Source organism: Thioalkalicoccus limnaeus (assembly GCF_041197575.1).
GTDB classification, from domain to species: Bacteria; Pseudomonadota; Gammaproteobacteria; order Chromatiales; family Chromatiaceae; genus Thioalkalicoccus; species Thioalkalicoccus limnaeus.
Map to the genome: position 1 here is coordinate 1 of NZ_JBDKXB010000001.1, position 57,457 is coordinate 57,457.

Below are 57,457 nucleotides of genomic sequence, written 5' to 3' on the forward strand. Positions count from 1 at the left end.
CCCGGCGCTGGCCGCGCAGCACCGGCTGGAAGGCTTCGACTGCGGCAAGCCGGCGCTGACCGACTGGCTCTTGCGCCACGCCCGCCAGGCCTCAATGCCGCCAGCATGAACAACCAGTCGTGCGAGCAAGCGTCGAAAATCCTTCGTACGATTCCCGAAGAGCGGAGACCCGCTTTCCGCCCGCTCGCGTGCCCAGATCGTGGCACAGTGCCTTCGAGGAGGGTGATGGGGGTGCGCAAGTTCTCTGGGGCCAGTTGCCCGTGGCGCTCGGTGATCCTCATCATAGTAGGTTCCCAGCAGGGCCGGCAACGCGGGCCTCACCCAGGCCGCGCAGGGGTGCGGCCAATGCCGTTTTGGGTATCAAGGTTCCCTTCATCGATCAGGCGCTGACCAAGTGACTCGATCGGTTCGAGGTAGGTGACGCGTGAATTCCACAAAGCTCTTGGGTATTGTTTCGATCTTGTTGGGGGTGGCTGCGATCCTTCTCCCCTACTTGTTCGGCACCGTCGCAGTGATGGCCCTCGGTGGCTTGATGCTGGCTGGTGGGGTCGTTGCTTTGCTCTTCGTGAGCGATATACGCAAGCAGGGGATCGCGGTCAGCGTGTTCGGCCCCTGGGCGCAGATCGTCGTCGGTGCGGTCGTCCTGCTTTGGCCGGAGCTCGCCCTTTGGCTGGTCGCCGTGCTCTTGGGTGGCGGTCTTATCCTGAGCGGTGTCACCGGATTGACGGCGCTGCGCGACGCGGACCTGATCAACCCGCCGCTGCTGCGCAAGCTCGGGCTTTGGGCGAGCATCGTGCTCGGCGCCCTCCTCATCATGACAGGGGCGTTCGGCTCCGCCGTTCTGCTGAGCCTGCTGCTCGGCATCGCCTTGATCAATGTGGGCTTTCACCAGTGGCGCGAGGCGGATTATGTCCTCTGACCGGCTTGGCGAGACGAAAAGGCATCCCTTGTCTGCAAGGTTTTATCCGCGGCAACGCGGCGTTTTCTGCTCCGCAACTGAAATTCCAGCGCGTACTATCATTGTTGTGAAGGGTGCGCCGAGTCGTTGTGGGACCGGCCGGGCGCAAGGCAACCATGTTGGCCAAGACAGGTGACGAAGATGAAGACCTGGGTCATCGTGGCGAGCGCTACACGCGCTCGCCTGTTCGAGACGAGCGGACCGCGGAAGCCACTGGAGGAGATACTTGATCTATCGAATCCGGAGGAGCGTCTGTTGACGCAGGAGATCGAGAGCGACAAGCCGGGGCGCGTGTTCGACAGGGTCGGTGGGCAACGTCATGCCACCCAAACCGCTGTTGACGCAAAGGAACAGGTCGCAGTGCGTTTCGCGAAGGCGGTCGTCGAACGGCTCGCCTCCGGACGCTACGAGAAGCGATTCGATGCGCTATACGTCGTCGCTCCGCCCCACTTTCTGGGATTGCTGCGCGATCAGATGAGCGTTCCCCTCTCGGAAACCGTGAAAGGCGAGGTCGTCAAGGACCTTACGCGGGAGGACGCAGCGGAAATCCAGTCACAGCTCGCTCGCCTTTAGCGGTTAGAACCTCGGTGTGCCGAATCCGTCCGTGTTGCGCCGCCCGCGGCGCAACCTCCGATACCCTGAGCCGCTGTCAGACCCTTGACGGCTGTCCCAACGATTAGCATCGCTGTGCGGTTCGTGGTGTTGCCGCTGCCTGTAGGCCGAGGCGATTCTGATGCCGGCCTCGTTTCAGGGCGCCGTGCACAGGATGACTAACCCATGCGCCTGATCGACATCATCGCGATCCTGCTGTCCCTCTCCGCGCTCTTCAGTTGGTTCAATCAGCGCCATCTTCGCCTTCCGACCACCATCGCACTGATGTTGATCTCGCTGCTGATGTCACTGGGTCTGCTGGCGCTGAAGCCCGTGGCGCCTGGTCTCGAGGATCAGATGCGGGAACTGTCGCTGAGCATCCATTTCGACGACGCCGTGTTGCACGGGATGCTTGGCCTGCTGCTGTTTGCAGGCGCCTTGCAAGTCAAGCTGGAAGATCTGGCCAAGCAGCGGTGGATCATCGGCATTTTGGCCAGCGCCAGCGTCATCGGCGCGACCATCCTGGTCGGGTTGGGATCTTGGGGGCTCTTTGCATTGATCGGGCTCGATGTCCCGCTCATCTATTGCCTGATCTTCGGTGCGCTGATCGCCCCGACCGATCCCATCGCTGTTCTGGGTATCCTGAAAGGCGCCGGAGCGCCCAAGTCGATCGAAACCAAGATCACCGGTGAATCCCTGTTCAACGACGGCATCGCCATCGTGTCCTTTCTGATTCTGTTGGGGATCGCCGCCAGCGGGCAGGCGATCGAGTTGCGAGAGGTGGTTGGACTCTTCGTCAAGGAGGTTCTGGGTGCCCTCGCCCTGGGTGCGCTGATCGGTTGGCTAGCCAACCAGTTGTTGCGCCGAGTCGAAGACTCCAAGGCCGTGGTGTTGATCACGCTGGCAGTTGCCGCCAGCGTATTTTCACTGGCGGACCGGCTGCACCTGTCAGCGCCTATCGCCGTCGTCGTCGCTGGCCTCCTGGTCGGCCACCACGCCCGGAGCCTGGCCATGTCCTCGCGCGGTCGCGATCAACTCAAGACCTTCTGGGAGTTGGTGGACGAAATCCTGAATGCCGTCCTCTTCGTGATGATCGGCCTGGAGGTTCTGATTCTCAACTTCACCGGTCAATACCTGGCGGCCGGACTCCTGGCCATCCCGCTGGTCCTGCTTGCGCGACTGATCAGCGTCGGTCTTCCGATCGGCATGATGCGCCGCTTCCGTCGCTTTTCACCGGGTGTAGTGACCCTCCTGACCTGGGGCGGTCTGCGTGGCGGGGTGTCCGTGGCCTTGGCCCTATCGCTGCCTGCCGGGGAGGTTCGTGACACCCTGGTGGCTGTGACCTACGTGGTCGTGGTGTTCTCGATTGTGGTTCAGGGTCTCACCCTGGGTCCTGTCGTGCAGGCGATCTCGAACCGCGCGAAGCCGGACTTGGCGGAGGCGGGATCTGACCCGTCCACCACGAAGGGATGGTCGGATGGATCAGGAGCAAGCCAGTGAGGGCCTCGCGTGGTCAATGGGCATCGCCAAAGTCGTGCGCCGAAGCGGCATCGGCCCGCCATAACTTGCCCTGGCTGATGGCCGGCAGTTGACTGCCAGAATCACCCTGCTGCACCTCTGCGTGTTCCTGCTCGATGCCCTCACACTCTGGGTGATGCTCGCGGCGATCGGCATTCAGAATTCTTTGCTAGCCGTGTTGCCCTGTTTCGTCGTCGCGTCGGTTTTGCGCCATTGCCATGGCTGTTCCTGTCGGTGACGGGACTGATCGTGGTGGGCTACATCCTGTCGGCCGAAGCCCTCAAGCGTTCGTTTTACCGCAGCCTGTCCTGGACATAGTCGGCAGAACCAGAATAGGGGATGCCCTCGTCGGGTGAGGTCAGGTGCTGAGCCGACCTCTCCACGCGACCGACGACCCCGCGTCTGGGTGGGTGCAGCGCCGGCGCACCTTGGTCTTCCAAGCGGTCCTTGATTCACGGGTCGTCCGCGCGGTCCTGATTGGTCTTGGCCTCCTGCCAGAGACGTTCCATCTCGGCGCGCTCGGTGCGATCGGGTCGACGGCCCTGCTGTCGCAGGCCGGCCTCGATATGGGCGAAGCGCTGCTCGAAGCGATGATTGGCCGCGCGTAGGGCCTGTTCGGCATCGACCCCCATGTGCCGGGCGAGGTTCACGCAGGCGAACAGGAGATCGCCGACTTCATGTGTTCGCTCGCTGGCGGGGACGGACTCCGCGAGGCTCGCGCGGTATTCGTCGAGTTCCTCGGTGACCTTGTCGAACACGCCGTCGATCTGGTCCCAGTCGAAGCCGACCCCGGACGCCCGTTTCTGCAATTTCTCGGCGCGGACCAAGGCCGGCAGTGCGCGGGCGATGCCGTCGAGCAGACCGGCCCCCGGGGCGGGTTTGTGTGCCCGTTCGGCGGCCTTGATCCGTTCCCAGTTGTCACGGATTTCGGCCTCGGTGGCCGGGCCGCTGTCGGTGAACACATGGGGATGACGCCGAATCATCTTGTCGCGGATCGTCACGACCACATCGTCGAAGTCGAATTGCCCACGCTCCTCGGCCAGGCGCGCATGAAAGACGACCTGGAAGAGCAGATCCCCGAGCTCCTCGCGCAACGCGTCCATGTCGTCGTGATCGATGGCCTCGGCCACCTCGTAGGCCTCTTCCAACGTGTAGCGCAGGATCGTTCGGAAGGTCTGCTCGAGGTCCCAGGGACAGCCGTTCTCGGGATCGCGCAGGCGCGCCATGATCGCTAACAGGTCCGCGAGCGTGCGATCGGCGCTCATTCGAGTATCAGTCCGATCACGAATGCGATGCCGGCGCCCAGAACCCAATAGAGGAGCCGCACGCCGCCGAGCGGCCCAAAGCGTGCCTGGCCAGGGTCTCTGAGAACCCGCTTGAGGTGCGCAAAGGCCAGCAGCCAGGGCAGCGCCCCGAATGTTGTGGGCAGGATCAGCCACAGAGGCACCGGCTCGTTGAAGAACAGGATCAGCGCCAGCACCGGCCAGAGCAGCAGATAGGCGGCCGTGATCTGGGCCGCGGACCCCTTGCCGCCCGTGTGCGCGGCGGCCAGCACGGCACTGGTGCCCCAGAGGGCCAACAGCAGGATCAGCACCAAGCGCATTCGTCGGTTCTCAGTGGTCGAGCGGCGCGATACACGCGCTCGATGCCCGCGGGGCATCGGGCGGTGAGGCGACGGCGGGGTCCTGCCCCGTCAAAGGAGCGGAGACCTGATTCCGGTGTTTGCAACATCGCGCCCATGGTAACCAAAGCCGCATGCGGCGACCAATGGATTCGGGTCACCCTACCTGGCCATAGGGTTACCCTTGGTGGGTCCCGAGGCCGACACGCCACCGCGACCCCGGCTCGCCGCTCGCCGAGGTCATCGCTTGTATCGAGGGTTGCAACAGTCATCGGAGACGGCTCGCTGCGACAGGCTGCAAGGACGTCCGTGTCAGCTCGACGGCGGGATCCCTCCCGCCGACGGTCGCCGCGGACCGCCTCCGATGGCTTTCGGGACGATTGATACCTGAGCCGCCGACCTCTGCCGCATTCAACCCCGGAACACTCACGATGAGTCGAGTCGAGCGGCTAGGCCAGCGCTGAACGATTCAGCGCTTCTCGTGCGGGGCGGAAGCCCGTGCCGACCGTTGGCCAGGACGGCCAATCGCTCGGCGTTTCGCTAGGGTAGGCCCTTCGGCGCCCGACGCCCGATCAAACCCTCGATCCGCAGACGGATATCACGCAGCGTCAAGCGCTTGATCGGCTGGCGGCTCGCGTGGCGCGCGGCGTCGACCGCGTCGAGCCGTTCTTTGACGATGACGGCCAGCCGTTCCGCGAGTTCCGGGCGGGCCTTCAACAGGGTTCGCATGCAGTCCAGATCGACGCGAATCAGCGTCACGTCGCTCTTGGCGCGGAATTCCAGGAACGAGGGGTCGGTCGTCAGCATCGAGGTGATGCCGAAATGATGGCCCGGCCCGAGGACTTCGGTCACGGTTCGCGAGTGGTCGGGCAGACGGATCGCGGCCTCGACCAAGCCGCCGACGACCACGTAGAAGGCGTCGCTCTGGGCGCCTTCGGCCAGGATCACATGGCTGGTATCGAAGTGCTGGTAGGCGCTGCGTTGCGCGATCTGGTCGAGCTCTTCGCCGGTCAGGAGGCCCGCGACATCGAGCTCCTTCAGGGCTAGACGGATCGATGGCGGTTCGGCGCGCACCAGGTCGGCGCGGCGCGTCCGCAGCTCGTGAACCTCCGGGGCGAGGCCGATGCCGGCCCGTTGCAGCGCCCAGTGGATCTCGCGAAAGAGCTCCTCACGGCCGCGAAACACCGCCGGGTAGTTCTTCAGGTGTACCCAGACCATGTAGCTGTAAGGCACCGAGCTTGCGTCGGCGAGGCGCACGACTGGCGGCGGCATCTTGAGCACGCTCTCGCAACGCATCGCGGCCTCGAGGATCAGCGACGTGGCGAAGCGCGGGTCGACCTCGGCCGGCACCTTGATGAAATACCAAGGCGCGAACAGGTGTTGATGGTCGTACAGGTTCTTGAAGGCTTGGCCGGCCATCTGCGCATTCGGCACGACATGGGTCGCGTTGTCCCAACCGCGCAGGCGCGTCGCGCGCCAGTTGATGTCGACCACCTGGCCGACGGTGCCGTCGCGGAGCTCGAGCCAGTCGCCGAGTTTGAACGGTCGCTCGATCCCGAGCGCGATGCCGGAGAACAGGTCGCCGAGCGTCCGTTGCAGGGCCAGGCCCAATACCGCGGCGGCCACCCCGGTCGAGACCCAGATGCCGGTGAACGAGTACCCCTGTTGCCACAGGAAGAGCCCGAGACCGAACAGCATCATCGCGACATAGATGAGGCCGACGACCAGTTTGGGCACGCGCTCCGACAGTTCGTCGTCGGCCTTGGCCAGCAGCAGGACCTCGATCAGGCGCGCGAGTAGCCAGGAGGCGATCAGGTAGGCGCTGATGAGCGCGATCGTTCGAATCTCGCCCGTGGGTTCGATCGACCTCAGTGTCGCGGCCGCGGCCTCGAGCGACACGCCGACCACGACCACGGACAATGGCAGCAGGATCAGATCGCCGACGGCGATGACGAACGGGAATCGCCGGGCAACCACGCGGCCCCGGCGCAGTCGGTCACCCAAGCGCCAGGCGGGAAACAGGACAGATCCGCCGAGCAGGATCGGCCAGTGCTCTCGTGCCAGGTTCTCGAGCAGGGTCATCACCACCGTCATTCCCCCGATCGTTGCTCGACCACACCGACAGCTCGTCGCGATCGAGGAGCGAAGCGCGATTCACGCCCCGCCGCGGTTCTTTCAGGCGAGACCCATCAGCGCGCGGAGCTCGTCGCTGGTCATCACGTGGCAGTAGATCATGTTGAGGATCGCGATCTCCGCGCGATGCAGTTCATCGGTTCCGGCGGCACAGCAGTCCTCGACCAGGATGACACGGAAACTCTCGTCGGCGAGGCTGCGCACGGTCGAGGACACGCACTGATCGGTGTAGATGCCGGCGACCACGACGTTGCGGATGCCCATATTCGCCAGCATCAGGCGCAGATTGGTACCGGTCAGCGCGCTGTCGGTCGTCTTGGTGACGACGATCTCGCCGGGGGCCGGCGCGAGCTCCGGGATGATCTGGGACGCGGGGGTGTCCAGGGGCATCAGCAGGTTGTTCCAACCCGGCATCTTCTGGCTCAATGAGCGATCGCGACCGTCGGCGAGCAGGCAGGCGATGCGGGCATGGATCACGTCGATGCCGGCGCTGCGGAAACTCTGCTGCAAGCCACGCAGGCGCGGGATCAGGGTGCCGCGCATGCGTTCGTGGAACGGCGCCCAGCGCGCGCGTTCGGCGGGGTCATCGTGCAGAACCAGGCCGTAGTTCTGCACATCGATGCACAGCAGCGCCGTCGCGGCAGGCTCCAAGACCGGATCCTCGGGGGCCGGGGCGCCCTGGTAGTAGAAGGAGCGGTGGGCGGTCTTCCAGGTCATCGAGAGGTTCTCCAGGCAACGTGGACCTGACCCTGACTTTGCCAGATTCCCGTCCCGCGGTCATCCCGACCGGCGCGCGATCAGCCGGCGCGCATCGCCCTTGTCGAGGCATGTCACCGCGCCGCACCGATCACGCGAGCCGACGCCACGGTCGATGCCAGCGTCCAGGTCATCGTCGAGAACCGGCTCACCGAGCAGGTCGCGTCCGTGACGCTGTCGCTGCCGCGCCTGCAGCGCCAGGGCCTTTCGCGGCACGAGGCCATCCGCCAGCTCCTCGCCGCTCGGTTTTCATGGTGCCTGGCGCCCATAAGCTCCGAGGCTTGGCGGGTCGGATGCAAACGGCGTAGCCCCAAAGGGGCTCAGTTACACAGCCCAGGGTCGGCCCGAGGAACGAGGGCCTACCCTGGGCGATCGAGCTCGGAGCCCAGCCGTCTCCGGTGCTGCTCAAACAGCCCCGAAGATCGCGGCGCGTTCCAGCACCCGCTCGGCCCAGTGCGAGTGGGTGCTGGGTTCGACCATCTGGCCGTGGGACTGGAAGACGGCCGGGGCGTCGGGGGCGAGGATGCCGTGGGCCAGATCCAGGTCCGCGGATGGCACGCGATATTCGTCCTCGATGGTCGGGACCTGGGTCGGATGGATCGCGGTCTTGGACCAGAGGCCGTGAAGCAGGTCGAGCCGGACCTCGGCGCGCAGGACCCGCGGGCTGTCGAGGTGCTCGAAGACCGGGGCCGCGAGCTCGAAGCCCGCCGGCCGGAAGGTGACGATCAGGTCGTGGACGATGGTCCGCAATGGTGTCTCGTAGAGGGTCACGCGCTTGGGCCGCTTGAGACCGAGCCGGTGCAGGATGTCGTTGCCGCCGATGCGCAGGCACAAAATCGGGTTCGCGAGACCTTGCAGCGGATCGATCAGGCGTTCGAGCCGGGTGCGCGAGAAGACGATCTCGGTCTCGAGGGTCGGCATCAGCCACAGGCCAGGACGCCCGGCTGCGGCCTCGGCATAGCGCGGCAGGCTCGCCTCGTCGACCTTCGGCAGCACCAGGCCATCGAGCCGTTCGATCCCAGCGAAGGTCATGATCCGGGCGAGGACCTCGGGGTTGCGCGGCCGGACGAAGCGCCGCACGGCGGCCGGTGCGAGCCGCGGCAGGACCCGGCGCAGGTTGTCGAGGGCCTGCGCCAGATCCCGTTCGTGCACCGCATCCTCGGTGCAGACGATGACCGAGCGCAGGCCTGGCAGGGCCTCGCGGTTCAGCACCGCGGCCAGATCGGCGCGGGTCGCCGGCAGGTAGAGGGTTGCCCCGAGCGCCAGGTAGCGCAGCGGCTCGGGCCCCCGCGCCTCACCGGGCGCGGCGCCCGGCAGGCTGTCCAACTCATTGAGCGATCCGTCCACGGCGAGAACCCCTAGTGTTCGATCCGAATGAAGGCGGCGGCGTTGAACGGGATCGCTGGATCGATCTCGACCGGGACTTGCTTGCGGCCCGCGAGCCAGCGTAGATGGGCGACGTCCGGGTGCTCCGGGTCGCGCAGGATCAGGCGCGCCGGCACGCGCCGCAGCAGGACCCGGGTCGCCTCGGCGACCCCTGGTTTGATGTAGTTCGGATCGGCGATGCGATAGCGCTGCCGCCAGTGGGCCAGGCACTCGGCGGTGCGTGCGGCGCGCGCGGCCCGCTGGCTCGGCGGTAGCGTGCCGGGAACCCCGTCGGGCAGTGCGCCCGTGATCTGGTCGAGGAACCAGCCGGTCAGGTCGTGCGGGCGCAGCTCGTCGTAGAGCACGCAGCCATGGAACTGATCGGGCGCGATCTCGGCGTTCAGGATGGTCCGCGACACGAGCCCGGAGACGGTCGCGTTCAGGATCCCCGATGGGATCGCGTAGTCGTCGTAGGTCGCGGTGACATCGGCGCAGCCGCCGATGTCGGCGATCACATGGAGGCGGTCGTCGAGCTGTTCGGGCTCGCGCCGGTTCCACGCGGCGAGTGCGGCCTTGAGTTCGCCGGTGATGACGCCCTTGGCCGTCCAGGCATCGACGAACACCAGGCCGGCCGGATCCCGTCCGGCCGTGCGCAGCAGGTAGCGCAAGGCATTGGTGTCGAGTCCGCGGTCACGGATGATCGAGATCGAGTAATGGCGGGCGGGCCGCCCAAGCCGGTGCGTCAGCGCGCGTTGGAGCAGCGCGCCGACCGGCGTGCCGGCGCGCGCGAGCGACACCAGCGTCAGCGGCGCGGCGCGGCTCGCGGCGATGTGCGCGGCCAGCGTCAGGATCTCGCCGGCCAGACGGTCGCGGTAGCGTTCGGTCAGGCGGCGAAAGAGTTCGAGGTATTCGGCGTCCGGGGCGGCCTCGCGGCTGATCATCTCGCTGTAGTGACGGCCCTCGCGCTGGATCGCGCGTTCCTTGTCGGCGACCGTGACGAAGCGCGGCGGCAGCGGCGTCAGCAGGAACTGGCAGTCCTCGGCCGCATAGGAGCCGGTGATCGGGTCTCGGCCGACGCGCGCGAGGTAGGTCGCGGTCATCGCCAAGTGTGCCGCTGGATCTGCGAGTCGCGCGGCACCAGCGCGAAATTGCACAGCCTGAGGAACGGCAGGTCGGTCAGGCTGTCGCCGAGGCCGATGAACAACGGTGGCACCGGGCTGATGCTTGTGATCGCGTCGATCAGATGGCGCACCGCAGCGGCCTTGTCGGCGTACGGCGGCAACAGCGCCAGATTGTGGTGATTGTGGTGCAGCCGGCCATCGGGCCAGTGCGGTGCCAGCCGTTCGGCGAGCGCCAGCAGGTCGGCCTCCGGCCCCTTCAGCGACAGGTACACCGGGAACCCGAGGTCCTCGATCACGCGCGCGCGCACCGCGACCCCCGCCTCGCGGATCGCGTCCTCGGCCACCGCGGCGACGGCCGAAAGACGCGGGCCCCAGACGGCCGCCTGCGCGTCGATCTGGGTTTCCCAGCTCGGCAACGGGCGCTCGTCGGGGCCGAGCACCAGTGCCCCGTGGCTGGTGATCCGATAACTGGCGAAGCGCGGCGACACGACGCGGCGCAACGCGGTCAGGTTGCGCCCGGTGACCGGGATCAGCGGGACGCCCTCGAGCAGCCCGAGCAGGGTCGCCTGGGCCGGCGTATGAAAGGACAGGGGTTGGCCGTCGCGATCGTGCGCCGCCAGGGTCAGCGGGCCGGTGGGGCATTTCTCGCGCGTCTGGAGCAGCGAGTCGTCGAGGTCGACGAACAGGTAGGCGTTCGGTGGCGGCATCGCGGGTGCTGGGTCAAGGGATGACGGGAAATCGCCGGGATGGTCGCCGGTGACGCTGGTCCGGCCATCGAGCCAAGTCACGGTTTCGGCTGGCAGCATGGTCTTGCCTGGTGTGGTCGATTAGCCTGGTTCGGCAAAGTCCGGCGGGATCCAGACCAGCGCGTCCAACTGGCGCGGCAATGGATGGGCGGCGGCCTGCGCTGCGGACTCGTAGGCGAGGATCGGCCGGCGTCCGTCGGACGGCGGGTTGTGCAGGTAATTCTGCACGCCCTCGCCGTGTTCGTCGAGAAAATGCAACGAGGCCGCGATCGCGCCGCCGGCCAGGATCGGCGAGCGTGTGGTCCCCTGGAAGAGTACGTCGAGACCGAGCCGGGCCAGTTCCTCGGCGAGCCGAAACGGCGGAAAGGCGAGCTCGCCGGTGCCGATGACGTTGACCGACCGTTGGCCGCGAGCGGTCAGTGCTTCGGCGAGGGTCGCCGCGGCGTCTGCCCACGAATGACGGCATCCCGCCATCGCCCAGCCACGCCGCCCCAGGTCGGCGCGCGCCGGCTGGGCCGGTGCCCGCCGAGCGTTCGTGCCCGGCGGGGGCGTCGGCACGAAACCGGGGCGCGGCCGGAAGTCGAAAGTTCCGTCGATCAGGCTCACGAAGCGAAGCGGCACCGGCAGGTCCGCAGCCAAGCGGGCGCGGGCGCCTGGATCGAGCCAATTGACCAGGCTCACGAAGCCGATCCCGGTCAGCTCTGGCAGGTGCGCCGCGAGCGCCGCGCCCAGGCGTGCGAGCGTGCGGCCGGTCGTGATCTCGTCATCGATCAGCACCAGCGTCCGTGTTGCCCGGTAGCGCGCCGCGAGGCCCGCGGCCGGGGCATAGAGGATGTGGTCCGGTGCATGGCTGTGCGCTTCGTCGAAGCGCAGCAGCACCGGCGCATCGAGCCAATGGCGCGTCGTGTGTTGAAACAACAGGTCGTCGCGCCCGCGCCGGGCCAGCGTATCGGCGATGCCGCCACCAAGGCCGGTCGCGGTCTCGGCCAGGCCGACCACGAGCAGTGGGCCATCGGCCTCGCCCAGCCCATCGGCCAGCCGTTCGTAGGTGTCGCGCATGACCGCCGGTGCGCAGGGGACATGCTTGCCCAGCACGCGCGAGACGAACAGGAATCCCCGTCGCGGGTTCTGGCGAGTGGCGAAGCCAAGCAGTTCGGACAAGGGCTGCGCTTCGCGGACCGTGCGCAGCTCGAGCTGCCCACAGGCGAGGTCGATCCGATAGTGGGCCACGCGCGAGGCTAACGCCGAATCCGGCAAAGGCACCGCGGCGCCGGCGACCAACGGCGGAAGGCGCGAGTTTCACATTGGAAGGCGGGCATGACCTCGGTTCTCCAGGAGACGCAGCGAGCGGGCCGTGATCTTACCGCAACCCCTGGTTGTTTCAAGATGAGCGGCAACGGAGGCGCGAGCCACCGAGGGGCTTCACGGGGAGCGGGCGAGGGTTTTGGCTATCATGCGATCATCAAGCTCTGCGCATCGATCGCCTCGAGACGGTGATCGCGGCCCCCGGGTCTGCGAATCGGGCTGGCGCGAATTCGCGAGCAACGGTAGCGGGGATTCGGACGAGGCCATCGGGGGTCTGGCCCGCTCGTCGGCGCATGGGAACAGGACCAGTGCGGAGCCCGATGGGGGGAGGCCGGAGGCTGGAATCGGTGCAACGGGCGCCGGGTAACCGGTGTCTTTGCCGCGACGAGGTCGGGAAATCAATAACCTGGAGGATGTGGCACGCATGGCGAACGACGCTGGACTCTCGGCCGAGCCGATCAACTTCGAGATCGCTGCGGCACATGCGACGAGCAGGGTGCCGATCGCATCGCCCGCGAGCCTGGTAGCCGATGTACGAGCCGAGTTGATGGGCGGGGACTTCGACACCGCGAACCTCGTCGTTGTCGAGGACCAGGGCCTATTCCGGGGCATCGTGCGGCTGGAAGCCTTGCTCGCGGCCCCGCCCCGCCAACTCATCGGCGACCTGATGGATCGAGAGCCTCCGGTGGTCGCACCCGGCGTCGATCAGGAGGTCGCCGCCTGGCGAGCGGTGCGGCATCGGGAGGCGGCACTGGTGCTCGTCGATGCCAGCGGTCGATTCCAGGGAGTGATCCCGCCCGACAGGCTGCTCGCCATTCTCCTCGCCGAGCATGACGAGGACCTCACGCGGATCGGTGGGTTCATGAAGGACACCGCGGCGGTCCGCACCGCGAGTCTCGAGCCGGTTCCCCGTCGCTTCCGGCACAGACTGCCATGGCTCCTCGTCGGGCTCGCGGGCGCTTTCGTGGCGGCTGGTTTCGTCGCCCGCTTCGAGGAGCAGCTTCAGCAGATGCTCATTCTCGTGTTCTTCATACCTGGCATCGTGTACCTGGCGGATGCCGTGGGTACGCAGACCGAGACCGTGGTCGTGCGCGGTCTGTCGGTAGGGGTTCCGCTTCGGCGGATGGTGGCTCGCGAGCTGGCCGCCGGCCTCGCGATAGGACTCGCATTGGGCATGACCGCCGGGCCTCTGGTTTACCTGCTCTGGCATGATCTGGACGTTGCTTTGATCGTGGCACTCTCGGTGTCCGCGGCCTGTTCAACGGCGACCCTCGTGGCGATGCTTCTGCCGTGGCTGCTGAGCATGTCCGGTAGAGACCCGGCCTTCGGCAGCGGGCCGCTGGCCACCGTGGTTCAGGATCTGCTCTCGATCCTCATCTACTTTGGTATTGCGACGGCGCTGATGTAATGGTCGGGCGATGCGCGAATCCACCCCTCGTCCGGCGAGCGAGGAAGACGAGGACGACGAGGCGTGAGCAGAAGGGATCTGCCGTCCAAACCGTCCCTGGGGATCCGGCCGCAGCCGGGCAGCGGTGATCGTCGACCCGAGGATTCCGCTATCATGGTGTTTTCAGCGGCGAGATCATGTGGACATGAACGAGCCCCACCCGCGCTTTTGGGCGATCTTCTTCGAGGTCTACGAGGCCCTACCCAGGCAGGGGCCCGGCAATCGCACAGGCATGGAACGAGCGCTCGGTTATTGCCGGTCTATGCCGCCATCGCCGGCCATCCTGGACCTGGGTTGCGGCGTCGGGGGGCAAACGCTCGATCTGGCCATGCTGACGACCGGTCCGATCCTCGCGCTCGACCAGCACGCCCCGAGTATCGCACGTCTTAAGGCGGCGATCGCGGAACGAGGGCTTGACCACCAGGTCAGCGCGATCGTCGCCGATATGGTCAGGCCAGGGTTGCCGCCGGCGAGCTTCGACCTGATCTGGTCCGAAGGCGCGCTCTACAACATCGGAATCGCCAACGCGCTGGGGACTTGTCATGGCCTGCTGCGTCCCGGTGGCTACCTGGCCTTCACCGACGCCGTGTGGCGCAAGGAGAACCCGCCGCCCGAGGTTCGGGCAAGCTTCGAATCGGACTACCCGGGTATGGGCTGGGCCGAGGATATCGTGGCGGCCATCAAAGACAGCGGACTCGAGCATCTCGGTCGCTTCACCTTGCCGGACGAGGCCTGGTGGTCCGACTTCTACACGCCGATGCAAGAGCGCATCCGGGCGCTGCGCGGCCACTACGATCAGGATGACGAAGCCCTCGCGATACTGGATCAGATCGCGCAGGAGCCCGAGATGCATCGGCGCTACTCCGACTACTATGCTTATGAGTTCTTCATCGCACGCCGTCCCCTCCGCTAGGCCGAAGCGCCCAAGGTGCCGACGGTGGATGCGATGGTCCTGCTGACGATAGCTGGGTGGCTGCTCCTGATCGGGGCTGTCGCGGGGATCGCGACGGGCCTGTGGCGCAGTGCGCGGGACGCTCGCCGTGCGCAGGTGGTCTGGGACGCCTTGCTGGCCGAACGCGAAACGGCACCCGAGACCTACGATCCGGCCATGGTCGCCGACCTGCCGGAGATCGCGCGGCGCTACTTCGCGACCGCGATCGCGCCGGGAACACCCTTGCATCGGGTCGTCGAGCTCGAGATGGCCGGCGCGCTGATCCTGAATGGCCGTGAGCTGCCGATGCAAGCCGATCAGGTCCTGGCTCCGCCGCATGGCTTCGTCTGGCGCGCGCGGGCCGGCTCGGGGTGGGTCCGCTTTTCCGGCTCGGATGGCTATCGGGGCGGCCGGACGAGCTGGACCCGGTTCTGGTTGTGGGAGATCCTGCCGGTGGCGCGCTGTGCCGACAGCGAGGATCATGCCCGTGCCGCCGCGGCCCGACTGGTGATGGAGACGGTGTGGGTGCCGGCCGCGCTCTTGCCGCAGCACGGGGCGCTGTGGACGCAGACGGGCCCGGACCGGGCCGAGATCCGGTTTCCGCGGGTCCCCGGGGTCGAGCCGATCCATCTGGTCCTCGACGCCTCCGGCCGGGTCTTGGAGATGAGCACGCAGCGCTGGTCGGATGTGAACCGGGATCGGACCTATCGGCTGCAGCCGTTCGGCGGCCGGATGCTGGCGCACGCGACCCATCAGGGTTTCTCGATCCCGGTCGCGATGGAGGTCGGCCACCATTACGGTACGCCGGAGTATGCCCCGTTCTTTCGTGCCCACCTCACGCGCGTGACCTAATGGTATGACCCGAGGGTGGTGGAGATAGCCATTGTTGCCGACCAGGGTGTGTTCACGGGCGAGTCATTCGACGCAAGCGCCGGATCTGAGGCGCTCGTTGCGCCGCGCGCCCAACGCGATGCACGACTCGGCGAGCAGGTGACGGCGCTGGCCGCGGAGGTCAAGGCGCGGCTCGCCCGTGTCGATGTCGACATGACGCGCGGTGTCCACCCGTCTGGGGCCGGCGCGGGATCGACACGGTGCTCGGCCAAGTCGCCGTCTGTCCGCCACTCAGAAGGTGGCGTTGTTCCAGCCGAAAAGGTGCCGGGGCGGTGAGGAGAACTCGATGTAGACGCGCTGTGGATCGATCTTCAAAGCGTCACCAAGCCAGCCGCACAGCGCCCGCGCGAACTCGGCGGTGCGCGATTCGGGCAGGCCGATGCTCTTGAGCTCGACGTAGGCCGCGGGTTCGTCGTTGCCGCCGAACAGGAGATCGGCGCCGGCCTCCAAGATCACCAGCACGTAGGATTCGGGCTTGCCGAGCAACTCGGCGACCCGTTTGGAGGCGCTCGCGAGGAGCTCCGGGCGGGTCTCGGGCGCGACGGTGGCGTTAGTCAGCAGGCGGAGCGTGGGCATGGCTCTCTGTTCCTCGCGGTGCGGTGGACGCTGGAAGTGACGCAAGAGATGATACGTCAGGCGCGCCCCGGCTGCTCACCGGGTCACGGATGGCGGGACTCGTCAGCCCGCCGGCAGACTGAATGACGAAGACCGTAGATTCGCTTTCAGTGTAAGCCCAGGTTATTCTCGCCGCCCGGCGAAGTCTTCTGACCTCCGATCCCCACCGCAGGAGTTGCACTCATGGCAGCGGTAGAATCCGCGGCTGAGTTCGCGCTCATCATAGGCCTGGTGATACTTGGTGCCCTATCGCTCAACCTCATCATGCTTACAGCGGCGCGGCTTTTGCTGGTGCGGGACGGGGCCGTACGGCCACTCGCCGACGCTGGGGTTGCGCGGACGCCGGACGTCCTGATCCAACTCCCGCTCTACAACGAGGGCGAGCTCGTCGATCGTGTACTAACGGCCGTCGCGTCGCTCGACTGGCCGCGTGAGCACCTCGAGGTCCGGGTGCTCGATTACAGCACCGACGGCTCCCTGGCCTTGAGCTGTGCCGCTGTCGAGCATTGGAAGGGCGCAGGCCTCAGCGTCGAGCTCATGCACCGGACTCAGCGCACAGCGTTCAAGGCCGGCGCCCTCGCCGCTGGACTCGACCGCTCCGACGCCCCCTTCGTCGCGATCTTCGATGCGGACTTCATCCCGCCGGCGGATTTCCTGCGGCGCACCGTCCCAATCTTGCTCGGCGAGTCTCGGCTCGCCCTGGTCCAGGCGCGTTGGACCCACCTCAACGCCGAGGAGACGCTGCTGACTCGTGTCCAGGCGTGGCTGCTCGACGGGCATTTCCGGGTCGAGCAGGTGGCGCGCGCCCGCCTTGGGCTGCCCGTCCCCTTCAACGGAACCTGCGGCGTCTGGCGCCGCGCGGCGATCGAGGACGCGGGGGGCTGGCAGGGCGACACGCTGACCGAAGATCTCGATCTGAGCCTCAGAGCCCACCTGATGGGCTGGCGCGCCGCCTATCTTCCCGAGCTGAAGGTACCAGGTGTGCTCTGCCCAGCTCGCCCCGAGCCTGGCGTGCCCAGCAGTTTCGCTGGACCAAGGGGTTCGTTCAGTGCTTCATCAAGCTTCTGCCGTCCGTGTGGGCCAGTAGCTTACTGCCTTGGTGGCACAAAGTTGCGGTCTCGCTGCAGCTCGTTCAGCCGCTCGTCTTTCTGGTGGGGCTTCTCTGTCTGCTGCTCGGCCTCCTCTATGTCGCCGGGGGGGCGACCGCGGGTCCCGTGCTCGCCATCGTCGGCATCACAGCCTCGATGCTCGGGGTTCTCGGGACGGGTGCGTTTCTCGTCGCGGCTGTCGATCCGCCCTTGCGCATTCGTGCCCTCCCGGAGATTTTGGCCGCGTTGATCCTCACCAGTGGGCTCCTGCTCTCCAATGCACGCGCGGCCTTCGAGGCCCTGGTCGGTCGTCCGAGTGAATTCGTTCGCACACCAAAGACTAACGAATCCGCGCGACCGATCGGTCGGGACCAGGCGGTCTATGGTTTGCCGGAGCTTGCCGTCGGCGTCGGCCTGCTGGGTTTCGGGCTCGCGGAAGAGCCCGCCACGGTCCCCTTCCTTGCGTTAGTCATCGGCGGCCTGGTCGGTTTCGGGGTGCTGCAGATCCTTGACGGACGCCGGATGGAACGGGCGAGAATGGGGCCGCCGGGTTGAGCGAGGCGCCCCGAATGGCCCGCCTGGAGGCCGCTCGCTAGTCGCTCCTGGCGCGCGGCGCTGGCGGCGGTTCGTGGCCACTCCAGTGGCCCGCAGCCGGGCATCACTCGGAGGCGTCGATTGGTGCCTCGACCGCCCCCGCCGCTTGCGGATCGGGGCTGACGATGGCCTCACGCACGCCACGTCCGTGCAAACTGCTGACCTCGAACAGCAGCCCCTGCCAGCGGACCTTGTCGCCAACCTCGGCGGGGCGCCCGAGCTCGCTGAGAATGAGGCCGGAAAGACTGTCGACGTCCGGGTTCTCGAGCTCCCGCCCCACGGCGGCGCCGAGCGTATCCAGTCGCACCATGCCCTGTACCTGAAAGCGGTCGCGCCCGATTGGCAGGATGTCGGGGATGTCCTCTGCCCCTTCCTCGACATCGCCCACCGCTTCGGCGCAGATATCCTCGATGGTGAGGATACCGGCGGTGCCGCCATGCTCATCCATCACCACGATCATCTGGTTGCGCGTGCGCTCCATCGCCGCCAGCACATCGTCCAAAGTCGCCGTCTCCGGGATATAGGCGGTCTCCCGCACCATCTCGGCCCAGAGTCCTTGGCCCTCCTGCAACGCCGCCAGCAGATCTTTGATGTGGACCGTGCCGACGATCCGGTCGAGGTCTCCAGTGTAAACGGGATAGCGGGTGTGACGATGCCGTTGCATGATCTCGCGCAGGACTTCGTCACTCGCATCAGCCGGGATGCCGCGGGTGTGTACCCGCGGCACCATGGCTTGCTCCGCGGTGATCTCGCCGAAGTCGGCGAGCTCCCGAAAGATCCGCCCGCTCTCCTCGCTGAGCATCCCGCTTGCGCGACTCTCGCGGGCGATCGACTCCAGCTCATCGGCTTCGAGGTAATGCTCGGGGCTCCGGCCGCGCTCGACTCCCGCAGCGCGCAGCAGGAATAGGCCCGTCCGGTTGAGTCCAACCACCAAAGGGTAGAGCAGGAAGCCGATTGCCAGCATCGGCGGCGTCACCCAGAGGGCGACGGGCACGGCATAACCAAGGGCGAGCGCTTTGGGAACCATCTCGCCAAGGACGATATGCAGATAGGTAATGACGAGGATCGCCAGCACGACGGCCAGTCCATGGGCGGTGATCAAAGCGCCGAGCTCGGGAAGCCCTAAAGCCAGCAGCCCCTGCTCGATGAAGAGCGCGAGCGTGTGCTCGCCGTACATCCCAAGGCCCAGACTGGCGAAGGTGATCCCGAGCTGGGCAGTCGCCACATAGCGGTCGAGGCGAATGGGGTCGTCGAGGATGGCCGCAATGCGGCCGGCCCGTTTATCGCCCGCCTCGGCACGCGTGGCGAGCACTGCACGCGGCGCCCCGACGATCGCGAACTCGGCCGCGACGAACAGGCCATTGAGAGCGATCAGGACCAGAACGACGAGTAAGACGATCGTCAACTCAGGCATCGACCCCTCCCTCTGTCATGGTCGGCAACCAGACCAGCACCGAGCCGATCGCCGCCCCGTCCATCCGCTCGATCTCCACGCGCAAGCCGTCCGCCTGGAGGCAGCACGGCCCTTCCGGGATGGTGTCGAGGCGTTCGATCACCCAGCCCGCGAGGGTCTCGGCGGTGCTCGAATCCAAGGGTCGACCCAGGACAATCTGCGCCCATGCCTGGGCCTCATCGAGCGGCAGACGCCCGCCCAATCGCCAGCGGCCATCCGGCCCGTGCGTCGGCGCTACGCTGTGGCTCGCGATGCCCTCATAGGAAAGTTTGCCTAGCAGCTCGCGGAGGATGTCCTCGAGACTGATGAGTCCCTCGGCGTTGCCGTACTCGTCAACCAGCAGGGCGATGCGCGCGCGCCGATCTCGCATCTGGCCGAGTGCCCGGTCGATGGTCAGGGAGCTTGGCAGGATGAGCAGCGGCCGCACCAGGGATCGCAACCCGGTATGATCGCCGCCGGCGGCAAGCGCCACCGCGACGTCCTTGATATGGAGGTAGCCGCGCACCTCCTCGAGCCCACCGCGATGGACTGGCAGCCGCGTGAACGGTGAGGACCGCGCTTGGTCGAGGATCTGCTCGGTCGGTGCCGTGAGGTCCAGGCTCGCGATGTGCCGGCGCGGCACCATGATCTGACGCACCCGCCGATGACCCAGCTTGAGCGCTTCGCGCAGGCGCTCGCTGTCCTTGCCCTCAAGCAATCCTCCCTCCCGACTTTCACGAATCAGGAGATCGATTTCCTGGGGCGAATGGATATGCCGGTGGCCGCCGGCCGCCTCGATGCCAAAGCGTCGCAGCACCAAGCGGCCGCTCCCGTTGAGCAGATCGATGAAGGGCGCGAGGAGGACCAGTGACCAGCGCATCGGCAGGTAGGTGATCAGAGCTGTGCGGACCGGATACTGCAACGCTAGCGTCTTGGGGATCAGCTCGCCCAGGACGACCTGCGTCGAGGTGAGGACCACCAAGGTGATGGTGGCCGACAAAGCATAGGCGCCCACCGGCTCCAACCCGGCATAGGTGATCAGGGTGGCCCCCAGGGCCAGGCTGATGGTCGCCTGGCCGAAGGCGCCGAGGATCAGACTCGAGGCCGTGATGCCGATCTGGCAGGCGGCGATGTAGCGATCCAGTCGACCGACATCGAGCAAGATCGGCAGGAGCGCCGCGGCCAGACGGTTACCCTGCGTCGCCAGTTGCGCAACGCGGGTCGTTCGAGCACCCACCGCCGCAAACTCGGCGGCGACATAGAGAGCGTTAACCAGTATCAGAAAAACGACAACGGAGAGGATTGTGAGCGTCATCGCGGGTGGCACCTGACGCGACCGGTCGCACGCACGGCGACCGAAAGCACGCGCGGTTCAGCTGTGGTCATGGGTGATGGTCCGGGCCAATCTGGGCCTCGCCGTCAAGACGGGGGATCGATCGGGTCTGGGCAGGTCTGGGCTGCTGGACGTGTCGCAGCATGCAGCGGATCGGAAGGGTCGGCTGGCGACGAGGCGGGTGCGTTGGCAGCGCGGTCATCGGGACATCAAGACATCAAGTAAGCGAGCACGGGTGCCCAACGGCGAGAAATCTACAGGGTGTCCGTTGTCTCCGCAAGGGGTTGGCAACGTCGGATCCTGATCGTGTCAAACCCGGTTTCTCCCAAGCCAGCCGGGATGCGTCAATTCCGGCGGCGGCACCATCGCGCCCGGACTTGCCTCGCCGACACCAGAGACGCTTTTCGAGAGACAGCATCGGCAGCCCGACCAGCGCGACCAGCGTCGGGGCGATCCAATCGGCCGCGTCGAGCGGATGGGTATGGAACAAGGCATTCAGGGTCGGCGCATAGACAAAGCACAGTCGCAACCCGAGGGTGGCGGCGATCCCGAAATAGACATAGCGGTTGCTGAACAGCCCGATGCGGAACGCGCTCTCCGTCAGCGACCGGCAGTTCAGCAGGTACGCGCACTGGAACAGAATGATCGTCGTGACCGCGATGGTCTGCGATTCTGCGCGGGCGAGTTCGGGCGCAGTGCCGGCCGCGAGATCCGTGTAGTACTCATGGAGGAAGAGGCCCGCTGCGGCCGCCGTCGGTCTCCAGCGCGGCGTCATTGCACAGCACTGCGGCGCGCAGCAATTCGGTCGCCGCCACCGCGGCGGCGGGCGCCGGGAGGCCCTGGCCGCGCAGTTTCCCTTCGGGGGCGTAGCCGGTCCCGGTGACCTCGATGGTTGCGGCTGGCGTCCACAGCGCAGCGACCGTCATCTCGTTGCGCGTCAGCGTGCCCGTTTTGTCGGTGCAGATGACCGTCGTGCTGCCGAGCGTCTCCACCGCCGGCAGATGGCGGATGATGGCCTGGCGCCGCGCCATCCTGCGCACGCCGATGGCGGAAGCGATCGTGATCACGGCTGGCAGTCCCTCGGGGATCGAAGCGACCGCCAGCGTGATCGCCGCGAGCGCGCTGTCGACCAGCGGATTGTCCCGCAGCAGGCCGACCCCGAAAATCGACGCGGCGACCATCACGATTCCCAGCGTGATGGCGCGCGCCAAGCGGCCCAGCCGGCGTGTCAGCGGCGTCTCCAGCTCGGCCGTTTCGCTCAGCAACTGCGAGATGTGGCCGTGTTCGGTTCCGGCACCGGTGGCCGTGACCAAGCCCTTCGCGGTGCCGGCGACCACCAGCGCGCAGTCGACCACTCGATCTTGTTCCACTCGCTGGTGCCAGGCGGGAAGTGACAGATCGTTACCGGCGAGCCCTCAGGCGCTCGAACCGTCGTCTTGGCGCACTTTCATCGGCCATGCCCTGAGCATAGCAGTCGGCCTTGGAATGGGACGCTTATCCCGCGACAGCTTCTCAGTCCTGTGGTGTCCCTTCGCGCGAAGGTGAGGCGGCCTGTTCGATGATCCATTCGCGCCACACCGCCAGCAGGACGGCAATGATGATGGGGCCCAGGAAGAGCCCCACGAGGCCGAAGGCGGCGATGCCACCGAGCACGGCGAACAGCACCAGGATGTAGGGTATGCGGGTCGCGCTGCTGATCACCAGGGGACGAAGCAGGTTGTCGATCTGACTGACCACCACAGCCCCCCAAAGCGCAAGACCCACCGCCGCGAGTACCTCGCCCGTTAGGTAGAGCCACAGGCTCGCCACACCCCACACCAGCGGCGTCCCGAATGGAATCAGCGCGAAGATGGCCGTGAGCACGCCGAGCAAGATCGGGACCTGGAACCCGGCCACGGCATACCCGACACCGGCCAGGGCGCCCTGGGCAAGGGCGGTGAGCACCAGTCCGTAAAGGACCGCCCGGGTGGTGTCCCCGATCGCGACGAGATATGACTCGGCGCGTGCCCCGAGCAGACTGAGCAGCAGGCGGCGGGTCTGGTCGAGCAGGCTATCGCCGTGCCGATAAAGGAAGAAGGCGCTGAGCAACGCAAAGCCGAACTTGATGGCCGTTGCCCCGATGTCCCCGAGGAGCTGGAGCGCCCCCTCTCGCAGCGGGTTGAGCCATTGCAGGACCTGGTCGCCCAGTGCGTCGGGGTCCTCGGCCACGAGCGACAGGAGACGCTCCAGCTCAGGGCCTACCCAAGGCAGGCCGACAAGCGATGAAGGCAGCACACTTGGCCCTTCGTGGATGCTGTCTACGATTTGTGCATAGACCATCGGCACCTCGCTGCGCAGCAGGACGATGATCCAGAGGAGCGGGACGACGAACACCAGGGCGAGGATCAGGGTGGTCAGGGAGGCGCTGAGCCCGGCGTAGGGGTGGAGCAGCGAGCGCAGCCGACGGTGAATCGGCCAGGTCACGTAGACCAGGATCAGTGCCCAGGCAACCGGCACCAGAAAGAGGTGCAGTACCTGGTAGCTCATGAGCAGGAGCCCCAGCAAAAAGGCGCCGAGGGTCACTCGGCCACCGAGCGCCTTGGAGAAACTTGCTTCACGCATGAGTCAGCGAGTGACCGTTCTTTTGTCGCAGGTAAGAGAGAGCAGATTCTCTGAGGGGATCTCCTGGGAATCCGATCGGATTCTGAGAGGGCCGAGCGGACAACCCTCTCGAAGCGCTTCATGCTTAGTATTACGCGAGTGGTGGCCTCCGAACCAGGTAGCTAGCGAGGGAAACGAATCCAGGGTGTGCTCCCTTTATTTCTCGCGGAGACACTATTCTACCAACCGTTGCGCCGGATCCACCCGTCACTCGCCGAGGATCTTCGGGCTCTGGGCTGCGATTATGGCGCCAGAAGTCGTGCCTCGGGCAGCCTGATCGGCCCCCTCGGGGCCTCGCGGGTTGGCAGGGCGAGTGTAATCGGGACCGGAGTAACCGGAAAAGTCCCATTGAACCTCGACCGCAAGGTGGCCGGCTGCCGTCGAGGGGCTCAGCCGAGACGAATGCAGAGCCGGTAGCTCCCGCCGCAGTCCGGGAGCCGCACCCGCAGGGCGCCGTTGACGACCTGGACCGCGATGCCGTCGAGGAACGCAGCAATCGGCACCCCTTGCCCCCCGCCGTTCTCCACCTGGATCGAGCAGTCGGTCATCCCGTCCGGCAGCCGATAGCTGAGGCGGAAGCCCGGCCAATCCGCCGGGATGCAGGGGCGCAGCACCAGGATGCGGCCGTCTTCGACCCGCAGCCCCAGGAGCGACTCGATGCCGACCTGATACATCCAGGCGGCCGACCCCGTGTACCAGCTCCAACCGCCTCGCCCGGTGTGGGGCGGCGCGCCGTAGAGGTCGGCAGCCAGCGCGTAGGGCTCGAGGCGGTAGGTCGCGACCCGTTCAGGGGTCGCCGTGTGCCAGATGGGGCTCAAGCGTTCCAGCAGATGCGCGGCGCGCTCGCGGCGGCCGAGTTGCGCCATGGCCATCACCACCCAGCAGGCAGCGTGGGTGTATTGGCCGCCGTTCTCGCGAACCCCGGCGAGATAGCCCTTGATGTAGCCCGGGTCCCTCGGTGTGTCGACGAAAGGGGGTGTCAGCAGCCGGATCAGGCCCGTGGTGTCGTCGATCAAGTGTGCCTCGACGGCGTCCAACGCGAGTTCCGCCCGTTCGCGCGGCGCCGCCCCCGAGATCACCGACCAGGCCTGGGCGAGGGCGTCGATGCGGCACTCGGCATCCGAGGCGCTGCCAAGCGGGGTCCCATCATCGTAGTAGGCGCGGCGGTACCAGGCACCGTCCCAGCCGGCTCGTTCGAGGGCCGAGCGGAGCGCGTCTCGGTGGGCGCCATAGCGGACCTGACGGGTGTGGTCCGCACGGGCCGCGCAGAGCGGGAGAAAGTCACCGAGGACCTTGTAGAGGAAGAACCCGAGCCAGACGCTTTCGCCGCGACCCTCGCGGCCGACCCGGTTCATGCCGTCGTTCCAGTCGCCCGTTCCCATGAGCGGCAGGCCGTGGGCGCCGCAGGCGAGCGAGCGGTCCAGAGCGCGGCAACAGTGCTCGTAGAGGTCGCCCTCCTCGTCGCTCGGGTCAGGCTCGAGATAAGCCTCGTCCTCGCCGGGTGCGAGCGCCCGAGCAGCGAGGAACGGTTGCCGCTCGGTGAGGATCCCGGCATCACCGGTGACCCGCAGATAGTGACACGTCGCCCAGGGCAGCCAGAGAAGATCGTCCGCAAAGCGAGTGCGCAGGCCGCACTCCAATGGCGCAGGGTGCCACCAGTGGAGCACGTCACCCTCGACGAACTGATGCGCGGCGTGAAGCAGGATCTGGGCGCGAGCGAGCCCGGGCCAGATCGTCGCCAGATTGGCCGCATCCTGCAATTGGTCGCGGAACCCGTATGCCCCGCCGGACTGGTAGAAGGCTGACCGGCCCCAGATGCGGCAGGCGATGGCCTGATACACGAGCCACCCGTTGAGCATCCGGTCGATCGCTGGGGATGGGGTCTCGACCTGAATGCGGCCGACGAGCTCCCGCCAGAAGGCCCGGACCTCGTCGAGCACCCGGGTGGGCGAGCCTGGGTTGCCGTAGCGAGCGAGCAGCGTCGGGAGCCGATCCGCTTCGAGGCACTCGCCGAGCAGGCACAGACACTCGGCGCTGTCGCCCGGGGCCAGGGTGAAGCGAGCGCGCGCAGCGAAACAGGGGTCGACCCCGAGCCCAGTGGAGCCATCCAGGGGCACGCCGGCGAGTACCGCCCAGGGCCGAGCGGGATCACCGTGGCGGCCGAGGAAGGCCAGGCGGTCACAGCTATGGTCACGGTCTATGACCTTGGTCCCGGAGATCCTCAAGGCGCCAAAGACAGCCGCGCCGGCGAAGGCGCCGGCACCGGTATTGGTCGCCGTCAGGACCTTCAGCCCCGGGTCCCAATCCGTGCGGATCGGACTCGGGTGGGTGGGCTGGGCACCCATTATCAGCCGCTGGTAAGCGTACAAGGACAGGGTGCGCGGCCGGCCTTCGTTGTTGGTCAACCGCAGACGCAGGACCCGCAGCGGATCCGAGCGGGGCACGAACAGGTAAGCTTCCTGCTTCAGGCCCTTGTAGTCGCAGCGGAAGCGGCTGTAACCGAACCCGTGCCGGGTCTCGTAGCCGACCGGCGCCGGCATTGGCCCTGGAAGCGGTGACCAGACCTCTCCCGAATCCTCGTCGCGCAGGTAGAGGGCCTCACCATGCGGATCGCTCACCGGGTCGTTCGACCAAGGGGTCAGCCGGTTCGCCTGGCTGTTCCGCGACCAGGTGAAGCCGGCACCCACCTCGCTGACCAGCAAGCCGAAGTGCTCGTTGGCTAGCACATTGATCCAGGGCAGCGGCGGACGCCGCAGGGCATCGCCCACCCAAGGCAGGGCGATGACATACTCCTGTCCGTCCGCGCTGAAGCCCCCGTAGCCGTTGAAACCCTCCAGGTCGGTCCGGCCGGCGCAATGGGTCGCCGCGCTGGCGCGGCGGCCGAGGCTCCCGGCCACCGCTGATGGCAGTCGGGCCGTCTCGCTGAGCCGCGCCGCCGAAACCATTGCCAACGCCGCCTCGCGACGTGGCGCGACGCCGGTCGAGAAGGCAACCTCGGCACGGCCTCCCACGGGGAGCTCGACGCGGGTACGCAGGCTCAGGATCGGGTCTAACACCCTGCCCACCGTCCCACTCAGACCCGGTCGTCCAGTGAGCGCCGCCGGGCGGCAGCGCGTGCCCCCGCGCCCCAGGAATTGCATGCGGTCGGTTTCCCATTCCGTCGCCTCTCGCCCGACAAGGGCATGCACCAGCCAGGGCCAGGATTCGCTGTTGGCGCGCGGTCGGCGGCGGGCCAGCAGCGCTCCGGTAGGCGGATCCCGTTCGGTCTCGACGAAGAACTTGGCGAGGGCCGGGTGGGCGGCGTCCGCGTCGGCTGCAAACAGCACGACCTCCAGGTAGCTGGTGATCTCGATCCGGCGCGGACGCGAGGAGCGATTGATCAGCAGCAGCGAGCGATCCTCACGGTCTGCACCTGCCGCCACACGCACCTCGAGCCGCGCGGCGATCCCGTCGTCCTCGCGCTCGAACAAGACGCGTTCGGGCGAGGCCTGGACACGGTAGCGCAGGGCAGGGGTCAACGTGGGCTGGCGGCCGACGGACCAGAATCGCCCGCTCTCGTCGTCGCGCAGGTACACAAAGCTGCCGAGATCGTCCTGGACCGGATCGTCGTGCCAACGGGTCAGCGCGATCCGCCCCCAGCGTGACTGGCCGGCGCCCGAGGCCGAGATCAGGACCTCGTAGCGTCCGTTGCTCAGGCGATGGGCGCGTGGGACCGGGGCCTTTGGGTCGAGTTCGGGCGCGGGCGTCATCGGGGCGCTCGGCGATCGAGCTCAGCCGTGAGCGGATAGGGTGATCTCGGCCGGGATCCGGGAGATCAGGATCTCGGGTGTCCCCGCGTCCGGCATGACGACCCCATTGGCCCGGATGGTACGGGGTTGGTCCGCGGGGGGCGGCGCGAAGCGGATGCCACCGGGCGGCATCCGCAGCCTGCCGTGGAGCCGCAGACGCAGGTCCCCAGCGGGCCGTCGCGCGAGTTCCATGTCCAGGACCCCATGGGCGGTGGGCATGCCAGTCAAGCGGAGTTCTCCACCCGCGAGCCAGTGCTCGGGGACACCGGCCGCGACGACCAACGCCGCATCGGCGTCACGCTCGTGGACGAAGAGGTCGCGGAAGGCCAGCGCGTACTCCGCGCCGATCCACGAATGGGGTAGATCGCCCTGGTGTCCCGGGGCGCGCGGATTGCGCCAGGCGATTTCGGGCCACTGGTTCCACGCCGGCGGGCGCCGCTCCGCGAGGTAGAAGTCGAGCAGTTCGTGAGCCTCCTCCCGTCGGCCAAGCCGAACCAGCGCGCCCAGGATGCGGATCTCGTAGGGTGTGTAGTTGGTCCAGTCAGCGCCACCCTGGTGCATCGCGCGAAAGCGCTCCAAGAAACGATCGAAGGTCCGATGCAGGGCCGCCGCCGGCAGGTGATGGGCCTCGTCGATCAGCGTGAGGGCATTTGCCACCGCGGCCGGGTCTGGGTCCGCCCACTCGACCGACCCCGGGAGGTAGTCGATCGCGCGCTCCGTCATCGTGCGCCGCAGGGAGGAAAGCAGTGTGGTGCGGAAGTCGTCGCGCAGCTCCGCAAGGCGCGCCGACTGGTCATTGCGACCTAGCGCCTCGGCGAGCCAGGCGGCGTCTTTGAAGCCACGCAAAGCCCAGAAGTCGTCCCAATACGCGTGTACCGGCTGGGCCAGGTAGCCTTCGTGGCTGGCCGACTCGGGTAGCAGGCCGAAGCGCGTTCGGCGCTCCGGTACCCGGTAGGCCGCGCTCAGCCGCTGCGCCCGGAGCCGCTCGAGATAGCCGACCGCCCTGTCGACGACCGGCCAGAGTGCGTCGGCGAATTCGAGATCCCCCGTGAACCTCAGATGTTCCGCAATCGTGAAGATCAGCTGGCCGTGGCTGTCGTGCTCGGGAAGCCAGTCGATACCCTGGTGGTCGACGCAGCAGGGGACATTGCCATCGGTGCGTTGGAGGTCGGCGTACCAGCGGACGAAGGCCCCGGCCTCCGCGGGACGCCCCCAGCGGAGCAGCGCGGCGGCCATCACCGCACCGTCGCGGATCCAGGCGCGTCTGTAGCGCCGAGGTCCAGGCTGTAGGGCCACGCCGTCGCGGTTGATCAGGATGTGCGCGATGGCGCTGCGGCAGACCCGCGCGGCCGTCTGGGCCGGTGGCGGGAGCTCGAGGCCGACCACATCGAGGGTCGCCGCCCAGTGCGCCTCGGCCGCGGCGAGGAGGACGGCCGCCGGCTGCTCGGGCAGGGGGAAGCGAGCCTCGTCCGGCCGCCAGGTGAGCAGGACCTCGGCCTCACCCCCCGGGGCGAGCGCCAGATCGAACGCCAGCGCTGCCGAGGCGAACCCGAAGCGGTCGTTGGCCTCGGTCGCCGTCGGCGGCGCCCCACGCGCCAGATGGTCGCTGATCGGCCCCTGGTCGTAGGTGGCGACACCCGCCGCGTCCGGCGGCGGGTTCACCAGCAGGGCCAGGTCGTCGTTGACCCAGATCGTCGCGCCGCGGCACGCGATCTGGCGCACCGGGCTCACTCCGCCGACCGCGCCGTTGGCCTGCCAGGGCGGGCAGACCTGGAAGGGGCGCACCGCCAGAAAGAGCCGCGGGGTGCGGGGCTGCTGGGTGTGATTCCGGAGCCGATAGCGAATCACTGGGCGTGCAACCTGGCCGGACCCGGCCGCGAAGCCGGTGATGGTCAGGGTCAAATCATCCAGCTCCCAGGTCACGGACGGGATCGGCAGATCGCCCCGCGCCAGGGATGGCGTCGTTACGCAGTCGGCCCATCCGATCAATGCGCCGTCGCGGTAGATGAAGGGCTCGATCGAGAACGCCGCCGGTTCGATCTCCACCATCCCGTCCTCATTCAGCAGCGCGGGGACTGGGCCTCTCGGGGTAGCGAAGGTGGTCCAGTAAGTTTGCTCCCGGTACAGCCACCTCGGATAGTGGCCGCGCGGCACCCGCTCGGCAAGCCCATGAAACCATTCGTTGACGGACTTTGCGACTCGGCGCGACAAGACCTCCAGAGAGATTAGGGCGATGGGCTCGCCGCGATCGGGGGCGGAGAGGCGCAAGCGTAGGAGGCGCGCGCACCCCTCGGGGACTCGCACCTGATTGATCTCGCCGAGCCCGGACTCGACCTGAGTGAGCACCCGCCAATCCATCCCATCATCGCTCGCCTCCACGACGAACGCACGGGGCCGCCAGGGCTCCTCCCAGCGCAGCGCGAGGCCGCCAAACTCCCGTGGCCCCTGAAAGTCGATCCGAAGCCAGGACGCTGGGTCGCCGGCCGCTGCCCGCCAGCCGGTGTCCGGCCGGCCGTCCAGGACGCGGGCGGCCTCGTGACCTGGCGACTCGCTCGATGCACTGGCCAGAACCGGTAGCGGCGGCCCAGGGTCGAGCAGGCGTAGCGCCGAGATCCAGAGACTGCCGCGGCCGCCGGAGCCGGCCACGAGCGCGACCTCGATGGCACCGATCTCCCGCGGTGCACCGCCCCCCGCAGGTCCCCAGGCGTAGTCGATTCGGCTCGCGGGGATGCGCAGGGTGTGCCAGGTGGGATCAAGGGCGAAATCGGCCTGCTGGAAGCGCCAGACGTTGGCGTTGGTGGGATCCACGAGCTTGAGCTCCAGGGTATTCGGCGGTCCGATACCTCGAAGTTCGGCCTCGATGGCAAAGTCATCGGGCAGGGTCAGCGCGCACGGCTTACGCGCCACCACGAACCCGCCGCCGCCGTGAAAGTCGAAATCCAGACGTAACACCAAGCCGCCTCTGCCGGCCTCCGCGCTCAGCGCAAGCTCGGCGTCTCCAGGGGCGATGGCCTGCCAGTGCGCGGGGTGGCCGAGGTCGAAAAGGATCTTCGCAGACATGGTGCGCCTCGCCGGCGAAAGATGGGCAGGTTGCTCCGAGCGCTCACTATAATACTGGAGCGGGGTCCACCACAGGCCCAGGTCGCTCGCCGGTGGCGCGGTGGTGTGGATCTTCCGGTCGGGTTTGGCGGTGGCCGGCCCAATGCTGCTCGCATCGCTGACTCAATAGGCTGGTTCTTCTGAGTGCTCGGTTGACTGGGCCTGTCATCGGCGCCACTCAGGGCGCCTGTTCCAACCATCTCGCCCACCGAGGGTGAGCCACGATGAGTGCGCCGCGAGTTCCCATCAGCCGAGGTATCGGGCGCCGGTTCGCCGCGATGATCCGCGCGCTGGCCATCTCGGAGGTTGGGGGCAAGGCCCGGTTGCTGTTCGGCCTCTTGATTGTCTTTTTGTTGGGCATCAACGGACTGAACGTCGTCAACAGCTTTGTGGGGCGTGACTTCATGACCTCGATCGAGAACCGGAACATGGCCCGGTTCATCGAGTACGCCCTGATCTACGTCGGTGTCTTTGCCGCTTCGACCGTGGTCGCCGTTTACTATCGGTACTGCGAGGAGAGACTCGGGCTGCTGTGGCGCAAATGGCTCACGGAGCAGGCGCTCGAGCGCTACCTGAAGGATCGTACCTACTTCCGGCTGCACGCCGCTGGCGATCTGCAGAATCCCGACCAACGCATCGCCGAAGACATCCGGGCACTGACCGCGACCACCTTGTCCTTCTTCCTGATGCTCCTGAACGCGAGCCTGACCGTAATCGCCTTCTCCGGCGTGCTCTGGTCGATCAGCCCATTGCTCTTCGTTGTCGCCATGCTCTACGCCGCGACCGGCTCGGCCATGACCTGGCTGCTCGGCCGGACGCTGATTGGGCTGAATTACGACCAACTCGACCGCGAGGCGAACTTCCGGGCGCGGCTGGTGCATGTCCGGGAGAACGCCGAGTCCATCGCCCTCTTGCAGCGGGAAGGGCGCCTGCGGATTCGGTTGCACGACCGACTCGAGCGCCTGACCGCCAACTTTCAACGGATCATCGAGGTCAACCGCAACCTTGGCTTCTTCACGACGGGTTACAACTATCTGATTCAGATCATCCCGGCCCTGATCGTCGCGCCCATGTTCATCCGGGGTCAGGCGGAGTTCGGTGTGATCACGCAGTCGGCAATGGCCTTCGGGCACCTCTTGGGCGCATTCTCTCTGATCGTCACGCAGTTTCAGTCCATTTCGGTATACACGGCCGTCATCGCGCGCCTCGGCGCGCTCGCCGAGGCGATGGATCGCGCGGTCGAGCGGCGCACCCCGCCGATCGACTACTGCACCGACTGCGAGCGAGTTGCCTTCGAGGGGGTCAGCCTACGCTCACCGCGCAGCGGTCGCTATCTCGTGAAGGAGCTCAACCTCTCGATCCCAAGAGGTACTCACGTGCTGATCCGCGTCCCCGACGAACCCGCCAAGACGGCACTGTTTCGCGCGACGGCTGGAATCTGGGACCAGGGCGAAGGGCGTATCCTGCGCCCCAGCGACAACGACTTGCTGTTTCTGCCCGAGCGGCCGTATGTGCCCCCTGGGACACTGCGCGAGGTCTTATTGCACGGCAGGACCGAGAGACGCTTCTCCGACGAGCGCCTGCTGGGCACACTGCGCAGCCTCGATCTGATCCGGGTGGTCGACCGTGCCGGAGGCCTCGACACCGAGCAAACCTGGAGCGAGCTCCTCTCCCTCGGCGAACAGCAACTCCTCGCCTTCTCGCGCGTGTTGCTCGCCGACCCGAGCTTCGTCTTTCTCGACCACCCCAACCGCGCATTGAGCGAATGCCAGGTCGATGGGCTCCTGGCCCTATTGCGCGAACGCGGCATCACCTATCTGACCCTGGGTGACGAGGACGACGACGAGACCAACTACGACCAGCGCTTGGATATCGCCGGGGATGGGTCTTGGACGCTGTCCTTACTGCCCGCCGAGAAAGGCCCGCGCAGCGCGCCGCCAGAGCCCGCGGGCGCGGCCGCACCGGCGCCATCCAGTGGCTCGGAGCGCCCAGATTGACGACGATCTCGCCCGCACCGTGCCCGCCCTTGTTGTTTCCGTCGCCATCAGCCGCACTGAGGGGGAGCTCCGGCAACGCGATACGGGTGGGCTTCATCTTCACTGTCGAGGTCCTCGCCACCTGATGATCGGCTTCCCAACGAGTTTTCTCTGGGGCGCGGCGACCTCCGCCTATCAGATCGAGGGCTCACCGTTGGCCGACGGGGCCGGGGCGAGCATTTGGCATAGGTTCAGCCGTGAGCCGGGGCGAGTGGTCGGCGGCGCCACGGGCGACTCTGCGTGCGACCATTACCGGCGCTATCGCGAAGACATCGCTCTGATGGCGTGGCTCGGGATCAACGCCTACCGCTTCAGCGTTGCCTGGGCGCGGGTCGTGCCAGACGGCAACGGGACCCTGAACCCCAAAGGGCTCGGCTTCTACGACCGGCTGGTCGACGCGCTGCTCGCTCAGGGGATCGAGCCGATGCTGACCCTCTATCACTGGGACCTGCCCGCCGCGCTCGAGGACCGCGGCGGGTGGCTGAATCCCGACAGTGCGAAATGGTTCGGGGACTACGCGCAGGTCCTGTTCCAGGCGCTCGACGACCGAGTCCGGCTCTGGTTGACGCTCAACGAGCCCTGGGTGAGTGCCGTCCTGGGTTATCTGACGGGGACGCATGCCCCAGGCCGGCGCGGCCTCCGAGAGGCGGCTCTGGCGGCCCATCACCTCTTGCTCGCCCACGCTGAGGCCGTCACCGCCTATCGGGCGGTTGGTCGCCATCGGATCGGCATCGCGCTGAATCTCGAGCCCCAGTATGCCGCCTCGGCGCAAGCAGAAGACGTTGAAGCGGCGGCCCGCCGGCACATCTATGTCAACCGCTGGTTTCTGGATCCGATCCTCCTCGGGCGTTACCCAGCGGAGATCCCGCAACTGTTCGGTGCAGATTGGCCTCGGCGGGCGCTCCAGCGCGCTGGGCTGATTCGCGCGCCCATCGACTTCCTTGGCGTGAACTACTACTCACGCGCGCTGGTAGTGGACGATCCGTCGGGGCGCCCGGCGCGGGGGCGGTTGGTGAAGCGGAGAGATGCGCAGCTCACGGCGATGGGCTGGGAAATCTTCCCGCAGGGACTCACGGAAATGCTGCTCTGGATCCGCCGCGAGTACGGCGAGCTTCCCGTGTATATCACCGAGAATGGCGCCGCTTGCAACGACCCGCTGCCCGAGCGGGGGCGGGTCCTCGATCCTGGGCGGGCTCGGTTTCTTGGCCGCCATCTGATCGCCGCCCAGGAGGCGCTGGGTCGAGGCGTGGATCTCCGAGGGTACTTCGCCTGGTCGCTGCTTGATAACTTCGAGTGGGCCTATGGCTACTCCAAACGCTTCGGCCTGATCCACGTCGACTTTGCCACCCAGAGGCGCACCCCCAAGATGAGCGCCCGGTTCTATCGCAACCTGATATGTCGAGGTGGTGCCAATCTCGCGATCGCCCTCGGCGCCCTTCGAGGGTGATGGTGGCAGGGCGGCCCCGGCGGTCGCCGGCCAGTCAACCCTTGGCCGTGTCGATCGGTGCTCTGGGCCCGGCCCAGAGCAGCTGATGCAGCTCAGCGAGCCCGTCGCGATGGGCGATCAGCGCCCGTTTCTCGCCGGCACTCAGATTTGCAGCGCCCTCGTCTTGGAGCTGAAAGATCAATCCTTCCAGGTAATGGCGGCGTCTGCGGTTGGGGGGTTCGCCCGACAGAAGCGACGCGTGCAGGGCATAGGCGCAGGGGTCGGTTACCGCTCGCAACCAGAGGTCATGGCCTTCACCACCGCGGCAAGGGTGGCCCGGGGGGGACGCGAGTTGCTGGTCAAGCAGTTGCAGAACGCGCGGGCGAGCGGTCTCCTCCGCGGCCAGGAAGAGGCCGAGGCGGCGCGCCGAACGGCCGAACGAGGTCCGGCTGGTGATCATCGAGACGGGGACCGCCAGGATCAGTCCGGCCAACACGGGGGTGAACCAAGGGAAGAAGCTGGGGACCTGATAGTAGGCGATCAGCCCCGCGGTTACGCCGATCAGGGTCTGATAGGCGTGGGCCGCGATGGCCTCGGCGAGGCCAGTCCCGTGGTCTCCGCGTCGCTGCGTGGGCCAACCCACGTTCTGGCGCAGCAGGATCGCGAGCACGAACTTGCTCTGGAAGAGCATCAGCACCGGGGCGAGTAACACCGAGAGCAGGCTCTCGAGCAAGACGCTGAACCCGGCGCGCGGCAGCCCACCGAAGCGTCTGGCGAGCGGTGGCCGCGCAGCCAGTAGGACCAGGGCCAGGATTTTGGGCAGGAAGAGCATGGCCAGCGTAACGATGAGCACCGTGGTCATCTCGACCGCGTAAGACTCCGGCCACACCGGAAAAAGGTTGTATCCGAAGAAGTAGACCGGGCTCTCCAAGGACTGTAGATAGGCGGCTAATCCGGCGATGAGTATGAACAGCAGCCACAGCGGTGAGGCCAGGTACGACATGACCCCCATCGCGAAGTGGATCCGGCTTAGGGGTTTGAATCCACGGGCGAGCAGCAAGCGGCTGTGCTGGAGGTTACCCTGGCACCAGCGGCGGTCGCGCTTGGCGTAGTCGATCAGGGTCGGGGGGACCTCCTCGTAGCTGCCGCCGAGGTCGTAGGCGAGCCAGACGTGCCAGCCGGCGCGGCGCAGCAGTGCCGCCTCGACGAAGTCATGGCTCAGGATATCGCCGCCGAAAGGTTCGCTCCCCGGCAATCGCGGCAGACCGCAGTGGTCGGCGAACGGCTTGACCCGAATGATGGCGTTGTGGCCCCAGAAGTTGCTCGTGCCGAGCTGCCAGAACGAGAGTCCGGCGGCGAACATGGGCCCATAAAGGCTCCCCGCGAACTGCAGCACGCGGGCGAAGAGCGAGCTGTGGTTGACCGGCACCGGAGGGACCTGAATGAGGCCGGCATCCGGGTTGCGCTCCATCCGCGCGACCAGCTCGACCAGGGTCTCGCCGGACATGATGCTGTCCGCGTCGAGCACGATCATGTATCGGTAGCGTCCGCCCCAATTCCGGCAGAAGTCGGCCAGGTTTCCGCTCTTACGGCTCGTGTTCTCAACGCGGTTGCGATAGAAGACGCGGCCCGTTGGGCCAAGTTCGAGCGCCCACTGGCGCCACAGCAGTTCCTCCTGCACCCAGACATCGGGATCGCGGGTGTCGCTCAGGATGAAGAACTCGAAGCCCTCTTGCTTCCCGGTCTCCATCAGCGATTGGTGCATCGCTCGAAGCCCCGCGAAGACGCGGGTGGGATCCTCGTTGTAGACCGGCATCACCAGCGCGGTTCTGAAGGGCTCTGCTCCCTCGGCGGCCGGCTCGTGACCGGCGCTTGCGATGGCATAGGGGTCGCGTCCCCGGAGCAGCAGGAGGAAACCGAGCGTTGCAGTCCAGAAAGAGGCGCTGATCCAGAGGATCAGGATCGCGTAGAGGACGAGCAGCAGAAGCTCGAGGGCGCGGATGCCGCCTTCCTGGAAGGAGAGGATCAACAGCACCATCGCGCCCAAAGTGGTCAGGAGCACGAGCGAGAAATAGAGGGTGCGGCGAATGTGGCGACCGGCTCCGCCGCGCAGCTGGTTACTGCTCATGGATGCGGGCTCGTGCTTGCCCGGCCGCCGACCAGCCGCCGCAGTCGAGCCGCGATGCGCTGGCGCACGCCGTAGCAGCAGAGCAGGATGGGGCTTGGCTCCATGTCAAGGGCTGCGGGCTCCGGGACCGCCATCACAGTGGCAGCGCGGATGGCCCCGCCGAGGTCTCCCTCGGTGAACCCGGCGAAACGGGCGGTCCAGTTGGGCACTGCGCCGCCTAGAACCGTGGCACGGGTGGCGTGGAGGCTATCGCGATCCCCGGCCAGGCCGAGCTCGCGATCGAGCCAATCATCGAGCAGGCCCCAGACCTCCTCGATCGCGACCACCAAGGGGTCCTCCACCTCGGCGGCGGCCAGCCGGGTCTGCAAACGGTGCCGGACTTGCTCGCTCAGGCTCTGCAGCTCGCGGGCGCTACTGACCCCGAGGGCACGCAAGTACTCGGTCACTCGCCCTGCCACCAGATCCCAGTCGCTGGGCTCGCCGCCCAGCTCGGGATGGGGCACGGTCGTCAGGCTCGATCCGGTGTCACCTTCGGTCATCCTGGTCACTCCCGAACCCAGTGATAGGTCCAGGTCTCGGTCAGTACGTCTGGTCCTTTGCGCAGGAAGGCGCGCAGGTCCACCGGGGTATCGCCGTCCGGTGTTAGCTCGAAAAAGAGCCGCCAGCCGTTGATCTCTGGATTGGGTTGGGCGACGGCGTCGGACAGGGCGCCCGATGAGGCGGAGACGACCGCCTCGACGGGGGCCTCGGGCGGCTGGTTGGCGAGGGAGTCCCCGACGAAATCCATGACGAACTTGCGCCGAGTCCGGTCCAGGATGTCGGTGCCACCCGCGCCGATCCGGGTGGCCCAGGTTCGGCCACCAAGAAGCTCTGCCTCGGGGTCGCGGCTGAAACGCAAGCGATACTCGAGCGCCATCTGCTGGCCGGCCTGGACCGGGGTTTCTGGCACCCAGAAGGCGACGATATTGTCGTAGCGCTCGGAGTCGCTCGGGATCTCGACGAGCTGGACGACGCCCTTGCCCCAATCCGCGAGCGGCTCGACAAGCACGCTCGGGCGATCCTGGTAGTGGGCTTCGAGGTCCTGATAATGGGTGAAGTCGCGGTCGCGCTGCAGCAGGCCGAAGGCTTTCGGGCTCGTGACCTGGAGGTCGGTGATGCGCAGGCCGTGGGGATTGGTCAGTGGGCGCCAGATGCGCTCTCCGTGTCCCGTTTCGATCACCAAGCCGTCCGAGTCGTGGACTTCGGGCCGGAAATCGTCGATGAACCGCTCCGTGTTCTCGCCGTGGAAGAACATGCTGGTGAGCGGGGCGATGCCAAGCTTTTGCACCGAGTCGCGGAAGAAAAGCTGCGCCTTCACATCAATCAGGGTCTGGAGCCCCGGCTGGATGCGAAAGCGATAGGCGCCAGTGAGGCTTTCGCTGTCCATCAGGGCGTAGACGGTGATCTCGGTGGCGTCGCGGTCGGGCTTCTCGATCCAGAACTCGCGGAAGACCGGGAACTCCTCATTGCTTGCGAGCCCGGTATCGATGGCCAGGCCGCGCGCACTGATCCCGTAGTGGAGCCCTTGGGCAACGGCGCGGAAATAGCTCGCACCGAGGAACACCGCGACCTCGTCGAAGACGTCGTCCCGATTGAGCGGATAGAGCAGACGCAGACCGGCGAAGCCGATATCCGCTGGGATATCGGTTGGGACCGGGTTCTTGCCGTAATCGAACAGACTCCCGACGAAGTCCACCGGGACGGCGTGTCCCTGGTCGACGACATTGATCACCACGCGGTCCTCGAACATGAAGCCGCGGGGAAAGAACTGAACGCGAAACGGCAAACCTTCTGCGGCCCAGAGGGACTGGTCGCGCTGGAAGCGGATGTCCCGGTACTTGTCGTAATCCAGATCCGCAAAGTAATGCGGCAGCTCGGGGCGGTCCGGGGCGTATGGATTCGCCACAAGGTCGCTCGCGCGGCGCGCGACCGAGGCGAAGGTAAACCCGCCGGGCACCCCTTCGTCGATGCCAACAGGATCGATGGTGGCCTCCCCGGAGGCGAAGCCGCTGCTTGCCAAGGCTATAGCAAGAGCCAGGAGCGCGCCCGGAAATCGAACTACTCGCTTGTCCATGGGAGAATAGCCCTACCGCTGATGCATGGAAATGATGATGATCGTAGTCGGGGAAATGGGGGCGCCTCGAAACCGGTGAGAGTGCGCACGGGAGGATACTGGACGTGGCTTTGAGCTTTCGTCAGGGGGCGCTTTGGTCCACGCTGTCGCATCTGCAACATGCAGTCCTTATGCACCCGGTCAAGGGCCGCACAGCTTCGTGCCGCCCCGGCACTCAATCATAGAAGTGCGCCCCGACAAACCGCCTTGCCCCCTGATCCCGAACGTCGAGGACTCGAAATCCATTGTAGCGCTGAAACCACCGAAAGTGGGACAGGGGCATGCGCCCCGGTGCATCCATGGTCATCGGGAAGCGCCGGCACTCGGTACTCATCAAGAGGATGTGGCAGCTCGCTGATCGAATTCGGCGAATGAGGCGCACCTTGAAAAATTCAAGGTGCGCGCGCGGGGCAAGGATGCCCCGCCATTTTCAGTCGCTTAAGCGACTGAAAATGAAGCGAAGCGGAAATCGCATTTTCTCCTCGCGTCTTGAAAAATTGCCCGGATGGCAATTTTTCAAGGTCCCCCCAGTTAGGTGATAGGGTAGCGCAAGATCGCTGCCAAGGGTTTGCCGTCGGGGATATCCGACTCGCGCACGCTCAGGACCTCCCCGCCGGTCAGGAGCACTCTACGGGCGATTTCATCGACCACGCCGTAGGTCTCCGCACTGGCTGTGTCAGCGAAGGTGACCGTTCCATCGTTCTCGTCGACCGTGCCATGTACCACCTGATCCATGTCGACGAGCAGGCGCTGAACCGCACCGAAGGTGGCGGCCCGGGCGACGCGCTTGATGTCGGTGCTCGCCCGGTCCTCTTGGTCGCGCTGGCTGTATAGCGCGTGCCAGTCGGCGATCTGAGCCCGATAGAGCCCGTCCAGGATGGGCCGCGCGGCGGCGGCGAGTTCGGCTGCCGACAGACGCTCCGGATTTCCTTCGATGCCGGCCGCAGCCAGATGCGGGTAGGTGTTGACGGAGCGGTAGATGGCACCGAGGGACTCCACCGAGGCCAGGATCAAGGGTGTCGAGCTGCCGGCCAAGAGGCCACGTAGTGCCCCATCCACCTTGCGCGCATACTGACGCAGCCGCACCTTCTTGCCTTCGGACCCGCCGATGCGCCCCGAATAGGAACGGGTCGCGATGCTCGCCTCGCCAACCGCCGAGGCGGCGTCCTTCGGCATTCCCTCGATCTGGACCTCGCTGGCCGGTAGATCGGCGGTGACCTCGATCAACCGCACGCCACCATCGGCCAAGGCCAGGACATACCCGGCGTTGCAGAAACTGACCGAGCGCAGCAGCGGCTTGAGATGAAAGCGATCCGAGATCTTCACCAACGGTTCGAGGGCATTGGGCACTCGGAAGGTGCGCAAGTTGTCGGGGGTCGCGAACACGACGAGTCCGTGAGCTTGAAAACGCCAGAATTCGGCGTCGTCGACGAGGTCGTCGAGTTCCTCGATCAGATCTCTGACGCGCCGCTTGTCGGAGCCCACAGCTTCCAATTGATCGAGCGCGGTCTTCGTCAGGTTCTTCATCAAGATGCGATCGGCATCGGTTTTGGTGCTGACGGGTGTCGTTGGTAACGCGATGGAAACGGCGATGTCGGTGCGCTGCGTGGCCAGGTCGGTCAGATCGTCGGCGGTCGGGAGATCGAGATAGAGCATGTCATGGACTTCCTGTGATGTTGTGGAACCTTTGTGACGATAAGTCTCGGTCCGGTCTTGAAGTGACCTTTGGCGACTCTACCCCCTTTCCTCGGCCGCGCCAAACATCTCGGCAATGACGCGGGTTCGGTAATCAAAAATGAGATCAAGCCGTTGTTGCACTATGAGCCGGTCGAGCAAACTGCCCACGAAGCCATAGAAGACCTTATAGTGTACCGAATCGATCATCACCACATTTCCATCGGGCGTTTCTTCTAGGTAGTGCTTGTGGTGCCAAAAGAGGAAGGGGCCGAACCGTTGCTCATCGACAAAGAAGTGGGGCTCTTCGGCATGTGTCACTTCGGTTACCCAGCTGAAAGGAATGCCAAAAAAAGGCTTGACTTTGTAGGTGATGATTTGTCCGCCATGTAGCGATCGTGGGCCACTGAAAGACTGGATATCAAAACTCATGAAGGCAGGAGTGATCAGCTTCAGATTCTCGGGTTGCGTAAAGAACTCCCAGGCCTTGTCGATCGTGGTGGCAAGAGTTTGACGGCGGTAGAGATGGTGCAGCGACATGGGTCAGGAAGGTGCCTACGAATGGATTGAGTGATCGAGTGCCTGATATCAAGGTCGCGTGAAGGGGCAATGGCCTGATATATGGGCCAATTTGCATTGATCAAAACGAGAACTGATAACCGATCATTCGATGACGAGGGGTCGCGTCTACGAGCGCTTTGCCGAAAGGAGGCCGCACGGTGGCCGTAGCACGTGCGGCTATCCACCTCCGACATAGCGATAACGTGCGCCGAAATCAAGAAACACGAGCGTACAGAGGGAGGGTCGCCGACATCACCGACGGCATCGGGTCGGATGCGAGGATCGCTGACGACCGTGAGGGCGGTCCTTTCCCGAGGTCTGATAAGGGCTCCCCGGGCGGTTACTCGTCATTCGGTGGGGCGATCGCCCGCGCGGCGCGAAGCACGGCGTCCTCGACCTGACGAAGCTGAGCCGCTTCGCTGATTTGCGCCTCCCAGTCTTCCCTATAGGTGCCGCCGACGAAGCTCCCGAATTGCATGTGGTTGCCGCCGGGAATCGGCACCGAGATCGCATGGGGCGGGAATGTGTGCCTGTGCGCTGCGTGCTTGTCCGGTGGCGAACCATCGGGTCGGGCGCGGTGGATATGCCAGACGGGGAGAGGGCTGTCGGCGAGCGTGGTGCCTTCGAGTGGGTAGGCGTCCAGCAGGATCACCCCGGCGAGGCGCTCAGGGTAATCGCGAGCATAGCCGCTGATCGTAGCGCCACCCATCGAGTGGCCGATCGCGATCCAGCGTGTCACCTTGGGGAAGGCGGGTGGCACCTCGGCCGCCGCCTCAGGGCGAAGAAGGGCCAAGCGCAGCGGCATCTGGATGCCGACGCCCAGATAGCCAGCCTCCGCCAAGGCCCGGAGCAACGGCGCGTATCCGCGCACGTCGCTGTTCGCACCCGGGTAAAGGATCAGCCCGGTCGCAGGCGGTCTCCCGCGAGGCGCGAAGATCAGCCATGGGTCCTCATAGGAGACCTCGACGTCGCCGCTCGACGCGAGAGCCGCTTCAGCGGCAGCGCCGGGCGTGGCCGGATTGAGCTGCATCCAACCAATCTGTCCGCCAATAAAGCCTAGCGGCACCAGCACGACCAATCCCACGATCAAGATCAGAAGTTTGCGCATAGCCAAGAAATCCGTGCACGATCCGCTTATCCGGTGGCCGAAGAATACTTGTGAACAGGAATACAGGAGCGTAGCACGATGTGCCTCGATACGGGAACAGAGGCACGGATGAACCATGAAAGGCATGGGCTATGGCCAGCGTGCGAGCCGCACGATTGGGCAGCCTGAAAAGCCTTTCTCGAGCCTTCTCGAATGCTTGATGGTGCTATGGCTTTCAAGGAGAATAACAAGTTTCCTCTCGTATCGTAGACCAGGCATTTCTCACATGATCAACACCCGAATGCAGATGAGCTCTCGCTGGTTTACCATCGCAGGAGTGCTCCACCTTCTTGTTGCCCTAGGCGCCTATCCAGGGGGGCTGGCAATGATGATCAGTCCGGATGGGTCATTGATGGGCGTGGAAGGCATCGTGGACAGAATTCCGTTTGATTCCTTGTTGATCCCCGGTATCCTGCTATTCACGGTCAACGGCATCGGGCAAACGGTGGCCGGGATCTACAGCCTCCGCAAGCACCGGCTGGCACCCTACATATCCGCCGTTTTCGGTCTCGGATTGATCATCTGGATCTTTGTGGAGACGCTGATGCTCCAGAAGATCGTATTGGCGTCAATCTTATACCTTGGCATCGGTGTTTTACAAACGGGTATCGCCATTTATCTGTTTTCAGCGGCCAAAAAAGGCCAGGCAAGAGACAGTGGAAACCTTGACTAGGCGATCATTCGATCGTCGACGTGAAAGGCAAAAGGGATGGTCGGTGCCATCGCCGTTTTGTGAATTCAGCCGGTCTCGATATGCTCGCAGGTGTTGCGAACCCCGTGCCCTATGTGGCCAGATGTGCCGGTTGTCGGGCCTATCTCCGCTTCAGGGTAGGCCCTCTCTATCGAAATACAGGCCAGGAGCCGCTCGCACAAATGCGCAGAGATGATGATTCCATTCGGATTGATCGAGTTCATGCCCATGACATCGATGCAATGCTGAGTTTGTACGTTGATCTGTTTCACGATCGTGAGCCATTGACGAAGTGTTTCGGCTTCAGTCGGGAGCGCATGATCACCATTGCGCGGACCCTGTTCGACGAGAGGAGTAACAATGTGCTCGCGCGGGGAATCTGTTGGATTGCGCGAGATCGCGCGGCGGCGAACAGGGAGGTCGGGTTTGTCCTGGGTGATGACCCGGCCGCCGCGGGTGGACATCGGATGCCTGACCACCTGACCGACGAAGAGAGACGGCGGCTCCCGGACGTGATGTCGCTCTTGGAAGAGATTCGCCGACCGGTAAAGGACCGACTGGCGTCGGATCCGGGGACCTGTTTGCACGTGTCGGCGGTAGGCGTTGCGCCCGGATACGAAGGCGCGGGCCTGGCAACGCGTCTGCTGCAAACGGCTCTCGCGGATGCCGAGGCGCATGGGTTCCTTCATGCGTTTGCCGAGTGCACGAGCCCGGCATCGCGGACCCTCCATCAGAAATGCGGGTTCGCCCATGTTCAAAGCGTTCCGGTGCACCGGTTCTCCGTGGACGGTCGACGCCCATTCATGGAGTGCCCTCTGGATGTGCACCTGATGTGGAGGGTTTTCGATGGCGGGCAGCCCAAGTCGCGCGACGCGCCGCGATAGTCGCGGTTCGCTCAACGTCGCGACCACTGCCGCACATGTCGATGTCTCCTTGGCGATCAGGGGGTCACGACGTCGCGAGCCGGCGCGTTTGCTCGACGAGCAGGCGCGCGAGGGCGCGGGTCGCGGGGCCGGCTGCGGCCGGGTCGGCAAAGACCAGATACAGGGTCTCGACCCGGCTCGCGCCCTGGGCCAACGGCAGCGGCCGCAGGGCGCCGCTGGCGAGCTCGGCGACGATGTGGTCGCGCGGGATCCAGGCGAACGCGAGTCCGCGCTCGATGATCGCAATCGCCGTCGCCAGGTGGGAGACGGTCCAGCGCTCGTCGGCCTCGAGCCAGCCGCTGTCGACCTGCCGAAAGCGCCCGGTGTCGCGAATCACGACCTGCCGGTGGGCGCGCAGATCCGCGAGATCGAGCGGGCGGTCGAGCCGGTGCAGCGGGTGATCCGGCGCGGCGACCGCGACGAATTCGACCGTGACCAGCGGATCGCCGAGGAAGCCCGGTGGCACCAGACCGGTCACGGCCAGATCCGCCTGCCGCAATACCAGCGCCTCGCTGGTCCCCGATAACACCGTTTCGATCAGCTGGATGCGCGTCTGCGGGATCTCGGCGCTGAAGCGCGCCAAGGCGCACAACAGGGGTTCGGGCGGCATCACGAGTTCCACCGCGAGCCGCACCTGTGGCTCCCAGCCCTGAGCCAGCGTCGTTGCGAGGTGCTCGAGCCGGCACGCCTCGGCGAGCAGGTGCCGGGCGCGCTGCAACAGGACTTCACCTGACGCCGTAAGCACTGTCCGGCGGCCCTGCGGAGCGAGGACCGCGACCGGTAATTGCTCCTGCAGCCGTTTGAGGCTGTAGCTGACCGACGACTGACTGCGTCGCAACGCCTCGGCGGCCGCCTCGAAGCCGCCCTGATCGACGACGGCTTCGAGGGTCGCCCATTGCTCGAGGGTCGTGCGCGGTGGTTCGCTGTCCATGATAAATCGAAATATCTGATGAGTTAGCGCTAAAAATACCATAGAAAGATCGCCTGAACGCACCAAATATCGCTGTAACGCGATCTCTCCACGGCTTCAACGAGGTTCCAACCATGACCAAGGTCCTGCACATCGACAGCAGTCTCTTCTCCGGGCAAGGCGTCTCCTCGACGCTGGCCGCGGATCTGGTGCGCCGTCTGCGGCAACGGGATCCGTCCGTCGCGATCACGCATCGCGATCTGGGGCGCGACCCCATCCCGCATCTCGACGCGACCCGCCTGAGCGCGCTCAGCACGTCCGAGACCGAGCGCAGCCCCGAGCAACAGGCCGTTGTCGACGAGGCCGATCGGCTGATCCGCGAGCTTCAAGACGCGGACCTGCTGCTGCTCGGGGTTCCCATGTACAACTTCGGCATCCCGAGCCCGCTGAAGGCCTGGTTCGATCACGTCGCCCGCGCCGGCGTCACCTTCCGCTATACCGCGCAAGGACCGGAAGGCCTGATCAGGAACACGCGCGCGGTGGTCGTGACGAGTCGCGGCGGGCGGCATCGTGGACAGCCGACCGACACCCAGACCAGCTATCTGACGACGATGCTCGGCTTTCTCGGGATCGAGGACGTGCGCTTCATCTATGCCGAAGGGCTGAACCTCGGCGAGGCCGAGCGCCGCGCGGGTCTGGCCGGGGCCAATGACGAGATCGAGCGGCTCGCGGCCGCGTGAGGAGGATGTCATGACCAACACAGCGATCGAACGTATCCTGACCGCCACGCCGGCCGCCGACGGTGCCGGCGTCAAGCTCTACCGGATCCTGGGACCCGATGGCCTGCGCGGTCTCGATCCCTTCCTGCTGCTCGACGACTTCGGGTCGGACGCGCCGACCGAGTCGCTGGCCGGCTTTCCGTCGCATCCGCACCGGGGCTTCGAGACCGTGACCTATATGCTCGCCGGCGCGATGCGCCACGAGGACCACCTCGGCCACCGGGGTCTGGTGACGGCCGGCGGCGTGCAATGGATGACCGCCGGGCGCGGCGTGATCCACTCGGAGATGCCCGAGCCGGAGGACGGCCGCCTGCGCGGGCTTCAGCTCTGGATCAACCTGCCGGCACGCGACAAGATGAAGGCGCCGGCCTATCGCCAACTGGCGGCCGACGCGATCCCGACCGCCACCTGGCCCGATGGCACCCAGGCGAAGGTCATCGCTGGCGTTCTGGACACCGGTGCGCGAGCGGTCCGCGGCCCGGTCCAGGGTCTCGCCACCGAGCCGCTGTACGCCGATGCGCGTCTACCCGCCGCAGCGCGGCTGAGGGTCCCGGTCCCGGCCGGGCATCGACCGCTCGTCTACGTGATCGAGGGCCGGCCTACGATCGCCGGGCAGGCGCTCGCGCCGCGCCAGATGGCGGTTCTCGTGCCGGGCACCCCGATCGAGTTAGAGGCCGACGCCGACGGCGCCCGGGTGCTGCTCCTCGCGGCGCGGCCGCTCGGTGAGCCGATCGCCCATTACGGCCCCTTCGTCATGAACAGCCGCGACGAGATCCGCCAGGCAATCGCGGATTACGAGGCTGGGCGGCTGGCGGCCTGAACCACCCGCTCTGCCGTTCGGTCACGGGTCGCGGCGCACCGCCTGCATCACCCGCCAGCCGTGCCGTCACGCTTGGCGTTGCCGCTGGGAATCGGGGGAGCCCTCTAACGCTCGCGAGGGGAAAGGTGGCCGCGGTCCGGTGCATCGCCCTCCAGATCGTCGCGTGCCGCCAGCCCGGCGGCCTTCCCTTCGCCAAGGAGCACAGCCGCGAGAGCCGGCAGCAGTACCAGGGCTGCGAGCATGTTGACGAGGAACATGAAGGCCATCAAAAGGCCCATGTCGGCTTGGAACTTGAGCGCTGACAGGGTCCAGGTGGCGACACCGACGCTCATGGTCGCGGCGGTAAACATGACGGCGATACCGCGTTCACGGAGCGCCTGAAAGTAGGCCTCGGGCAGGTCGTCGCCCTGCCGCAGGCGGCGGGCCATTCGTTCGTAGAGATAGATTCCGTAGTCGACGCCTATCCCGACGGCAATGGCCACGACCGGTAACGTCGAGACCTTGAGGCCGATATCGAGCAGCGCCATCAGAGCATTGCACATGACGGCAACGATCGCGAGCGGCAAGACGATGCACAGGGTGGCCCGCCATGATCGGAATTCGGCAAAGAATAAGAGGCTGATGGCGCCGAAGACCAGGAGCAGGATGGTGGCGGAGGCGGCGTCGACGGCCTCGTTCGTCGCGGCCATCACACCGGCATTGCCCGATGCCAGCAGAAAATCGACATGGTCGGATGGATTTGCCTCGCGGAAGTTCTTGACCTCGCGGATGACATGCGCGAGCGTCGGCCCTTCGTGATCGCGGGTGAAGATCAGAACCTGCATGGCGCTGCAGTCGGTATTCAGCAGGCCGGTTCCGGTGTCGATCGGCGTCACCGATTGCGCGAGCACGGTGGGGTTGCGTGAGAGAACCTGCCAGCGCGGATTGCCCTCGTTCCAGCCGGCATTGACGACGCGCGCGAGGCCGGGCAGCGCGACGACGCTTTGCACCCCGTGCACGCCGCGCATCGTCAGCTCGAAGCGGTCGATCAGATCCATGATCTCGTAGTTCGTGCAGGCCCCGTCGACACCACGGGTTTGGACGATGACGGAGAGCACGTCGACGCCGATCGAGAAGGCCTCGACGATGGCCGCCGCGTCGCGGTTGTAGCGCGAGTCTTCGTGCAGCTCCGGAATGCCGGTTCCGACATCTCCGGTGCGCAGGTCGCGTGCTTGCCAGGTGGCCATGACCAACACCGCGAGTGCGATGCCCAACACCAGCCGCGCGTGCCGCGGTTCGGCCAGCTTGCGCAAGCGCAGCCAAAGCCAATCGAGCTTGTGTTCGCGACTCGCGCCGAGTCGCAGATCCCGGGCCGGGAGTCGCAACCAGGACAGCAGGATGGTCAACAACATCATGTTAGTGACCAGGATCAGTGCGACGCCGAGCCCAGCGGTCATGGCCAGTTCGCGCACCATGTCGATCTCGATGCGCACGATGACGAGAAAGCCGATCGCCGTGGTCGTCAAGGCCATCGATCCAGGTATCACGAGCTTGCGGAAGCCCTCGCGCGCGGCATCCAGCGGTTCGCGGCCCATCATGATCTCCAAGCGCCAGGCGTGGGTCATCTGGACGGCGTGGCTGACGCCGATCGAGAAGATCAGAAAGGGCACCAGGATCGACAGTGGATCGATGCCGAAACCGATGATTGGCAGCAGGCCCATCAGCCAGACGACGGGGACCATTGCGCACAGCAAGGTCACCGCGGCGAGCCGGACCGAGCCGGAGTAGCGGTAGAGCAGCAGTGCCGTGACGGCGAACGAAATCACGAAGAACAGCAGGACGCCGCGGGCGCCGTCGGTGATGTCGCCGATGGCCTTGGCGAAGCCTATGATGTGTACGTCGAACCCCTCGCCGGCGTAGCGGGCACGGATCTCCTCGAGTTGCCGCGCCACGGCCAGATAGTCGAGCCGTTCGCCCGAGACCGGGTCGACCTCGAGCAGTTCGGCGGTGACCATGGCAGCGCTGTGGTCATTGGCGACCAGGCGGCCCAATTGACCGGATTTCAGGACGTTCTCCCGCACCTCCTGCAATTCATCGGTGGTTGCCTGAAAACCGGCGGGGATCACGTTCCCGCCCGAAAAACCCTCCTCGACCACCTCGATGAAGCGTACGTTCGGCGTAAACAGCGAGGTGACCGTGGCACGGTCGACACCAGGGATGAAGAAGACCTCGTCGGTGATCGATTGGAGGCGGGCGAAGAAGTGCGGGTTGTAGATCTCGCCTTCGTGCTGGCGCAGCGCGACCAATATGCGATTGGCGCCGCCGAACGTCGAACGATAGGCGACGAAGGTCTGCATGTATTCATGCTCGAGCGGGATCATCTTCTCGAAACCCGCATCGACTTGCAGGCGGGTGGCCGACGCGGCGAGGAGCAGCGTCGTCAGCGCGAAGAAGGCGAGAAAGGCCCCGCGATGGCGGAACAAGACCTGGCCGAGGGTTGCGGAGAAGGCGCGCATCGTCAGAGATCGCCTTGGGGATGGCGGGGTGCGCGGTCCGCTTCGTGCACACCGCGTTCGCCGATCAAGAGCAGACCATCCTTGTCCTTCCGGTCGATGACGGCGGTGAAATTGCGACTGGTATCGCTGTCCAGGGCCGTAAGATTGGTCGCGCCTTGCTGTCCGGTCAAGACCAGCCCGTTCTGGCCGACCAGCACGAGGGTTCCGTCGGCGAGGACTAGGCCGCCGAAGAGCGAGGACTCGGTTCCGGTGGAGATTTCGGTCCAGGTCTCTCCGACATCGACGGACCGGTACAGGTGACCGCGCATCCCGAAGGCCAGGACCGATTCGTCTGGTAGCGCCAAGGCACCGAACCAGGAGCCGGCGTAAGGCGAGTCGAGCGCGTGCCAGGTCGCCCCTTCGTCATCCGAGCGCAGCAAGGTGCCGGCCTCGCCGACGACCAACAGGTGGCCGCCAACCGCGACGATGGCGTTCAGATGCAGCTCGTTTCCATCGACCGTGCGCTCGACCCAGTCGAGTCCGGCGTTGCGACTTTCGAGCGCACGACCGTAGGCGCCGATCGCGAAGCCGTGTCCGGAGTCATTGAACCAGACGGACAGGAGGGGTTCTTCGGCCGCCGGTTCCGAGAAGACCTTCTGCCAGTTCAGACCACGGTCGACACTGCGCAGGATCGTGGAATCATGGCCGACGGTCACGAGCGTCTGGTCGTCGACGGCCGTTACTGCCGTCAGCATCGGTGTCCGCGGCGTGGTCGCCTGCTGCCAGGTCTGCCCGTCATCATCGGAAAAAAAGACCGCACCGCGCTCGCCAACAACGATGAGCCGCTCGCCGACCCGGGCGACATCGAGCATCAAGAGGTGTTCGATACGCACCTCGGTCGTCGGCATCGCGGGGAGCGGCCGCTCCGCGAAGGCAAACACGGCGGCCATGACGACGAACGCCGAAAAAGCAAATCCGATAAGCCTTTGCAACGATTTGACCTTCGCGGCACCGAGTGCCCCTCGTGGTTGCTTCCAAGCCCGCTATTGGCCCTCTCCACGCACACGCGCCAGCGCACCCGAGGCGCCGCGGGCGATCTCGGGAGTCAGCGCGCGGATCACACGCGTGCCCGCTGGTCACGCGGCCAGCGGGTAGCAAGCCTCAGGGCGCTCCCTATTGCGCGTTGCGTCTTTTCGCGTCGCGCGGCACGGTCAGCGTGTCCCGATGCCGCGTAACCCGGCTGGCGTGAAGCGCGCGGGTCGATACTCGATCTCTTCGTAGATCCTCGGTTCGTCGTTTCTCAAGCCCATTGCGATATAGCGGCGTGATTGGAGGTCGTGATGCACTTCGATGACCGGATAGTGCATCGGGATGTCATAGAAGTTGATGTTGTGTTGTTCGGCAACCCGCCACAATTGATCGCGCCCATCATATTTGTCGATGACCAGCACCATCCAGGAGTCTTCATCGATATAGAAGGTCCGGCGCTTGTAGATATGGCTGGCGCCGGGCTTCAGGTTCGCGTCGACGACCCAGACCCGGTGCAGCTCGTAGCGGGCATGCTCGGGATTGATATGGCCGGCCTGGAGCACATCGGCCATGCCGATCGTGTTCCCGACGAGCTTGTACGAGTTATAGGGCACGTAGATCTCGCGCTTACCGACGAGCGTCCAGTCGTAACGGTCGATGGCCCCATTGAACATGAAGAAGTCGTCTGTCGTGCGCAGTCCGTCCGCGGCGGTGCCGGGGTTGTCGTAAGCGATATTCGGCGCCAGCCGCACGCGGCGCTGACCCGGGTTGTAGGTCCAGGCTTGGCGCGAATCCAGGTAGTCATGAACGAGCAGGATCTGACCCGCGAGCCTCGCCGGCGCGGTCACTGTCTGCAGGAAGTTGAACATCTTTCCCGGCTCGATCTGGTCGGGCGATTTGGTGAGGCTGCCGTAGTGGAAGTCGTACTCGTATTCGAAGCGTACCGGTGTGTAGCTGCCGGTGCGCGTGACGGCGGCCTGGCTCCAGTTCATCGCGAGGGTCTCGCCGCGGTAGCGGGCCAAGTGGTTCCAGATCGCCTCGGCGCCATTCTTCGGGATCGGGAACGGGATCCCTCCAGTGGTTCCGGCGATGGTGCGACCACCATCGACCAAGGATGCTCGGGTCGCATTCGCAGTGGTCTGGTCGTAATGGCGTTGCGGGAAGGCGGCGCTGCGCCGCGTGGGAAACACCCTCATCTTCCAGGTCGGATAGGTCTCGAGCAGCGCGATCTGTCCCGGTGTCAGCTTGTCGCGATGCTGGCCCAGGTTGGTCGCGTCGATCGTGAAAAGGGGCCGATCCTCCGCAAAGGGATCGGCATAGTGGCCGCCACGGACATGGCCGGCCGGGGGGCGGGTCAGTCCGCCGTTCCACGTTGGAATCGTGCCCGCGGCGTTGCCCGCGCGTTCCGCACCCATCGGCGTGAGGTCCCGACCGAGGCGGGCGGCCTCGGTCGCCGAGACCTGGGCGAGGGCGATCGGAGCGGCCAGGATGAGTGCCAGAGCCGCGCCGATGGTGCGCATCATCTTCTGCATACTGAGTTCTCTCCGGAAAATCACGAATGGGTCAGAAGGAGTAGCTCACGCTCATTGCGAGGAAGTCGCGGTCGACGAGCGGGTTGGTGTGGCTGGCATAGGCGGCCGGTTGGCCGGGCGGCAGGCTTTGGCCCGGTGATGGCGTATCGACACCTCGGACCTTGTCGCCACCAAAGAAGGACGTGTAGGCGAGATCCGCCTGCCACTTCTGCCGGTAATTCAACTCGACTCCCAGCGTCAAAGCCTTCGCCCCCTCATTGAAGGTTGGGCTGCGTCCATCGACGTCGTGGAAGAAGGCGATCCTCGGAAAGAGCGTGGCCGGTCCGATCGCGTTCGGGTATTCGAAGCGGGCGAGCAACCGGTAGCCCCAAGAGTCCTTCGTCGCGAAGCAGTTCGTGTCGGTCGAGCCGTACGAGGCGGCTGTCGCTGAACCCGGTTGCGGGAGGTGGCAGCCGGGAGCCGCAAAGCGGATATCGGAAGGCAGCTGGAGCCGGGTGTAGCCGACCTCGCCGACCAGGATTACTTGATCAGCCGCCAGCACGCGCGACAGGGCTTTGGTCGCGGTCATCTGCATCTGATGCATTTCGACCCGGCGATAACCGGTGATCTCGGTCCCATAGGGGACAGCGGCCGCCGCGGCGGGGTCGGTGCCGGTCAGTTGGTTGCCGATTCCGAGAGCCGCGCCGAGCAGCTCCGCCGACGGCAATTGCAGCGGCTGGTTGCGGCGATAGGAATACTCGCCCTGGAGCGCGATGCCGGCCGGCCCCGAGGTATTGAAGCTCACGCCGAACAGCTGGATGTCCTTCGGATAATCGACGAAGTAGCTCCCTGCACCACCGCGGCGGGCCGCGTTGCCGCAGGCCGCGTTGGTCGCATTGAGCGCCGAGAGCTGTGTCGCGAGCGCGATATTACCGCCGAGCACACCGGCCAACGCGCCGATGTTCGCCGCCGAATGCAAGGCGCCGAAGGTCGGGATGTCGACGACCGTGCAACCAGGCGCGCCGGGCGCGACGGGTATGCCGGCTGCCCCCAGGGCTGCGTCGGCACCGCCCGGCAGCGGTCCGGCAATGGTTCCAGGTGTCGTGATACCGCCGCGATAGCCTGACGCATAAGGGATGCGGCTGTGGTAATTCACATGGTAGAAACCCAGCTCGGTGAAGTTCAGTGCCGGCAGAAAGGCGCGCAAGGCCACGCCGTACTCCCCTCCGTCGCCAGGCTGGCGATCCGGCGATCGCGGGGCCGAAAGCTGTCCGGCCGGGTCCACCGGGAAGATGCCAGGTAGGGCATTCCCGTCGTTGCGCCGCCCGAACCCGGTATAGGCCGTCGAGCCCCCTTTCGCGACGAAGTCGTTGGTGCTCAAGAAGGTACCGACCGGGTCGATCTTCGTCTTCTCCCACTGAGCCATCCACAGCGCTTCCAGCGACAGGTTGTCGGTCAACTCCTGCGCGCCCCACAGGATCGTGGTCGGCATCAATCCCTCGCGCAGCTCGGACCCCGGAATCCGTAAGCGACTGACATTGATCGGGTTGAGTATATTGATCCCGTTCAGGATGAAGGTGCTTTCGCCCCAGCTGACGACCTGTCGACCCAAACGCAGATTGAGATCGCGGCCCGCGACGTCGAACCGCCCGCGCACGAAGGCATCGAGCAGCTCCGCGTCGCGGCCGGCCTCGTGCCGGGCAGACCGATTGAGCTCGCCCTTGCCCATGATCGCGTCGTCATAAAAGTACGATGCCCGCACGAAGGCCCCGTAATCCCGGTAGTTCAGCTCCAGGTCGTGCGTGGCCTTGAACGCTAGAGAGACCAGTTCACCGCGATCGTAGTTCAGGTTGCCGTCGTCGGCGTTGGGATCGCGTGAGCTGCCGCCGTTGGCCAGGCTGATCAGCGACGACTCGCGGTTCTGAAGCCGCCAGAGCGCGCCAACGGACAAGGTGGTGTCGAAGCTGCCAGTGATCTCTCCGGATGTGAACTCGAACGCGGAAACGGACGGTGCCGCGATGGCCAAGGCCACCGCGGCACCCAGAGCACCGGCAATCAGATGGGGCGGTGCGGGACCGCGATTCTTTTCAGACATGAGCGATTTCCCCCTCGTACGGACGCCGGGCCACGCCGGCGGTGTTCTGTGTTGGTCTGGTCCCCCTTTTCGGCATCATACATTTTGGGATTTTGTTTGGGTAGCAACGCGCTGGATGCGCCAGGCGGCCAGCCGATGGGCGCCGCGCCGCCCTGCCCACCCGGCTTGGGTGCGTGGATAAGGGTATGATTTGTGAGGTGCGGTCATTTCCCGCCACGTTTCTAAGGCAAGGAGTCGCTCCGTGGCGTGCGGAGGACGGCAAGGGTCGTGTCGGTCAATTCCGAATCGAGAACGATGGAGTCAGAATGAAGAAGCTATCCAAGGGAACTCCCGTGTCTCTGGTGTTGGGTAGTGGCGGTGCCCGGGGGCTCGCTCATATCGGCGTGATTCAGTGGTTGGAGGAACAGGGTTATCGCATCGCGTCGATTTCCGGATCCTCGATGGGGGCGCTGGTCGGTGGCATCTACGCGGCGGGCGAACTGGATGCGTATCGCCGTTGGGTCTGCGCGCTGCGGCGCACCGATGTGCTGCGTTTCCTCGATTTCGCGTTCAGCGCCAATGGTCTGTTCAAAGGGGATCACATCATGGACACGCTGAGGGACATGGTCGGCGAGCACCTGATCGAGGATCTGCCAATCGCGTACACGGCGGTGGCGACCGATATCGAACGCCAGCGCGAGGTCTGGCTGTCGCGCGGTCCGCTCTTCGACGCCATTCGCGCCTCGATCGCGGTGCCCACCGTGTTCACCCCGCACCATCACGAAGGCCTGACACTGGTCGACGGCGGTCTCCTGAATCCGGTGCCGATCGCGCCGACCTTCCGCGATCTGACAGACCTGACCATCGCGGTCGATCTCAATGGCGAGACCGACATCGCACGCACACGGGATTCGGCGGCGGCGCGGGACGAGCGCGATGGCGGTGATCTCGATCTGCACGCGCGCATCGTGCAGTTTCTGGATGTCATCGGTCAGAATCTGATGGCCCCGCCGGAGCGGGACCTCGGGATGTTCGAGCTTGTGAGCCGGTCGTACGAGACGATGCAGAAGGCCATTGCGCGCCTGAAATTGGCGGCCTATGCGCCCGACGTGGTGATCGAGGTGCCACGCGATGCCTGTGGCGCGCACGAGTTCTTCCGCGCCCGCGAGATGATCGAGCTGGGGTATCGGCTGGCCGAGAGCGCGATGCCGAGCGGCGAGTCGACGACCGGACGAAGCTGCCCGGAGCGCAGTCTATTGGGCACTCGACACCGACCCTAGATAGCACCAGCTGACCGCCGGGTGAATGCGCCGATGCCCGTTGGGCCGGGTGTTGCCCGACGGGCACAGGCCGCGACCCTTGCACGAGCAGACGACGACAATCATGCCGGCCCCTTGCGAGAGCGGGTGGCGGTCTTGGGCACTGCGCTCATGTCCGCGACCAGTTCCTCGAAGCGGCGCACCGTCACGGGGCCTTCGTCGGCAGCCAGGGCCCTCGCGACATCGTCGAGACTGTGGGCCCCGTTGCTCTTGCGGCGTATCTCGCGGTCGATCTCCCGCATTACCCCTACCGCCCGGGCCGTGATGGGACCGCTGGAGCGCTCCACATCGAGGCTCTCGACGTCTTTTCCCCACTCGGCCAGTTTCCGGTGCGCCCTCTCGAAACGGGCCTCGCTGATGGTGCCCGACCGACGCAGGATCTCCAGTGAGTAATACTCCGCGAGCCCCTCGACGATCCAGTTGGCGCCGGGACCGCTGCGGGCGCGCATGGCGACGTGAATCAACTCGTGGACCAGAGTGCTGGTGCCGTTGCCGCTGATCAGCGGCCGGTCGCGGTGCAGGTAGATCGATCCTGGGCCGGACAGGGCACCACGCCAAAAGGGATCGCCTGCGCTAACCACCAACAAACGGTCGGTAAACCCGGGGAAGAGTTGCTGAATGGAGGGTAGTGTCCAACGCAGCAACGCCAGGATGTCGAGGTAGCGCACATCCTGACCGACCGGGGCCGACACGGCGACACGGCTGTCGCCGATGTGGTCGCGGCGGGTGCCGATGTGGCCCATCACCAGCCAGCCCGTCGGCCGGCCGAAGCGCCGGCGGGGATCGTCGACCTTGAACCGGCCGCTTTCATAGCGGGGATAACGGGTCTCGACGGACCAGCCCTCGGGCAGGCGGAATTGCAGCTTGGCGCTCGCGGAGGTGCGATCTTTGAACTTCGAGTGGATCGGCGGTACCAGATCGTCGGCGCGAAACAGCGCCCACTCGGGCGTGATCATGCCGTCGTAGGCACCGTTGTCCCGCCGACTGTTGATGTCCACCCGGTACTGCAGCCAGGCGTCCTGCGCCGGCGGTGTCCACCGCACCTGGTTGCCCTGGACAGAAACCTGTCCGGTGCCGAAAAAGTGGCTGTGGCGTTGCGGGTCGATCCGCAGCGTCAGCCGTTGAACGAAATGGACGTTGCGCGTCAGGCGGATCTTCACCACCGCGGATTCGCTCTCCGGCTTGATCCAGACGGAGTAGAGCACCCCGAAGGTCGCGGGATCGGTCGCGTTGGCGAACCCCGTCGGCAGCGTCAGTGCCGAGGCCAGTAGCAGGAGTCGCAGGATCGTCATCAAGCGCATGGGCAGCATCGCTGGTGGGTGACCGAGAACACGGCAGGGGTACCTGGGATCGTATCGACGGATTATAACGGGATCTCGAAGATTGCCCTGCGCTTCGAGCGCGACTTTCGACGGGGTCACCGATCAAGAGGGTGCTGCGTTGGCAATCGGTGAGACCGTTGCGTTCGGTCGTCACATCGACTCGGCCGCCGCTGGCGACGCAACCAGGAATAGAGTCCCGTGACGGTCACGGCGATCAGGAGCAGCGCGGACAACAGATTGATCACGCCCGACCAGGCGCCGGCCCAGGTGCCTTCGTGCAACTGCTTGACCCAGCTCGGCGTCGCGGTGACCGCGACCTGGCCGTTGGACTCGACGACATGGGCCGCTTCGCCTTGCGCTGACCTGGTCTTGACCAGGGCGCTGCCCGCCTGAAAGCGCCGTGCCATGACGAGCTGACCGTCCGCTGGCTGCGGCACGGCCTGGATCGCCCGCGCCAGACCGATGGGCTCGCCGGGCGCGAGGGTGGGTAACGTCGGCTTGCCGATGTGCAGGGCCATCAGCAGTCCGGTGATCGGCAACAGTGCGAGCAGCGGGAGCGCGAACCAGCCGATGCCGCGATGCCAGCCCCCGAGCGTGTTGCGCAGCCTGGGCAGGCCGAACAGGACGCCGGTGACCAGGATCGCGACCATGGCGTAGGTGGCGATCTCGACCAGGAGGCCGGCACCGACCAGCAGATTCTTGTGAAGATCGAGTGCGAAGCCGAACAGGTCGAAGCCCTGACTGGCCGCAGCGGTCCGCGTCGCGACATCGAAGGTCCCGGCTACGGCGGGGTCTTCGGATTTCACCTCGATCGATCGACCATCTGCCGACAGACTGACTGCGGTTGCCCGACCGGCCGGATCGATGGCCGCGAGTGCTGCGGCCACGGCGTCCGTGCTGACCCGGGCCGATGGGGCGGCGCTATGGTCGGTGCCCAGGATCGGCTTGACCGCGAGGATCGCCCCGGACAACAGGATGAGCAGGAACACCGGGGTCAGCCCCAGGGCCACCCAGCGATGGGCGATCAGGAGCGGGCGCTTGAGTCGTTTCGGAAGCATGGTGCGAGGTCCCTCGCCTTGGTTGAGCAGTGGTTCCCGCCGATGCAGCGGGATGTCGTTACCTTAGCCGGGGCCTGCGTTAAGCTGTGTAAGCCTCGTGTAAAGATCGGTAAAGTCCTGTAACAAGAGGTCAATGGCCTTGATTCTCGAACGCGGGTCGCGATGATGGTCGCCTCGGATGGCAAGTGCAGCGGGGGCGGTGATGACGCGGGTCCTTCTGGTCGATGACGACCTGGAACTGGGCGAGATGCTGACCGAGTACCTCGAGCGGGAGGGTTTCGAGGCGACGGCCGTGCCGGACGGTGAGACCGGTGTGCATCAGGCCCTATCGGGCGAGTACGGGATCCTGGTGCTGGACGTGATGATGCCGGGCCTGAATGGGATCGAAGCGCTGCGCCGCATCCGCGCGCAGGATCGGCGCCTCCCTGTCCTGATGCTCACGGCCAGGGGTGACGACGTGGACCGCATCGTCGGCCTCGAGCTCGGCGCTGATGACTATGTGCCCAAACCCTGTAGCCCACGGGAACTGGTCGCGCGCATCCGAGCCATCCTGCGGCGCACCCAGATGCCGGCGCCGAGCACCGCGTCGTCGGCGCCCTTGACCGCCGGGGCGCTGACCTTGTGGTCTGAACGGCGTCATGTGGAGTGGCGAGGCCAGCCGCTCGAGCTCACCAGTACCGAGTTCAATCTGCTCGAGGTGCTGGTCCGCCATGCCGGCCGGGTGGTGAGCAAACAGGAACTCTCGCAGCAGGCACTGGGCCGCCCGCTGGCCCGTTACGACCGCAGCATCGACGTCCACCTGAGCAGCATCCGGCACAAGCTCGGACTCGATGACGACGGCCGCTCGCCGATTCAGACGGTGCGCGGCCTCGGCTACCAGTTCGTGCGGGAATGAGGGCCATGGGTCGGCTGTTCTGGAAGCTGTTGCTCGCCTTCTGGCTGGCGCTGCTGGCGGCGAGCCTTGGGGTAGGCACCGCCGTCTGGCTGCACCAGCAGGCACTCGCCGAACGCGGGCAGGAGTTGGCGAGCGGACCCCGGGCGGCCTTTCTGGTGTCGGCGGCGGCCAAGGTCTTCCAGCACGGGGGCCGCGCGGCGCTGAACGACTACCTGGAGGAATCGCTCGCCCTGCATCGCGGCGCCCATGTCTACGTCGTCGACGATGCCGGGCAGGAGCTGCTGGGGCGTGCCGTCCCCTCGGGCTTGGTGGCCCAGGCGCGCCGGCTGGCGCACGAGGATCGGGGACCACGCATTGCCCGCCTGGAACGGGTCGCGGGGCGCGACTATCTGTTCTTCGTGCCGGCCGGTGGCCCCAAGCCGCTCCATCACCTCCCACTGGTCCTGCCGATCGGCGTCGGCATCCTGGCGAGCCTCGCTTTCAGCGCCTGGCTGGCCTGGTATCTGTCGACCCCGATCCGTCACCTGCGCGGGGCCTTCGACGCCGCGGCGGCCGG

49 protein-coding genes (1 of these 49 cut by a window edge) are annotated in these 57,457 nt (G+C 66.0%); 18 read left to right on the forward strand and 31 right to left on the reverse strand.

Annotated features, from left to right (window positions below; translation table 11 throughout):
- Positions 1-424: 424 nt before the first annotated feature.
- The 4 genes from ABC977_RS00005 (at position 425) to ABC977_RS00020 (ending at position 3,305) form a co-directional block, all read left to right on the forward strand.
- On the forward strand, positions 425-919 hold the full coding sequence (locus ABC977_RS00005; protein ID WP_369665174.1) for a DUF308 domain-containing protein: 495 nt from the start codon (positions 425-427) through the stop codon (positions 917-919).
- Positions 920-1,099: 180 nt separating this feature from the next.
- On the forward strand, positions 1,100-1,531 hold the full coding sequence (locus ABC977_RS00010) for a host attachment protein (protein ID WP_369665175.1): 432 nt from the start codon (positions 1,100-1,102) through the stop codon (positions 1,529-1,531).
- Positions 1,532-1,735: 204 nt separating this feature from the next.
- The gene (locus tag ABC977_RS00015) at positions 1,736-3,049 is read left to right on the forward strand and encodes a cation:proton antiporter (protein ID WP_369665176.1); all 1,314 of its coding nucleotides are present in this window, start codon (positions 1,736-1,738) and stop codon (positions 3,047-3,049) included.
- Positions 3,050-3,137: 88 nt separating this feature from the next.
- On the forward strand, positions 3,138-3,305 hold the full coding sequence (locus tag ABC977_RS00020) for a hypothetical protein (protein ID WP_369665177.1): 168 nt from the start codon (positions 3,138-3,140) through the stop codon (positions 3,303-3,305).
- Positions 3,306-3,519: 214 nt separating this feature from the next.
- On the opposite strand, the gene mazG is transcribed toward ABC977_RS00020, so the two are convergent.
- From mazG to ABC977_RS00065, 9 genes are all read right to left on the reverse strand, one after another.
- Positions 3,520-4,332 carry a nucleoside triphosphate pyrophosphohydrolase gene (gene mazG, locus ABC977_RS00025; RefSeq protein WP_369665178.1) on the reverse strand — a complete coding sequence of 271 codons (813 nt, stop codon included), beginning with the start codon at positions 4,330-4,332 and terminating at the stop codon, positions 3,520-3,522.
- Entirely contained in the window at positions 4,329-4,670 is a 342-nt protein-coding gene (locus tag ABC977_RS00030; protein WP_369665179.1) for a hypothetical protein, read from the reverse strand. The genes mazG and ABC977_RS00030 overlap by 4 nt, the downstream gene beginning before the upstream one ends.
- A 558-nt stretch (positions 4,671-5,228) precedes the next feature.
- The gene (locus ABC977_RS00035) at positions 5,229-6,782 is read right to left on the reverse strand and encodes a mechanosensitive ion channel family protein (RefSeq protein WP_369665180.1); all 1,554 of its coding nucleotides are present in this window, start codon (positions 6,780-6,782) and stop codon (positions 5,229-5,231) included.
- Between the two features lie 81 nt (positions 6,783-6,863).
- The gene (locus ABC977_RS00040) at positions 6,864-7,538 is read right to left on the reverse strand and encodes a cysteine hydrolase family protein (RefSeq protein ID WP_369665181.1); all 675 of its coding nucleotides are present in this window, start codon (positions 7,536-7,538) and stop codon (positions 6,864-6,866) included.
- 60 nt (positions 7,539-7,598) lie between these two features.
- Complete coding sequence (locus ABC977_RS00045; protein ID WP_369665182.1) at positions 7,599-7,793, reverse strand: hypothetical protein; 195 nt, start codon at positions 7,791-7,793, stop codon at positions 7,599-7,601.
- A gap of 189 nt (positions 7,794-7,982) precedes the next feature.
- A complete protein-coding gene (locus ABC977_RS00050; protein ID WP_369665183.1) occupies positions 7,983-8,924 on the reverse strand; it encodes an HpcH/HpaI aldolase/citrate lyase family protein in 942 nt (313 codons plus the stop codon).
- Between the two features lie 11 nt (positions 8,925-8,935).
- The gene (locus ABC977_RS00055) at positions 8,936-10,042 is read right to left on the reverse strand and encodes a cysteine protease StiP family protein (protein WP_369665184.1); all 1,107 of its coding nucleotides are present in this window, start codon (positions 10,040-10,042) and stop codon (positions 8,936-8,938) included.
- On the reverse strand, positions 10,039-10,869 hold the full coding sequence (locus ABC977_RS00060) for an HAD family hydrolase (protein WP_369665185.1): 831 nt from the start codon (positions 10,867-10,869) through the stop codon (positions 10,039-10,041). The genes ABC977_RS00055 and ABC977_RS00060 overlap by 4 nt, the downstream gene beginning before the upstream one ends.
- A 21-nt stretch (positions 10,870-10,890) precedes the next feature.
- Positions 10,891-12,039, reverse strand: coding sequence for a phosphoribosyltransferase domain-containing protein (locus ABC977_RS00065; RefSeq protein ID WP_369665186.1), 1,149 nt, complete (start codon positions 12,037-12,039; stop codon positions 10,891-10,893).
- A gap of 499 nt (positions 12,040-12,538) precedes the next feature.
- Here ABC977_RS00065 and ABC977_RS00070 point away from each other — a divergent pair, with 499 nt between their 5' ends.
- The 3 genes from ABC977_RS00070 to ABC977_RS00080 all read left to right on the forward strand — a co-directional run bounded on the left by ABC977_RS00070 (position 12,539) and on the right by ABC977_RS00080 (position 15,344).
- Complete coding sequence (locus ABC977_RS00070) at positions 12,539-13,522, forward strand: magnesium transporter (protein WP_369665187.1); 984 nt, start codon at positions 12,539-12,541, stop codon at positions 13,520-13,522.
- A 184-nt stretch (positions 13,523-13,706) separates the two neighbouring features.
- Positions 13,707-14,474, forward strand: a complete 768-nt coding sequence (locus tag ABC977_RS00075) for a class I SAM-dependent methyltransferase (RefSeq protein ID WP_369665188.1) — start codon at positions 13,707-13,709, stop codon at positions 14,472-14,474.
- Positions 14,475-14,507: 33 nt separating this feature from the next.
- Complete coding sequence (locus ABC977_RS00080) at positions 14,508-15,344, forward strand: DUF6544 family protein (RefSeq protein WP_369665468.1); 837 nt, start codon at positions 14,508-14,510, stop codon at positions 15,342-15,344.
- A 270-nt stretch (positions 15,345-15,614) separates the two neighbouring features.
- Here ABC977_RS00080 and ABC977_RS00085 read toward each other — a convergent pair whose 3' ends face one another.
- A complete protein-coding gene (locus tag ABC977_RS00085) occupies positions 15,615-15,959 on the reverse strand; it encodes a phenylpyruvate tautomerase MIF-related protein (protein ID WP_369665189.1) in 345 nt (114 codons plus the stop codon).
- A 222-nt stretch (positions 15,960-16,181) separates the two neighbouring features.
- Between ABC977_RS00085 and ABC977_RS00090 the strand changes: the two genes are divergently transcribed.
- Together ABC977_RS00090 and ABC977_RS00095 are read left to right on the forward strand one after the other, a co-directional pair.
- Positions 16,182-17,336 carry a glycosyltransferase gene (locus ABC977_RS00090; protein WP_369665190.1) on the forward strand — a complete coding sequence of 385 codons (1,155 nt, stop codon included), beginning with the start codon at positions 16,182-16,184 and terminating at the stop codon, positions 17,334-17,336.
- Complete coding sequence (locus ABC977_RS00095; protein WP_369665191.1) at positions 17,333-17,641, forward strand: hypothetical protein; 309 nt, start codon at positions 17,333-17,335, stop codon at positions 17,639-17,641. The genes ABC977_RS00090 and ABC977_RS00095 overlap by 4 nt, the downstream gene beginning before the upstream one ends.
- Positions 17,642-17,744: 103 nt before the next feature.
- Here ABC977_RS00095 and ABC977_RS00100 read toward each other — a convergent pair whose 3' ends face one another.
- The 7 genes from ABC977_RS00100 to ABC977_RS00130 all read right to left on the reverse strand — a co-directional run bounded on the left by ABC977_RS00100 (position 17,745) and on the right by ABC977_RS00130 (position 29,933).
- Positions 17,745-19,094, reverse strand: coding sequence for a hemolysin family protein (locus ABC977_RS00100; RefSeq protein ID WP_369665192.1), 1,350 nt, complete (start codon positions 19,092-19,094; stop codon positions 17,745-17,747).
- A complete protein-coding gene (locus tag ABC977_RS00105) occupies positions 19,087-20,427 on the reverse strand; it encodes a hemolysin family protein (RefSeq protein ID WP_369665193.1) in 1,341 nt (446 codons plus the stop codon). The genes ABC977_RS00100 and ABC977_RS00105 overlap by 8 nt, the downstream gene beginning before the upstream one ends.
- Before the next feature lie 235 nt (positions 20,428-20,662).
- Positions 20,663-21,220 (reverse strand): cation transporting ATPase C-terminal domain-containing protein, encoded by a 558-nt coding sequence (locus ABC977_RS00110; RefSeq protein WP_369665194.1) that lies wholly within the window; start codon positions 21,218-21,220, stop codon positions 20,663-20,665.
- A complete protein-coding gene (locus ABC977_RS00115; RefSeq protein WP_369665195.1) occupies positions 21,168-21,800 on the reverse strand; it encodes an HAD-IC family P-type ATPase in 633 nt (210 codons plus the stop codon). Before ABC977_RS00115 ends, ABC977_RS00110 begins: the two co-directional genes overlap by 53 nt.
- Positions 21,801-21,957: 157 nt before the next feature.
- A complete protein-coding gene (locus tag ABC977_RS00120) occupies positions 21,958-23,046 on the reverse strand; it encodes an AI-2E family transporter (protein WP_369665196.1) in 1,089 nt (362 codons plus the stop codon).
- Between the two features lie 428 nt (positions 23,047-23,474).
- On the reverse strand, positions 23,475-26,834 hold the full coding sequence (locus ABC977_RS00125; protein WP_369665197.1) for a GH36-type glycosyl hydrolase domain-containing protein: 3,360 nt from the start codon (positions 26,832-26,834) through the stop codon (positions 23,475-23,477).
- A gap of 21 nt (positions 26,835-26,855) precedes the next feature.
- Complete coding sequence (locus ABC977_RS00130; protein ID WP_369665198.1) at positions 26,856-29,933, reverse strand: discoidin domain-containing protein; 3,078 nt, start codon at positions 29,931-29,933, stop codon at positions 26,856-26,858.
- 263 nt (positions 29,934-30,196) lie between these two features.
- Between ABC977_RS00130 and ABC977_RS00135 the strand changes: the two genes are divergently transcribed.
- On the forward strand, positions 30,197-31,969 hold the full coding sequence (locus ABC977_RS00135; RefSeq protein ID WP_369665199.1) for an ABC transporter ATP-binding protein/permease: 1,773 nt from the start codon (positions 30,197-30,199) through the stop codon (positions 31,967-31,969).
- Between the two features lie 124 nt (positions 31,970-32,093).
- A complete protein-coding gene (locus ABC977_RS00140) occupies positions 32,094-33,455 on the forward strand; it encodes a GH1 family beta-glucosidase (RefSeq protein WP_369665200.1) in 1,362 nt (453 codons plus the stop codon).
- Between the two features lie 34 nt (positions 33,456-33,489).
- Here the strand turns inward: ABC977_RS00140 and mdoH are convergent, their stop codons facing one another.
- From mdoH to ABC977_RS00170, 6 genes are all read right to left on the reverse strand, one after another.
- Entirely contained in the window at positions 33,490-35,562 is a 2,073-nt protein-coding gene (mdoH, locus tag ABC977_RS00145) for a glucans biosynthesis glucosyltransferase MdoH (protein WP_369665201.1), read from the reverse strand.
- The gene (locus tag ABC977_RS00150) at positions 35,559-36,101 is read right to left on the reverse strand and encodes a hypothetical protein (protein WP_369665202.1); all 543 of its coding nucleotides are present in this window, start codon (positions 36,099-36,101) and stop codon (positions 35,559-35,561) included. The genes mdoH and ABC977_RS00150 overlap by 4 nt, the downstream gene beginning before the upstream one ends.
- 5 nt (positions 36,102-36,106) lie before the next feature.
- Positions 36,107-37,675: an OpgD/OpgG family glucan biosynthesis protein gene (locus ABC977_RS00155; protein ID WP_369665203.1), complete on the reverse strand. Its 1,569-nt coding sequence runs from the start codon at positions 37,673-37,675 to the stop codon at positions 36,107-36,109.
- A 570-nt stretch (positions 37,676-38,245) separates the two neighbouring features.
- Positions 38,246-39,370, reverse strand: a complete 1,125-nt coding sequence (locus ABC977_RS00160) for a baeRF11 domain-containing protein (protein WP_369665204.1) — start codon at positions 39,368-39,370, stop codon at positions 38,246-38,248.
- A gap of 78 nt (positions 39,371-39,448) precedes the next feature.
- Positions 39,449-39,928 (reverse strand): SRPBCC family protein, encoded by a 480-nt coding sequence (locus ABC977_RS00165; protein ID WP_369665205.1) that lies wholly within the window; start codon positions 39,926-39,928, stop codon positions 39,449-39,451.
- Positions 39,929-40,289: 361 nt separating this feature from the next.
- Entirely contained in the window at positions 40,290-41,021 is a 732-nt protein-coding gene (locus ABC977_RS00170; protein WP_369665469.1) for an alpha/beta fold hydrolase, read from the reverse strand.
- A gap of 151 nt (positions 41,022-41,172) precedes the next feature.
- On the opposite strand from ABC977_RS00170, the gene ABC977_RS00175 reads away from it, so the two are divergent.
- Positions 41,173-41,769 carry a hypothetical protein gene (locus ABC977_RS00175; RefSeq protein ID WP_369665206.1) on the forward strand — a complete coding sequence of 199 codons (597 nt, stop codon included), beginning with the start codon at positions 41,173-41,175 and terminating at the stop codon, positions 41,767-41,769.
- 65 nt (positions 41,770-41,834) lie between these two features.
- On the opposite strand, the gene ABC977_RS18285 is transcribed toward ABC977_RS00175, so the two are convergent.
- On the reverse strand, positions 41,835-42,059 hold the full coding sequence (locus ABC977_RS18285; RefSeq protein ID WP_439849133.1) for a hypothetical protein: 225 nt from the start codon (positions 42,057-42,059) through the stop codon (positions 41,835-41,837).
- Between the two features lie 243 nt (positions 42,060-42,302).
- On the opposite strand from ABC977_RS18285, the gene ABC977_RS00185 reads away from it, so the two are divergent.
- Positions 42,303-42,671 (forward strand): GNAT family N-acetyltransferase, encoded by a 369-nt coding sequence (locus ABC977_RS00185; protein WP_439849137.1) that lies wholly within the window; start codon positions 42,303-42,305, stop codon positions 42,669-42,671.
- Positions 42,672-42,735: 64 nt separating this feature from the next.
- On the opposite strand, the gene ABC977_RS00190 is transcribed toward ABC977_RS00185, so the two are convergent.
- On the reverse strand, positions 42,736-43,641 hold the full coding sequence (locus ABC977_RS00190; RefSeq protein WP_369665207.1) for a LysR family transcriptional regulator: 906 nt from the start codon (positions 43,639-43,641) through the stop codon (positions 42,736-42,738).
- 113 nt (positions 43,642-43,754) lie between these two features.
- Here ABC977_RS00190 and ABC977_RS00195 point away from each other — a divergent pair, with 113 nt between their 5' ends.
- On the forward strand, positions 43,755-44,360 hold the full coding sequence (locus tag ABC977_RS00195; protein ID WP_369665208.1) for an FMN-dependent NADH-azoreductase: 606 nt from the start codon (positions 43,755-43,757) through the stop codon (positions 44,358-44,360).
- A gap of 10 nt (positions 44,361-44,370) precedes the next feature.
- Positions 44,371-45,219, forward strand: a complete 849-nt coding sequence (locus ABC977_RS00200) for a pirin family protein (protein WP_369665209.1) — start codon at positions 44,371-44,373, stop codon at positions 45,217-45,219.
- A gap of 104 nt (positions 45,220-45,323) precedes the next feature.
- Here the strand turns inward: ABC977_RS00200 and ABC977_RS00205 are convergent, their stop codons facing one another.
- The 4 genes from ABC977_RS00205 to ABC977_RS00220 form a co-directional block, all read right to left on the reverse strand.
- The gene (locus ABC977_RS00205) at positions 45,324-47,714 is read right to left on the reverse strand and encodes an efflux RND transporter permease subunit (RefSeq protein ID WP_369665210.1); all 2,391 of its coding nucleotides are present in this window, start codon (positions 47,712-47,714) and stop codon (positions 45,324-45,326) included.
- A gap of 2 nt (positions 47,715-47,716) precedes the next feature.
- On the reverse strand, positions 47,717-48,643 hold the full coding sequence (locus tag ABC977_RS00210) for a WD40/YVTN/BNR-like repeat-containing protein (protein WP_369665211.1): 927 nt from the start codon (positions 48,641-48,643) through the stop codon (positions 47,717-47,719).
- Positions 48,644-48,904: 261 nt separating this feature from the next.
- Positions 48,905-50,254: a DUF1329 domain-containing protein gene (locus tag ABC977_RS00215; protein ID WP_369665212.1), complete on the reverse strand. Its 1,350-nt coding sequence runs from the start codon at positions 50,252-50,254 to the stop codon at positions 48,905-48,907.
- Positions 50,255-50,285: 31 nt separating this feature from the next.
- A complete protein-coding gene (locus tag ABC977_RS00220; protein ID WP_369665213.1) occupies positions 50,286-52,328 on the reverse strand; it encodes a DUF1302 domain-containing protein in 2,043 nt (680 codons plus the stop codon).
- Between the two features lie 305 nt (positions 52,329-52,633).
- On the opposite strand from ABC977_RS00220, the gene ABC977_RS00225 reads away from it, so the two are divergent.
- The gene (locus tag ABC977_RS00225; RefSeq protein ID WP_369665214.1) at positions 52,634-53,587 is read left to right on the forward strand and encodes a patatin-like phospholipase family protein; all 954 of its coding nucleotides are present in this window, start codon (positions 52,634-52,636) and stop codon (positions 53,585-53,587) included.
- Positions 53,588-53,688: 101 nt separating this feature from the next.
- Here ABC977_RS00225 and ABC977_RS00230 read toward each other — a convergent pair whose 3' ends face one another.
- A complete protein-coding gene (locus tag ABC977_RS00230; RefSeq protein ID WP_369665215.1) occupies positions 53,689-54,927 on the reverse strand; it encodes a hypothetical protein in 1,239 nt (412 codons plus the stop codon).
- 116 nt (positions 54,928-55,043) lie between these two features.
- Positions 55,044-56,006 carry a PepSY domain-containing protein gene (locus tag ABC977_RS00235; RefSeq protein WP_369665216.1) on the reverse strand — a complete coding sequence of 321 codons (963 nt, stop codon included), beginning with the start codon at positions 56,004-56,006 and terminating at the stop codon, positions 55,044-55,046.
- Between the two features lie 178 nt (positions 56,007-56,184).
- Here ABC977_RS00235 and ABC977_RS00240 point away from each other — a divergent pair, with 178 nt between their 5' ends.
- Complete coding sequence (locus ABC977_RS00240) at positions 56,185-56,901, forward strand: response regulator transcription factor (RefSeq protein ID WP_439849134.1); 717 nt, start codon at positions 56,185-56,187, stop codon at positions 56,899-56,901.
- Between the two features lie 5 nt (positions 56,902-56,906).
- Positions 56,907-57,457, forward strand: the 5' portion of a protein-coding gene (locus ABC977_RS00245) for an ATP-binding protein (RefSeq protein WP_369665217.1). The gene runs 787 nt beyond the window's last position; the window shows 551 of its 1,338 coding nt (coding positions 1-551); the start codon lies at positions 56,907-56,909; its stop codon lies off the right edge, out of view.

What these genes read in the sequence shown, in the direction of transcription:
- ABC977_RS00190 (WP_369665207.1), bottom strand. Translation starts at nt 43,641, where the DNA reads ATGGACAGCGAACCACCGCGCACGACCCTCGAGCAATGGGCGACCCTC.
- ABC977_RS00060 (WP_369665185.1), bottom strand. Translation starts at nt 10,869, where the DNA reads ATGCTGCCAGCCGAAACCGTGACTTGGCTCGATGGCCGGACCAGCGTC.
- ABC977_RS00155 (WP_369665203.1), bottom strand. Translation starts at nt 37,675, where the DNA reads ATGGACAAGCGAGTAGTTCGATTTCCGGGCGCGCTCCTGGCTCTTGCT.
- ABC977_RS00215 (WP_369665212.1), bottom strand. Translation starts at nt 50,254, where the DNA reads ATGCAGAAGATGATGCGCACCATCGGCGCGGCTCTGGCACTCATCCTG.
- ABC977_RS00090 (WP_369665190.1), top strand. Translation starts at nt 16,182, where the DNA reads ATGGCAGCGGTAGAATCCGCGGCTGAGTTCGCGCTCATCATAGGCCTG.
- ABC977_RS00185 (WP_439849137.1), top strand. Translation starts at nt 42,303, where the DNA reads ATGTCGCTCTTGGAAGAGATTCGCCGACCGGTAAAGGACCGACTGGCG.
- ABC977_RS00125 (WP_369665197.1), bottom strand. Translation starts at nt 26,834, where the DNA reads ATGACGCCCGCGCCCGAACTCGACCCAAAGGCCCCGGTCCCACGCGCC.
- ABC977_RS00150 (WP_369665202.1), bottom strand. Translation starts at nt 36,101, where the DNA reads ATGACCGAAGGTGACACCGGATCGAGCCTGACGACCGTGCCCCATCCC.
- ABC977_RS00200 (WP_369665209.1), top strand. Translation starts at nt 44,371, where the DNA reads ATGACCAACACAGCGATCGAACGTATCCTGACCGCCACGCCGGCCGCC.
- ABC977_RS00195 (WP_369665208.1), top strand. Translation starts at nt 43,755, where the DNA reads ATGACCAAGGTCCTGCACATCGACAGCAGTCTCTTCTCCGGGCAAGGC.
- ABC977_RS00165 (WP_369665205.1), bottom strand. Translation starts at nt 39,928, where the DNA reads ATGTCGCTGCACCATCTCTACCGCCGTCAAACTCTTGCCACCACGATC.
- ABC977_RS00175 (WP_369665206.1), top strand. Translation starts at nt 41,173, where the DNA reads ATGAAAGGCATGGGCTATGGCCAGCGTGCGAGCCGCACGATTGGGCAG.
- ABC977_RS00160 (WP_369665204.1), bottom strand. Translation starts at nt 39,370, where the DNA reads ATGCTCTATCTCGATCTCCCGACCGCCGACGATCTGACCGACCTGGCC.
- ABC977_RS00080 (WP_369665468.1), top strand. Translation starts at nt 14,508, where the DNA reads ATGGTCCTGCTGACGATAGCTGGGTGGCTGCTCCTGATCGGGGCTGTC.
- ABC977_RS00120 (WP_369665196.1), bottom strand. Translation starts at nt 23,046, where the DNA reads ATGCGTGAAGCAAGTTTCTCCAAGGCGCTCGGTGGCCGAGTGACCCTC.
- ABC977_RS00075 (WP_369665188.1), top strand. Translation starts at nt 13,707, where the DNA reads ATGAACGAGCCCCACCCGCGCTTTTGGGCGATCTTCTTCGAGGTCTAC.
- ABC977_RS00100 (WP_369665192.1), bottom strand. Translation starts at nt 19,094, where the DNA reads ATGCCTGAGTTGACGATCGTCTTACTCGTCGTTCTGGTCCTGATCGCT.
- ABC977_RS00240 (WP_439849134.1), top strand. Translation starts at nt 56,185, where the DNA reads ATGGCAAGTGCAGCGGGGGCGGTGATGACGCGGGTCCTTCTGGTCGAT.
- ABC977_RS00205 (WP_369665210.1), bottom strand. Translation starts at nt 47,714, where the DNA reads ATGCGCGCCTTCTCCGCAACCCTCGGCCAGGTCTTGTTCCGCCATCGC.
- ABC977_RS00210 (WP_369665211.1), bottom strand. Translation starts at nt 48,643, where the DNA reads ATGGCCGCCGTGTTTGCCTTCGCGGAGCGGCCGCTCCCCGCGATGCCG.
- ABC977_RS00010 (WP_369665175.1), top strand. Translation starts at nt 1,100, where the DNA reads ATGAAGACCTGGGTCATCGTGGCGAGCGCTACACGCGCTCGCCTGTTC.
- ABC977_RS00220 (WP_369665213.1), bottom strand. Translation starts at nt 52,328, where the DNA reads ATGTCTGAAAAGAATCGCGGTCCCGCACCGCCCCATCTGATTGCCGGT.
- ABC977_RS00055 (WP_369665184.1), bottom strand. Translation starts at nt 10,042, where the DNA reads ATGACCGCGACCTACCTCGCGCGCGTCGGCCGAGACCCGATCACCGGC.
- ABC977_RS00105 (WP_369665193.1), bottom strand. Translation starts at nt 20,427, where the DNA reads ATGACGCTCACAATCCTCTCCGTTGTCGTTTTTCTGATACTGGTTAAC.
- ABC977_RS00235 (WP_369665216.1), bottom strand. Translation starts at nt 56,006, where the DNA reads ATGCTTCCGAAACGACTCAAGCGCCCGCTCCTGATCGCCCATCGCTGG.
- mazG (WP_369665178.1), bottom strand. Translation starts at nt 4,332, where the DNA reads ATGAGCGCCGATCGCACGCTCGCGGACCTGTTAGCGATCATGGCGCGC.
- ABC977_RS00225 (WP_369665214.1), top strand. Translation starts at nt 52,634, where the DNA reads ATGAAGAAGCTATCCAAGGGAACTCCCGTGTCTCTGGTGTTGGGTAGT.
- ABC977_RS00130 (WP_369665198.1), bottom strand. Translation starts at nt 29,933, where the DNA reads ATGTCTGCGAAGATCCTTTTCGACCTCGGCCACCCCGCGCACTGGCAG.
- ABC977_RS00015 (WP_369665176.1), top strand. Translation starts at nt 1,736, where the DNA reads ATGCGCCTGATCGACATCATCGCGATCCTGCTGTCCCTCTCCGCGCTC.
- ABC977_RS00135 (WP_369665199.1), top strand. Translation starts at nt 30,197, where the DNA reads ATGAGTGCGCCGCGAGTTCCCATCAGCCGAGGTATCGGGCGCCGGTTC.
- ABC977_RS00070 (WP_369665187.1), top strand. Translation starts at nt 12,539, where the DNA reads ATGGCGAACGACGCTGGACTCTCGGCCGAGCCGATCAACTTCGAGATC.
- ABC977_RS00030 (WP_369665179.1), bottom strand. Translation starts at nt 4,670, where the DNA reads ATGCGCTTGGTGCTGATCCTGCTGTTGGCCCTCTGGGGCACCAGTGCC.
- ABC977_RS00035 (WP_369665180.1), bottom strand. Translation starts at nt 6,782, where the DNA reads ATGACGGTGGTGATGACCCTGCTCGAGAACCTGGCACGAGAGCACTGG.
- ABC977_RS00085 (WP_369665189.1), bottom strand. Translation starts at nt 15,959, where the DNA reads ATGCCCACGCTCCGCCTGCTGACTAACGCCACCGTCGCGCCCGAGACC.
- ABC977_RS00110 (WP_369665194.1), bottom strand. Translation starts at nt 21,220, where the DNA reads ATGACGCCGCGCTGGAGACCGACGGCGGCCGCAGCGGGCCTCTTCCTC.
- ABC977_RS00140 (WP_369665200.1), top strand. Translation starts at nt 32,094, where the DNA reads ATGATCGGCTTCCCAACGAGTTTTCTCTGGGGCGCGGCGACCTCCGCC.
- mdoH (WP_369665201.1), bottom strand. Translation starts at nt 35,562, where the DNA reads ATGAGCAGTAACCAGCTGCGCGGCGGAGCCGGTCGCCACATTCGCCGC.
- ABC977_RS00040 (WP_369665181.1), bottom strand. Translation starts at nt 7,538, where the DNA reads ATGACCTGGAAGACCGCCCACCGCTCCTTCTACTACCAGGGCGCCCCG.
- ABC977_RS00230 (WP_369665215.1), bottom strand. Translation starts at nt 54,927, where the DNA reads ATGCGCTTGATGACGATCCTGCGACTCCTGCTACTGGCCTCGGCACTG.